Genomic DNA, 55,895 nt, shown 5'->3' with positions numbered 1-55,895 from the left:
GGCGCGACCGCCGACGAGCGGTCGCTGCTGCGCCGCCGCACGCTGGAGGGGCTCGCCGCGCGCGGTCTCGCCGACGGCCGCGGCCGGCCCGAGCCGCACGTCGAGGACTACTTCGGCGTCCTGGCGGCACCCGAACTGAGCCTGGACGCCGTCCAGCTGATCGCCCCGGACGCCGAACCGCTTCTCGCGGTCGCCGGCGTGCTGGGCGGCCAGGGCCTGCTGGCCGTGCAGGACACCCGCGGCCTGCACCTGCAGCCGTGCCCGGCCGACGGGCTCGCCAGCGCGATCGTGTCGCTGCTACCGGGAGCCCCACGTGGCAGCGAGAAGTCGCTCACGGTGCCGATGGAGCAGCTGACCGGCGGCGACTTCCTGCAGCGCCGCGGCCACGGCGACGAGCGCGCGTCGGCCGACGAGGACCGCAAGGCCCTGGCCCGGCTGCACGCCCAGCCACGGCTGCGCGGCGGCCAGATCGGCGCCAACGCCCGCACCCGGCTGGGCGCACGCACCCGGACGCCGGTGCTGAGCTGGTTCGACACCGAGACCGGCCGCTACTTCACCCAGGCGACCCGCGGCCGCGACGGCCGGGACTGGATCACCATCGCCCCCGCCGACGCCGCCACCCTGCGCCACCGCCTCGGTGAGATGCTCGCCGGAGCCGCGACGACGAGCTCGGCCTGACCGGGTCGCCGTCGGCTTGCCGGCCCGGTGGAACGTCGCGAATGACTCATTCGGGACGTCGGAGGTCGCGAATGAGTCATTCGCGACCTCGGTCGGGGCCGCCGGCACCGGCGCCGGCGCGCCCACCTGGTCCGCTTTGGGACAGCCGGTCTCCGGATGTGCCCAGGCCGGCACCGGAACGATCCGGTTTTGTCGGGGGTGCGGGCTACGCTGAGCAAGAGTCCGATCCGGGAGAGTGATGATGCAAGAGTTCTTCTCGCCGCTGGCGTTCGACTTCCTGTGGGAGTCGGCGCAGGTCGGCGAGCTGCCGTACCCGCTGATCATCCGGTCGCACGGCGCGACCGAGGATGAGCGCGTGTCGCTGCGTCACCGCATCGACGTCGAGCTGAAGGCGCGCGGCATCCGCGAACCACGCGGCCGGCTCGCCCCGCCGATCGAGGACGCCCTGCACCTGCTGGCCTTCGCCCCGCTGACCATCGACGCGCTGCACATCCCGCAGTTCGAAGCCCCGACGGTCGGCGTCCTCGCGGCGGCCGACGAGACCAAGGGCGTGCTCGCGGTCCAGGACGCGGACGGGATCTGGCTGCGGGACGTCCCGCCGGACGGCCTGGTCTCCGCCGTCGTCGGGATCCTGCCCGCCGGGCCGCGCGGCAGCGAGGCGTCGGTCACACTCCCGCTGGACGACGCCCTGCGCACGGCCCCGATCCGGGTGCCGGCGTCGCTGCCGTCGTCGGGTGAGGAACGCGGCAAAGCGCGCCGGACCCCGCTGAGCGAACGCGTCACGGCGGATCCGCGCGAGGCCTACGGCCGTATCGCCGGGCAGCCCCGGCAGCGCGGCGGTCAGCTGGCAGCGAACAGCCGTTCGCAGGTCGGAGCCAAGCAACGGTCCCGCGTGCTGGCCTGGTTCGACACCGCGACCGGCCGGTACCTGAGCCTCTCCCGCGCAGGTACGGACGGTCGCGAGTGGGTCACCGTGGCGCCCGCGGACCCGGCCACCCTGCGCACCCGGCTGGGCGAGATGGTGAGCAGTGTGTCCGACGGCACGCGCTAGCGTGAACGGGTGTGGGTGCCGTCGGGAACCTCGGCGCGGTATCGCCCGTTGACCTGCGAGAGGCTCACAGGGGATGAACGCGGCAGCGGACGGTACCCTGATGAGCAGGTGTCCAGGCACCAGTGGTTGTCAAGATCGTGATGGCGGGTATCACAGGAGCCGCCCAACCAGGGAGGGTCGAGGCCACCAGGGCCGAGTCGTATGAACCGGAAGAGCGTGCTCAGGAACCCACTGCTGTGGATCGTCGCGGGGTTGCTGGCGTTGTTCGCGTACAACACGATCTTCGACAGTGATCGTGGGTACACCCAGGCACCCATCTCGGTGGCGAACTCCCAGATCACCTCGAACAACGTCAAGGAAGCCAGCCTCGAGGACAAGGAACAGCAGCTCAAGCTGCTGCTGGCCAAGCCCATCGACGTCGACGGCCAGCAGGTCACCCAGATCATTTCGCAGTACCCGGCGGACGCCACCCGCCCGATCTACGACTCGTTGATCGCGGCGAAGGCGGGCGGCCAGCCGATCAAGTTCACCACCAAGGTGACCCAGCAGGGCGTGCTGACGCAGATCCTCATCTTCGCCATCCCGCTCGCCCTCGTGCTGGGCCTGCTGATGTGGATGATGAACAACGCCCAGGGCGGCGGCAACCGCGTCCTCAACTTCGGCAAGTCCAAGGCCAAGCAGCTGAACAAGGACATGCCCAAGACGACCTTCGGGGACGTCGCGGGTGCCGACGAGGCCGTCGAAGAGCTGTACGAGATCAAGGACTTCCTGCAGAACCCGGCGCGCTACCAGGCGCTCGGCGCGAAGATCCCGAAGGGCGTCCTGCTCTACGGGCCGCCGGGTACCGGCAAGACGCTGCTCGCGCGGGCCGTGGCCGGCGAGGCGGGCGTGCCGTTCTACACGATCTCCGGCTCGGACTTCGTCGAGATGTTCGTCGGTGTCGGTGCTTCGCGTGTCCGTGATCTGTTCGAACAGGCCAAGCAGAACGCGCCTTGCATCATCTTCGTCGACGAGATCGACGCGGTCGGCCGCCAGCGCGGCGCCGGCCTCGGCGGCGGGCACGACGAGCGCGAGCAGACCCTGAACCAGCTGCTCGTCGAGATGGACGGCTTCGACGCCCGCGGCGGCATCATCCTGATCGCGGCCACCAACCGGCCGGACATCCTCGACCCGGCGCTGCTGCGCCCGGGCCGGTTCGACCGGCAGATCCCGGTGTCCGCGCCCGACCTGCGCGGCCGCAAGGCGATCCTCGAGGTGCACGCCAAGGGCAAGCCGATCGCCCAGGGCACCGACCTGACCAGCCTGGCCAAGCGCACCGTCGGCATGTCCGGCGCCGACCTGGCGAACGTCCTCAACGAGGCCGCGCTGCTCACCGCCCGCCAGAACGGGCACGTGATCACCGACGCGGCGCTCGAGGAGTCGGTCGACCGCGTCGTCGGCGGCCCCGCGCGCAAGAGCCGGATCATCTCCGAGAAGGAGAAGAAGATCACGGCCTACCACGAGGGCGGGCACGCGCTCGCCGCGTGGGCGATGCCGGACATCGAGCCGGTCTACAAGCTGACCATCCTGCCGCGCGGCCGCACGGGCGGGCACGCACTGCTCGTCCCCGAGGACGACAAGGACCTGATGACCCGCTCCGAGATGATCGGGCGGCTGGTCTTCGCGATGGGTGGCCGCACGGCCGAAGAGCTCGTCTTCCACGAGCCCACCACCGGCGCGTCGTCGGACATCGAGCAGGCGACCAAGATCGCCCGCGCGATGGTCACCGAGTACGGCATGAGCGCCCGGCTCGGCGCGGTCAAGTACGGCCAGGAGCAGGGCGACCCGTTCCTCGGCCGTTCGGCGGGCCGCCAGGCGGACTACTCGCTCGAGGTGGCGCACGAGATCGACGAGGAGGTGCGCAAGCTCATCGAGACGGCGCACACCGAGGCGTGGCACGTGCTCAACACCTACCGCGACGTGCTCGACGAGCTGGTCATCGAGCTCCTCGAGAAGGAGACGCTGACCCGCAAGGATCTGGAGCGGATCTTCGCGACGGTCGAGAAGCGCCCGCACATCACCGTGTTCAACGAGTTCGGTGAGCGGACGCCGTCGGACAAGCCGCCGATCAAGACCCCGGGCGAGCTGGCGATGGAGCGCGGCGAGCCGTGGCCGCCGCCGGAGAAGGAGAAGCCGGTCCTGAAGCCGGAGCCGACCCCGGTCGGCACTGCCCCGGGCGCGGGCGAGCTGCCGGGCGGTCCGCCGTACCCGTCGCCGTCGCCGGTCGACCCGAACGCCAACCCGTACGCCCCGCCGCAGCCGGGCGCCTACCCGAACGGCGGCCGTCCCTACGGCGGCCCGAACGGTGGCCCCAACGGCACGGCGCACTGGCCGCAGGCCTACGGCGGCGGCCAGCCGTCCGGCCAGAGCGGCCCGCCCAACTACGGTGCCCCTCCGGGCTGGACCCCGGCGACCTCGCCGGGCGGCCAGCCGGGCCAATCGTGGCGGCCCGGTGGTGAAGAACGCCCTCGTGAGCACGGCTGGTTCGCCGACCAAGCCGGCAACCAGCAGAGCGAGGGGGAGCGTCGTGACGTGGATGGACCCGAAAAGCCCCAGTGACGCCGACCGCCCGGTCTTCGACCACGACCGGGCGGAGAAGGCGATCCGGGAGCTCTTGCTGGCCTGCGGTGAAGACCCGGAGCGGGACGGTCTGAAGGACACCCCCGCCCGGGTCGCCCGCGCGTACCGCGAGATGTTCGCGGGCCTCTACACCGAGCCGGACTCGGTCCTGGACAAGACGTTCGACGAGTCCCACGAAGAGCTGGTGCTGGTCACGGACATCCCGATGTTCAGCCAGTGCGAACACCACCTGGTGCCCTTCCACGGCGTCGCGCACGTCGGGTACATCCCGAACGCCGCCGGGAAGGTCACCGGGCTGTCCAAGCTGGCCCGGCTCGTCGACCTTTACGCCAAGCGCCCCCAGGTCCAGGAGCGCCTGACGTCCCAGGTCGCCGACGCCCTCGTCCGCAAGCTCGAGCCCCGCGGCGTGATCGTCGTCATCGAGGCCGAGCACCTCTGCATGGCCATGCGCGGCATCCGGAAGCCCGGTGCCCGCACCACCACCTCCGCCGTGCGCGGGCAGCTGAAGACGTCACCGTCGTCGCGGGCGGAGGCGCTCGATCTCATCAAGGCGCGCCGGTGAGCGTGGGGCTTCCCGCGCCCGGCCGGTGCGTGGTGATGGGCGTGCTGAACGTGACGCCCGATTCCTTTTCGGACGGTGGCCGCTACCTCGGGCTCGACCAGGCGCTGGAGCACGCCCGCGAGATGTGGGCGCGCGGGGCCGACCTGATCGACGTCGGCGGCGAGTCGACGCGGCCGGGAGCGTCCCGGGTGGACGCCGCCACCGAGCTGCAGCGCGTCCTGCCGGTGATCAAGACGCTCGCCGCCGAAGGGGTGGCGCTGTCGGTCGACACCACGCGGGCCGCCGTGGCCGCCGCGGCGCTCGAAGCCGGCGCGCACGTCGTCAACGACGTCTCGGGCGGGCTGGCCGATCCGGACATGGCGCGCGTCGCGGCCGACGCCGGGGTGCCATGGGTGCTGATGCACTGGCGCGGGCACAGCAAGGACATGCAGGCGCTCGCCGAGTACGAGGACGTCGTGGCCGACGTGCGCGCCGAGTTGCTGTCCAGAGTGGACGCGGCGCTCGCGGCCGGCGTCGCCGAGAGCGCGATCGTGCTGGACCCCGGGCTGGGTTTCGCGAAGAACGCCGAGCACGACTGGGCGTTGCTGCGTGGTTTGGACTCGTTGCTGTCGCTGGGTTTCCCGGTGCTCGTGGGCGCCTCGCGCAAGAGGTTCCTCGGCCGCCTGCTGTCCGAAAAGGACGGAACACCGCGTCCGCCGGATGGCCGGGAGGACGCCACCGCGGCGATCTCCGCGCTCGCCGCGGCGGCCGGCGCGTGGGGCGTGCGGGTGCACGAGGTCGGGGCTTCGCTGGACGCGGTCGCGGTGGCCGCCGCTTGGAGGACGGATGGCTGACCGGATCACGCTGACCGGTTTGCGCGTGTTCGGGCGCCACGGCGTGTTCGAGCACGAGAAGCGGGACGGCCAGGAGTTCGTCGTCGACATCACGGTGTGGCTGGACCTCGGGCCGGCCGCGGCGTCGGACGACCTGACGAAGACCCTCCACTACGGCGAGCTGGCCGAACTGGCGGCGGGGATCGTCGCGGGCGAGCCGTACGACCTGATCGAGAGCGTCGCGGGCAAGATCGCCGACGAAGTGATGCGCGACGAGCGCCTGGGCGCGGTCGAGGTGACGGTCCACAAGCCGTCGGCGCCGATCCCGCTGACGTTCGACGACGTGGCCGTCACGGTCCGGCGCGACCGGTGAGCCGCGCGGTCCTGTCCCTCGGTTCCAACCTGGGCGACCGGCTGGGCTTCCTGAACCTGGCGCTCGACGCCGTCCGGCCGGCGCTGGTCGCGGTGTCGAGCGTGTACGAGACGAAGGCCTGGGGAGTGGAGGACCAGCCGGACTTCCTCAACGTGGTCTGCGTGGTCGACGACCCGGCCCGCGACCACTGGGCCTGGCTCCGGACGGGCCAGCAGGCCGAGCAGGCGGCGGGCCGGGTCCGCGAGCTGCGCTGGGGCCCCCGGACCCTCGACGTCGACGTGGTCACAGTGGACGGCGTGACGTCCGCGGACCCCGAGCTGCTCCTGCCCCACCCGGGAACCCCGGACCGCGCGAGCGTGCTGGTGCCGTGGGTGGAGATCGAGCCGGACGCGGTGCTGCCGGGCCACGGCCCGATCGCAGCGTTGCTCGCCGCTCGGCCGGCGGATGACGTGGCCACGGTGCGCCGCACGGACCTCGCACTGCGCTGACTTCCCCTGTGGACAACTTCGTGGGGCTGTGGACAACCTTGGTTCGGTTGCCTGGGATTGTCGGTGCTCGCGGGTAGCGTTGAAACCGGGGGCTTTGCCCGGAGGTGTAGCTGGCTTGGGTGGGTGCGAGGTCGCTTTGTTCGGTGCCCACCACCCCGAAGCCGTGATTGTGACTACGGCCGGTGGTGCCGCGTCAAGGCGGGAAAGCGTGCCTTGACCCGGCGCCACCGGCCGTGTTCGGGCTTCGGATCGGGGTGGTGGGGGAGGTCTGGGCTGGGTGCCGGTTTGGGTGGCCGCGTGCCGTTCGGGGCGCCGGCGCAGGCGCCGGGGCAGGCCGAGCCGAAGCCCGTGCCGTTCGGGGCGTGGGCGCCCGGGGTAAGGCCGAGCCCGAGCCCGAAGCCCGTACCGGGCCGTGCCGTGCCCGGCACGGCCGAGCCCGGCCGGGCTTTCGATGGTCGGAAAGGTTACTCATCGGTGAACCGGTGGTGACCGTTACCGATCGCCGCCGGTCCGTCGCCGAGCTGTTGTTCCCGTGCGCTCAGCCGCGCAGGGCGTCGATCATGAAACGGACCGCCGGCTGGGCCGTGGGGACCGGGGGCCAGCCGTTGATCGTGGCCAGCAATTGCCAGTAGCGCTCCGCCCGGGGGTCTCCGCTCATCGCGAACCGGTCGGCCAGTTCCGCGCGGAACTCCGGCGATGCCGGGTCCTGGTCCGGCCGGGCCGAGGCTGCCGCCAAGTCCGCCGCAAGCGTTTGCCCCGTCTGCGACGTCGGCGATTCGCCCGCCGTCACCGCTGCCTCCGCTCGGGAGACCCAGACCGGCCAGTTCTCCTGCCAGGCCGAAGCCGGCTGGTGGAACTCGCCGTCCTCGATCTGCTTGGCCTGGGTTTCGCTCATGTGGCGGATCAACGCCCGGAACTCCGGGTCCTGGACCAGCTCGGCGAACTCGATCCAGGCCTCGAGCTGCTCCGGTGTCGGGTCGTCGGGCAGCTCCGGCTTGCCCGACCGCATCCGGCGGTAGAACTCCTGGTCGATGTCGAGTCCGGCGACCATTTCGTCCCAGAACTCGTCGACCAGCCGCTTGCGCTCCTCGTCGGACATCGACGCGAGACGGTTCATCAGGTTCACTTCCTCCAGTTCGGAATTGCGCTTGGCCACCGCGCGCAGCACCGCCCGGCGCAGCCGCAGCCGCCGGATCTGCTCGTCGAGCGCCTCCACGTGCCGGACCGCGAGCTCGCCGACCGTCGTCGACTGCGACAGCGCGGCGGAGACGTCGGCGAGGCCGAGACCCAGCTCCCGCAGCGTGCGGACCAGCTCCAGGCGCGCCATCGCGGCCGCGTCGTAGAGGCGGTAGCCGGCGTCCGTCCGCTCGGTTGGCGGCAGGAGCCCTTCGTCCGAGTAGAAGCGGATCGTCTTGACCGGCAGGCCGGTCCGCCGGGACAGCTCGCCGATGGTGAAGGTTGCGGTGGTGCCCACAAAACGCATGATGAACTCTCCAGTCGGTGGAGAGTCAACTCTTCCACGGTACGGTTGAGGCATGCACTTCACCCGGCCCCGCGACCTGGTGGTCGCCGGGCTGCTCGGCCTGGGCCTCGGCTACCTGCTCTTCCAGACGGCCTACGGCTCGCTGCCGCAGCTGCCGCTCCTCGCCGGCGTCACCTTCGCCGTGCTCGCCGTGATCGAGGTCGTGCTGGCCTTCTCGATCCGGTCGCGCATCAAGAACGGCCGGATCGTCGGCGCGATCGGGGTAGCCCGATCGGTGGCCCTCGCCAAGGCTTCGTCACTCGCCGGCGCGTTCATGGCGGGCGCCTGGCTGGCGGCGCTCGCCTATCTTTTTCCCCGACGTGACGAACTCGTCGCCGCGGTCCTCGACACGCGTGCCGCGGCGGTCGGCGCGGTGTCCTCGGCGGCCCTGGTAGCAGCGGCTTTGTGGCTCGAACACTGCTGCCGGACCCCGCAGGACCACGATCGTGAGCGCACCCGCGGGACGACCGGTTAGCGCTGGAATCCCACCGCTCGCTGGACCGAGTAGGTCTCGTTCGGATTACGAGCAGGTACGGTGTCAGTCATGACCGGCGTGGGTGACGACTCGCGCGGCCGCCTCTTGGGCAGGCCGTGGCTCGTTGTCGGCTTTGTCCTCGCCATCGGAGCCACCCTCGCACTGGTGCTCAGCGACGATCTCCGCTATCTCCGGCTCGGGATCGTCGCGGCCCTCTGGGCCGCCCTGATCGGCGCTTTCCTCGCCGTGAAGTACCGCAAGAGCGCGGCACAGAGCGAGGACGCGGTCGCCGAGGCGCAGGCTGTGTACGAACTGGAGCTGGAACGCGAGATCGCGGCCCGGCGCGAGTACGAGCTGGAGATGGAGGCGGAGAACCGCAGCGCCGCCGACTCCAAGGGCCGCGAGGAGCTGGAGGCGCTGCGCGCGGAGGTGTCCGCGCTGCGTGACAGCCTCCAGTCGCTGTTCGGCGGCGAGGTGCTGCTCGAACGCGTCGCGCTGACCGCGCAAGCGACCCGGATGCGCAAGCTCTCCGACGAGAACCGCCTGATCCCCGACGCCGCGCCGAAGAAGAAGCCCGCCCAGCTGATGGCCGGGAAGAAGCCGGTGGTCGAGGGCGGCGAGCGGCCGACCGAGCTGATCGACCGCGTCCTCGACGAACGCCGTCGCAAGGCCTCGAACGGCAAGCCCGCGAACGGCAAGGGCCTCGGCAAGGGCAAGGGCTTCGGCGGCAAGCCGGTCCCGAAGGCGCCGGCGAACGTCTCCGTGCAGAGCACCCAGCAGATGGCCCGGCCGAAGCCGCTGAGCGAGCGCCGTCCGCCGGTGCCGCCGGTCGACCCGGCGCTGAACGCCGCGCAGCGCGAGCTGAAGGCCGCCGAGCTGCGGGCCGAGGCGGCGCGCCGGCAGGCCGAGTCCCAGCCGATGCGGCTGCCGAAGCAGGACGAAGTCGCGAAGCAGCCCGAGCGCCGTCCGGAGGCCGCTGCCGAGCCGACGCGCCGGGACGTCCCGCGGCCCCCCGCTGACCCGAAGACCGAAATCCGGCGTCCGCAGGCGCCGGAGCCGAAGACCGAGATCCGCCGCCCGCAGCCGCCGGAGCCGAAGACGGAAATCCGCCGTCCCGAGCCGCCGCCCGCGCGTCGGGCCGAGCTGTCGCGGTCGGACATCCGGCCCGTCGAGGTGTCGCGTCCGGACATCCCGCGGGTCGAGATGTCGCGTCCGGACCTCCCGCGGGTCGAGGCCCCGATGCCGCGGCCCGAGGCGCCGCGGCCGAACGCCCCGCGGGCCGAAGCGTCGCGTGCGGACATTCCGCGGGTCGAGATGTCGCGGCCCGACATCCCGCGCGTGGAGATGTCGCGTCCCGATATCCCTCGAGTGGAGATGTCCCGCCCGGACATCCCCCGTGTCGACATGTCGCGCGCGGACATCCCGCGGGCGGAGATGTCGCGTCCCGATATCCCGCGGGTGGAGATGTCGCGTCCGGACATCCCGCGCGTGGAGATGTCGCGTCCCGATATCCCGCGGGTCGAGATGTCCCGTCCGGACCTCCCGCGCGTCGGCGGCCAGCCGAACGGCGCCCGCCCGGATCCGCGGAAGGCGCCCGAGCCGCCGCGGCCGGCGCCGGGGCGTCCGGCGGCCAGCGTGCCGCCGCCGAAGCCGTCGGAGATGTCGCGGTCGGACATCCGGCCGGTCAAGGACCTGAGCGCGGCCTTCCAGAACCGCGACGACTTCGCCGAGCGCCAGCGCCCGAACCGGCCGAAGCCGCCCGAACCGAAGCCGCCGATGCCGCGGGACGCCGCCGCATCGCGCACGGACCTCCCGCCGGTCGTCCCGCCGACGACGCCGGTGCCGAGCAACAAGCCGGCGCCGCGGCAGCCGTCGCGCACCGATCTGCCGCCGGTGGTGCCGCCGACCACGCCGGTCCCGGCCGCCGACAGCCGCCGTCCGTCGCGGCTGGAGCAGTTCTCGCGGGCCGACATGTCGCCGATCCTGGAGGAGCCGCCGTCGCGGCACGGCGGTTCGCACCGCGCGCCGGCCGCGGAGGCGGCCAAGGCGGAGTCGCCGATGGCGAACCCGACGCTGCCGGAGTCGGTCCGCAACTTCCAGGGCCGCTCGGGCGGCCGCCGCCGCAAGCCGGAGGACTCGCAGCAGATGCCGGCGGTGCCCGCCGCGGCGCCGGAGCCCCCGGGCGGAGGCCGCCGCCGCCGTCCGGACGGTGAACCCCCGGCTTGGGAGGGCATGGTCGCGGAGCGGGCCTCGATGTCCCGCCGCGGAATGGCCCCGGTGGACCCGGCGGACGTCGAGCAGCCGCAGAACGGCAACGGCCACAACGGAGCCCGCAACGGCCGCCGGGCGGCGCCCGAGCCCGCCCCGGGCAGCGGCTCGCACGCGGCGGGCCGCTCGGTGAGCGAGCTGCTCGCGGCCAACGGCGGCACGGGCGCGACGCCCCGCCGCCGCCGGCGCGCGGAGGACTGAGGCGCCCCAAGTGCCGCGAATGACTCATTCGGGACGTCGGAGGTCCCCAATGAGTCATTCGCGACAGCGCGGGGCCGCCGCACGGGCAGCTCGTCCCGGAGCGGGCCGGTCAGGCGTGCGCTCGCGCGAGAAACCGCAGCGGGAGCTGAGGCGGCATTCCGGTCCCCGCGGCCACTTGCGTAGGGTGACCCGCTGTGAGCGGAACCCTCTCGCCCGCGACGGGACTTGATCGCGGACGGCGGCCTCGCCGGGTCACCGTGCTGCTGCCGGTGCTCGGCCTCATCGTGGTGGCCCTGTGCGGCCTGTTCCTGTTCGGGCTCGCCACCGCGCGGGTGGGCCCGCTCGCCGTCACCATCGGCGTCCTCGCCGCGCTCGTGCCCGTGGCCGGCGTGGTCGCCGGGTTCCTCTGGGTCGACCGGTGGGAGCCCGAGCCCGCCAAGTTCCTGCTGCTCGCCTTCGCCTGGGGTGCCTGCATCGCGACCGTCACCGCGCTGCTCATCAACACCACCGCCGAGGCCGTCGGGGAAGAGCTGCTCGGCACCGGCAACGGCAACACGCTCGCCGCGCTCGTCTCCGCCCCGATCTTCGAGGAGGCCGCGAAGGCCCTCTTCGTCGTGCTCATCCTGTGGCGGCGGTCCAGCGAGTTCGACGGCGTCGTGGACGGGGTCGTCTACGCCGGGTTCAGCGCCGCCGGGTTCGCCTTCACCGAGAACATCTACTACTTCGGGCGTGCCTTCGCCGACTACGGCTTCGGTGACGGGCACAGCCAGGGCGTCATCACCGCCTTCTTCCTGCGGGGCGTGCTCGCGCCCTTCACGCACCCGCTGTTCGCCGTGCTCACCGGCATCGGGATCGGCATCGCCGCGCGGACGACGACCAAGGCGCTCAAGTTCGTCGCGCCGGTCGCCGGGTACCTCGCCGCCGTCTGCCTGCACGCCCTGTGGAACAGCGCCGCGCTGCTCGGCGGGTCGAAGTTCCTCACCGTCTACTTCCTGATCATGCTGCCGCTCTTCCTCGGCGTGGTCTACCTGGTCGTCCTCCAGCGGAAACGGGAACAGCGGATCATCGCCGCCGCGCTGCCGCACATGGCCGCCGCGCGGTGGATCGCGCCGTCGGAGGTCGAACTGCTCGCCAGCCTGCCCGGCCGGCGGGCCTGGCGCCGCCAGGCGAAACGGCAGTCCGGCAAGCAGGCCGCGAAGGCGGTCGCCGTCTACCAGGCCAGCGTGACGGAGCTCGCGTTCCTCGACCGGCACCAGCTCACCAGCGACTCCGACCGGCAGCGCCAGCAGGAGCTGCTGCACACCCTGAAGGCCGCCCGCGCGGAGGCGACGCGCCTCGCCGACGAGGCCGCCCGCGGGTGACCCGGTCCGGGTGAAGCTGGTCACCCGGGCTCAACGGCGCCCGCTCGCCCGAGTTAGTCTCGCGCCGTCGTCCGGTACCCGGAGCGGGACTGGAACGAGAGCAGAGGGAGTCTGCCAACCATGAGCGTCCACAGGCGCACGCCATGATGAGGCCCGCCCGCCTCGCGGTCGGTGTCGTTTCCGCCGGCCGGGTGGGCAGCGTGCTCGGCGCCGCGCTGGCGCGGGCGGGGCACCGGGTGGTCGCCGCGTCGGGCCTGTCCGCTTCGTCGCTGGCCCGTGCCGAACGCCTCCTCCCGGGCGTGCCCCTCCTACCGCCCGACGAAACCGTCCGCCGGGCGGACCTGGTGCTGCTCGCCCTGCCCGACGACGCGCTCGCCGGGATGGTCCGCGGGCTCGTCGCCACCGAGTCGCTGCGGCCCGGCCAGATCGTCGTGCACACCTCCGGCGCGCACGGCATCGACGTCCTGGCCCCCGCGGCCGAGGCCGGCGCCCTGCCGCTCGCCCTGCACCCGGTGATGACGTTCACTGGCCGCGAGGAGGACCTCGAACGGCTGGCGGCCTGCAGCATCGGTGTCACGGCGGCCGAGGACGACGAAGCGGCGTGGCACGTCGGCGAGGCGCTGACCGTCGAGATGGGTGCCGAGCCGGTGCGGATCCCCGACTCCGCGCGAGCGCTCTACCACGCTGCGTTGGCGCACGGCGCAAACCACCTGATGACGCTGGTCGCCGACTGCGCGGACCTGTTGCGCCAGGCCGGAATCGGGCATTCCGAACGCCTGGTCGCGCCCCTGCTCTCGGCGGCATTGGATAATGTGCTGCGACACGGCGACCGCGCCCTCACCGGCCCGGTCGCGCGTGGCGACCTCGGCACCGTCCGCAAGCACCTCGCGGTGCTGGCGGACCGGGCGCCGGACGTGGCGCCGGCCTACCGGGCGCTGGCCAAGCGCACGGTGGCGCGTTCGACGGCGGCCGGGCTGCTGGACACCGCGGCCGCCGAAGACCTCACCGAACTCCTCGACGATCCCGCCGAAGGGCACCAAGACCAGTGACCACACCGAAATTCAGCCGCGGCACGTTGAACACGTTCGCGTCGCCCGAGCACGTGAGCCAGGTCAGCCGGGCGTTGCACGGCGTCGGCCGCAAGCTGGCGCTCGTGCCGACCATGGGCGCGCTGCACGCCGGGCACCGCGAGCTGATCCGCCGCGCGAAGCGGCTGCCGAACACCGTCGTGGCCACCTCGATCTTCGTGAACCCGCTGCAGTTCGGCGCGGGCGAAGACTTCGAGGCGTACCCGCGGCCGCTGGAGGCGGACCTCGACATCCTGCGCGAGGACGGCATCGAAATCGCGTTCACGCCCAGCGCGGACGCCCTCTACGCCGAGGGCGCCGTGGTGACCGTCCACCCCGGACCGCTCGGCGAAGAACTCGAAGGTGCGGTCCGGCCCGGGCACTTCGCGGGTGTGCTCACCGTCGTGGCGAAGCTGTTCAACCTGCTGCGCCCGGACTACGCCTTCTTCGGCGAGAAGGACTACCAGCAGCTGGTGCTGATCAAGCGGATGGTGCGCGACCTGAACATCGACACGCGCGTCATCGGCGTGCCGACCGTCCGGGAGCGCGACGGGCTCGCTTTGTCGTCGCGCAACGTCTACCTGACGCCTGAGCAGCGCGAAGACGCCATCGTCCTGTCGGCCGCCCTCACCGCGGGGGCGTTCGTCGGCCGGGACGGGGCGGAGGCGGTCCTCGAGACCGCGTGGAAGACCCTCGCCGCGCGGCCCGCGGTCGAGGTGGATTACCTGGAGTTGCGCGGAACCGACCTCGGGCCCGCGCCCGTCGATGGTGAAGCACGACTGTTGATCGCGGCCCGGGTGGGGAGTACCCGGCTGATCGACAACGTTCCGGTCCTGCTCGGCGCCGCCGTCGAGCACCCGGAGCGGCTGGACGCAGGGGAATAGGAGTCCACGATGTACCGCACGATGCTCAAGTCGAAGATCCACCGGGTCACCGTGACCCAGGCCGACCTGCACTACGTCGGTTCGGTGACGGTCGACGAGGACCTGATGGAGGCCGCGGACCTGCTGCCGGGGGAACAGGTGTCCATTGTGGACGTCACCAACGGGGCGCGGCTGGAGACCTACGTCATCAAGGGCGAACGCGGCAGCGGGGTGCTCGGCATCAACGGGGCCGCGGCGCACCTGGTGCACCCGGGTGACCTGGTCATCCTCATCTCGTACGGCCAGATGGACGACGCCGAGGCGGCGACCTACCAGCCGCGCGTGGTGTTCGTCGACGCGGACAACCGGGTCGTCCACCGGCACACCGACCCCGGCCACGCGCCGGAAGGGTCCGGGCTGCTGTCCGGCACGGTGACCCTGCCCGCGGACGAGGAGACCGCGATCTTCCCGGTCGCCGAGACGGCGGACGCCCGCCGCCTCGACGCGTTGCTGCACGCGGAAAGCTGACCCGCTTGCTGCTCACCGTCGATGTCGGCAACACGAACATCGTCCTGGGCCTGTGGTCCGGGACCGACCTCGTGGGTGACTGGCGCATGCGCACGGACGCGCGCATCACCGCCGACGAGCTGGCGTTGACGGTCCGCGGGCTGCTCGGCCCGCACGCGGACGCGGTGACCGGGATCAGCGCGTTGTCGACGGTGCCGGCGGTGCTGCGCGAACTGCGCGTGATGCTCGGCCGGTACTACGCCCGGATCCCGAAGATCGTCGTCGAGCCGGGCGTGCGCACGGGCGTGGCGCTGCTGGTGGACAACCCGAAGGAGGTGGGCGCGGACCGGCTGGTGAACACGCTGGCCGCGCACCACCTCCACAGCACGGCGTGCGTGGTGGTCGACTTCGGCACCTCGACCAACGTCGACGCGATCTCCGCGCGCGGCGAGTTCCTCGGCGGTGCGTTCGCCCCGGGGATCGAGATCTCGGTGGACGCGCTGGCGTTGCGGGCGGCGGCGCTGCGGAAGGTCGAACTGGTCCCGCCGCGGTCGGTGATCGGCAAGAACACGGTGGAGTGCCTGCAGTCGGGGATCCTCTACGGCTTCGCGGGCCAGGTCGACGGCCTGGTGCGCCGGATCGTCCGCGAGCTGTCGCCGGGCGGGACGGAGAAGGTGGCCGTGCTGGCCACGGGCGGCTTGGCCCCGCTGGTGCTGGACGAGTCGGAGACGATCACCGACCACGTCCCGGAGCTGACGCTGCTCGGCCTGCGGCTGGCCTACGAGCGCAACATCCGGCCCTGAACCCCCGCCGTCAGCCGCGGGCCAGCCGGCGCCACAGCTGCCACAGGCTGGTGGCGCCGAGCGTCAGCCCGAGGCTCATCGTCTGGCCGTTGTGGAACTTCGCGTGCGGTGGCCAGGCCGGGTTGAACACGTGGGTTTCATTCCACTCGGCGCAGTGTGCAACCTCGGGTTGGATCGAGGTCAAGGAAGTCACCGTCGTCGCGCGCGCAGGACCGTGGTGACCAGCGGCAGGTCGAACTCGCCCTGCGCGGTGGCCGGATTCGCGGCCAGGAACTTCCGGAGCCGGCCGAGCAGGGCCGCCGACTCCTCCGGGGCGGAAACGATCACCTTCGAATACGTCGCGATCGTTTCCAGCAGGGTCTCCGCGGTGCGCCGTTGCGTATGGTGAAACCGATCGATTTCGAATGATTCGAAGGCCGGGTGCGTCACTTCGCGCATATCTTCGACGCTCGCCGGGCGGCGGGCGCCGTCGCGGCCCAGGGTGGTGAACTCGGCGACCCACGGCACCGATTCGTCCTCGTAGTTCCACATCGGCACGCACACGCCGCCCGGGCGCAACACGCGGCCGATCTCCGCCAGCGCGACCGGCATGTCGAACCAGTGGAACGCCTGGCCGACGAAAACCGCGTCGACGGCGGCGTCGGGCAGCGGGATCCGTTCCGCCTCCCCCGCCAGGGCCGGTACCGACGGCACCGCCCGCTCGAGTTCCGCGCGCATTTCCGGGTCGGGTTCGACCGCGGTGACGTCGAGCCCGAGCGCGGTGAGGCCGAGGGTGAGCTTGCCGGTTCCGGCGCCGAGGTCGAGCACCCGGCGCGGGGTGCCGGCCGCCCCGGAAAGACCCCACTCGATCGCGGCCCGCGGGTAGCCGGGCCGGTGCCGGGCGTACTCGGCGGCCCGGCTGCCGAAGGAAGAAGCGCGCTGACCTCGGGTGGGATCGCTCACGCTGTCCAGGCTAATCGAGTAAAGGTAAAGGTAATCCGGTTGGCGTAGCGGTCCGCCGGGTTCGTACCCTATGGGCCATGACCGAAAACCCCGCTTCCACCAGCGAGCCCGCCGAAGACGAACTGCCCGAGCAGATGCGGGTGCGCCGGGAGAAGCGCGACCGGATCCTCGCGGAGGGTATCGATCCCTACCCGGTGGAGGTACCCCGGACGCACTCGCTCGCCGAGGTGCGCGCCGCGCATTCCGGGCTGCCCGCCGACACCGCCACGGGCGAGCAGGTCGGCATCACCGGCCGGGTGATGTTCCTGCGCAACACGGGCAAACTGTGCTTCGCGAGCCTCCGCGAAGGCGACGGCACCGAGCTGCAGGCGATGATCAGCCTGGCGAAGGTCGGCGAGGACGCGCTGGCGGCCTGGAAGTCCGACGTCGACCTCGGCGACCACGTGTTCGTGCAGGGCGAGGTCATCACGTCCAAGCGCGGCGAGCTTTCGGTGATGGCCGACGCCTGGCGCATCACGTCGAAGGCGCTGCGCCCGCTGCCGAACGCCTTCAAGGACCTGGCCGAGGAGACGCGGGTCCGCCAGCGCTACGTCGACCTCATCATGCGCCCGCGGGCGCGGGACGTCGTGCGCACGCGCGCCGGCGTGGTCCGGTCGCTGCGGGAGTCGTTCCACCGCCGCGGGTTCACCGAGGTCGAGACGCCGATGCTGCAGACGCTGCACGGCGGCGCCACGGCCCGCCCCTTCGTCACGCACTCCAACGCGTTCGACATGGAGCTGTTCCTGCGGATCGCGCCGGAGCTGTACCTCAAGCGCTGTGTCGTCGGCGGCATCGAGAAGGTCTTCGAGATCAACCGCAACTTCCGGAACGAGGGCAGTGACTCGTCGCACTCGCCGGAGTTCGCGATGCTCGAGTACTACGAGGCGTACGCCACCTACGACACGAACGCGGTGATGACGCGGCAGCTGATCCAGGAGGCCGCGCAGTCGGTGCTGGACACGCAGGTCGTCACGCTGCCGGACGGTTCGGAGTACGACCTGTCCGGCGAATGGACCACGCTCGGAATGTACGAGTCGTTGTCCGATTCCCTCGGCGAAGAGGTGACGCCGGAGACGCCGGCCGCCAAACTGCACGGATTCGCGCAGGCCAGGGGCCTGGAAGTGGATCCGAAGCTCGGGCACGGGAAGCTCGTCGAGGAACTGTGGGAACACCTCGTCGGAGATCATCTGCACGCACCGACGTTTGTCCGTGATTTTCCGCTGGAGACGTCGCCATTGACGCGGCAGCACCGCTCCCGGCCCGGCGTGGCCGAGAAGTGGGACCTCTACGTGCGCGGATTCGAACTCGCCACCGGATACTCCGAGCTGGTCGATCCGGTCGTCGAACGGGAACGCCTCACCGAACAGTCGCTGCTGGCCGCGCAGGGCGATAGCGAAGCCATGCGGCTCGACGAGGATTTCCTGCGGGCCCTGGAGTACGGAATGCCGCCGAGCGGTGGCGTCGGAATGGGGATCGACCGGCTCCTCATGGCGCTGACCGGTCTCGGTATCCGGGAGACGATCCTCTTCCCGCTGGTGCGACCCGAATAACCCGGCCGTGTGAGGATAGCGGGCGGTTATGGATACGAGATTTGCGCTGCACTGCAGAAGCGGGTACTAATGTCTTAGACAAAGACTTCTGTCCCGGGGCTTGCCCCGTACCAGATCATTGAGTAAGCCCCGCAGGAGGAATCGGATGGCACAGAAGGTGCTCGTCTCGCTGGTCGACGACCTCGACGGTAGTGAGGCCGAAGAGACCGTCGAGTTCGGTTTGGACGGAGTCAGCTACCAGATCGATCTCTCCTCGGAAAACGCCGAGGAGCTGCGGGACGCGCTCGCTCAGTATGTCGAGCACGCGCGTCGTGCGGGCGGTCGCAAGCGCGCTTCGGTCCGTCCGGTCGCGGGTAAGGGTTCGGCTCGTCCGGCCGCGGTCGACCGCGAGCAGAACCAGGCCATCCGGTCGTGGGCGCGCAAGAACGGATACGCGGTTTCCGACCGCGGCCGCATCCCCTCCGAGGTCGTCGAGGCTTACCACAAGAAGAACTGAGGATTGTTCACGCCGCCGTCGGGCCGGCCGGCTGCAGGTCGCTGACCAGCAGTTGTGCGCCGGCGCGGGAGTGGTGTCGACGCGGGGTTTCGGAGAGCCGCCGGGCGAATATTCGCCCGGCGGCTTTCTTCATGTCCGATCGCTGTCCGGTTCCCGTTCGGTGGCACCGCGGGCGGTTCGGGCGTACTCGGCAGGCGACTGGCCGGTCACCGTCCGAAAATCGCGGATGAAGTGCGACTGGTCGCTATAGCCCAGTCGAACCGCCAGACCGGCGTAATCGGGTTGTCCTTCTGTGACGAGCCGCTGCGCTGCGTCATTGAGGCGGTATATCCGGATCGCCCACTTGGGCGGGACACCGACGTGTTCGGCGAACACGCGCTGGATGGAGCGGGTGGTTAGTCCAGTATCCGCGCACAGTTGCGCCACCCGGGTAATTCCCGGATCGCGCGCGATTGATTCCACCGCCTCCGCGGCCGCGCGCGCGGCCGGAGACAGCGGCACGGGATTTGCGATCAGCAAGTTGTCGACCGCACGAGCCATTTGCGCATCTCCGTCGGCGTTCTGCACCGATTCCGCGACCGCCGCGGCCGCCGGTCCGAAAACGTCGGTGAGTGGGACGGCGCGGTCGGCGATGTCACGTACCGGGCGCCCGAGGAACGCGCGGAAGGTGCCTGGCCGGAATCGCACGCCCAAGCCCTGGACGTGGCCGGTCAAGCGGTGCGAAAAGACGTCGCGGGCCGGGCCGTGGACGCCGGAGGCGCCTGGGAAGAACGTGACGTGCACCGAGAGGTTCGGCAGCACCCGCTGCTCGTAGGGTGGTTTGCCGCGCAGGTCCCACCGCAGGATCCAGTGGTATTCGACGAATTCGGCGAGTTCCGGCGCGGGCGGGTGCCGGGTCAGCGTGAACATCGTGCGCGCGGTGGCCTCGGCCACGATGCCGCGCGGGATCCGGTGCGTCACGGATTCACGGTAGCTGTCGCGTTCGTTCAAGACGCGCTCCTCGCCAGGGGTTTGGATCACCGGCATGACTGCTGCACTGATGCGCCCGGCCGCGGCCGAGTTCCTCCGGATCGCGACCGCGGTCCCCGACCTGAGCGCCCCGACCCCGTGCGCGGGCTACGACGTCCGCGGGCTCGTCAACCACCTCCTGTACTGGGGCCCCTGGCTGATCGCGGCGGGCCGGCGCCTGGACGCGCCGGCGCCGCTGACCGGCGAGGCGGAGGCGGCGCTGGTGACGGAAGACTGGCGGGCGGACCTGGAGAAGCAGACGGAGACGCTGGTCTCGGTGTTCGAGGAGCCCTCGGCGTGGACGGGGACGACATCGTTGGGCTCGGCTGCGATGCCGGCATCGGTGGTGGGATCGATGGTCCTGGGCGAGTTCGTGCTGCACGGCTGGGACCTGGCCCGGGCGAGCGGGGTCGAATGTGCGTACGCCCCGGAGGCGGCGACGGCGGTGTACGAGTCGGCGGTGGCGATGGGAGACCAGGCGCGTTCGATGGGGGTGTACGGGCCTGAGGTGGCGGTGGGGGACGGTGCGTCGCCGCTGGAGCGGGCGCTGGGAGCCGCGGGGCGGGATCCGGGGTGGACGGCCTGAGCCTGGCGTGCGCTCCGGCAAAGCCGGAGCGCTTTTTGCAACCATGTCACCGGCCCGAACGGCCAGACCTGCGCCCCACCCAGACCTCCCCCGCCACCCCGATCCGAAGCCAGCACCCGGCCGTAGTGACAATCGCGGCTTCGGGGTGGTGGGCACCGAGCAAAGCGACCTCGTGCCCGCCCAAGTCAGCGACGCCTCCGGACAAAGACCAGCCAGCAGAGTCGCTTCCACCGCAGCAGCGACCGAACTTGCCGGAGCCCTACCTAGGACCGGCGGGGGCTGGCAACGGCGGGGCCTGGCAAAGTCCTGCTGGTCCGGGCGCTTCGAAAGGTCGCGAATGACTCATTCGGGACCTCCGGCGTCCCGAATGAGTCATTCGCGACACCGCGGGCACGCCGGCGCGCTCGAGTCACCCCTGCCTGGGGAGGCAGAGCTACCGCGAACAGGTGCGCGGGCAGCCGTCACACTCGGACGACGACGGCAGCAGGTACGAAAAGCAGCAGCTCTCCCGCCGCCGCGTCCACTCGCGGTGCCCTTCCGGGCCCTCCTCCAGCCGCAGCGTCGATGCCGACGTCAGCGGTGGGTACCGCTCGTCGAGCACCAAAGCCGCGTCCGCGACCCCCGCGCCCTCGGCCTCCGGTGTTCCGCCCTGGCGGCCCGCCCACCACAGGGAGTTCTCCAGTGCGTCCGTCGCCGCGGCCCACAGCGTGCGGCGGCCCAGTCTGCTCACCGGCGCGTACACCCGTACGAACTTTGCCGCGTGTGCCAGGTAGCGCGCCCGCAGGACCGCCGCCAGGGCTCGCTCGTCGCGGACCACCGTGGCCTCCGGGCGGGCCGAGCCCGGGTCCGTCGGGAGGCAGTGGAACGCGTCACCCAGCAGGGCCATTCCGTCCGGGTGGGGGCGGTCGTCCGACAACCGGAACGCCAGCTCCGCCGGCGCGAGGGACGGCACCCGGCGCTCGTGGTGCCACAGCAGCGCGCCGACGTACGCCGGGACGTGCAGGTACCACGTCAGCACCCAGCTGGCCGTCGTGCTGTCCGGGGCCGCGGAGTGCTCCCGCACCAGCCAGTCGCCCAGGAGGCCGCGCCACTCGTCGAAGTGCGCGGGCGTCTCCAGCAGCTCCGAGCAGCGGATCCAGCCCGCCGGGACGTCGCTGCGCAGCTCGCTGCGTTCCTGCAGGCCGGCGATGCGCCGCAACGACGACGCGAGGCCGTCGCCGACCTCGCGTGCGTCGCGGAAGGACCGCTGCTGGTTCAACTGCGGCCCTCCTCAAGCGCCGTAGTGAATTAGGCGTGCCTAACCTTACAGGCTTCCGGGAGGTGCGCCAATCGGGTGGGGTACTCCCAGCTTGCGGACTGTTCGCGGTGAGCGGACACCGCGCGGATGGCGGAATCCGGATGGCGCTCCGCACGTTGTGCTTGACGTAAAGGTGCAGGGCAACCTGATGATGGGAGTACCCGGGAGATGCCACGTCCGGGTGCGGAAACGACCGCCGAGAGCCGTAGTGGTACGCCAGCGCGACGACTTGGCTACTAGAGTGGTCTCACGGTGCTGAATCCATCGCGGTGAAAGCACGATGGAAACGGGCCGCCGGCGCAGCAGTCGAGGGAGTGCACATGTTTGAGAGGTTCACCGACCGCGCGAGGCGGGTGGTCGTCCTGGCTCAAGAAGAGGCCAGGATGCTCAACCACAACTACATCGGCACCGAGCACATCCTCCTGGGTCTGATCCACGAGGGTGAGGGTGTCGCCGCCAAGGCGCTGGAGTCGCTGGGCATCGCCCTGGAGGGCGTGCGCCAGCAGGTCGAGGAGATCATCGGCCAGGGCCAGCAGGCGCCGAGCGGGCACATCCCGTTCACGCCGCGCGCCAAGAAGGTGCTGGAGCTGTCGCTGCGCGAGGCGCTGCAGCTCGGCCACAACTACATCGGCACCGAGCACATCCTGCTCGGCCTGATCCGCGAGGGCGAGGGCGTCGCCGCGCAGGTCCTGGTCAAGCTGGGCGCGGACCTCAACCGGGTCCGCCAGCAGGTGCTTCAGCTGCTCTCGGGCTACCAGGGCGGCAAGGAGTCCACCGAAACCGGTTCCGGCCGCGGTGAGGGCACCCCGTCGTCTTCGCTGGTCCTGGACCAGTTCGGCCGCAACATGACCGTGCTCGCCCGCGAGGGCAAGCTCGACCCGGTCATCGGGCGCGGCAAGGAGATCGAGCGGGTCATGCAGGTGCTGTCCCGCCGGACCAAGAACAACCCGGTGCTCATCGGCGAGCCCGGCGTCGGCAAGACCGCCGTCGTCGAGGGCCTCGCGCAGAGCATCGTCAAGGGCGAGGTGCCCGAGACGCTCAAGGACAAGCAGCTCTACACGCTGGACCTGGGCTCCCTGGTCGCCGGCTCCCGCTACCGCGGTGACTTCGAAGAGCGCCTGAAGAAGGTGCTCAAGGAGATCAAGACCCGCGGCGACATCATCCTGTTCATCGACGAGCTGCACACGCTGGTCGGGGCGGGTGCCGCCGAGGGTGCGATCGACGCGGCTTCGATCCTGAAGCCGATGCTCGCCCGCGGTGAGCTGCAGACGATCGGCGCGACCACGCTCGAGGAGTACCGCAAGTACATCGAGAAGGACGCCGCCCTCGAGCGCCGGTTCCAGCCGATCCAGGTCGGCGAGCCGTCGCTGGAGCACACGATCGAGATCCTCAAGGGCCTGCGCGACCGGTACGAGGCGCACCACCGCGTCTCGATCACCGACTCGGCGCTGGTCGCCGCCGCGACCCTGGCGGACCGGTACATCAACGACCGGTTCCTCCCGGACAAGGCGATCGACCTGATCGACGAGGCCGGCGCCCGGATGCGCATCCGCCGGATGACAGCGCCGCCGGACCTGCGCGAGTTCGACGAGAAGATCGCGAACGTCCGCCGCGACAAGGAGTCCGCGATCGACGCGCAGGACTTCGAGCGGGCCGCCCGCCTGCGTGACGAGGAGAAGACCCTCCTCGGCCAGAAGGGCGAGCGGGAGAAGCAGTGGAAGGACGGCGACCTCGACGTCGTCGCCGAGGTCGACGACGAGCAGATCGCGGAGGTGCTGGCCAACTGGACCGGCATCCCGGTGTTCAAGCTGACCGAGGAGGAGACCACCCGGCTGCTGCGCATGGAGGAGGAGCTCCACAAGCGCATCATCGGCCAGGAGGACGCGGTCAAGGCCGTCTCGCAGGCGATCCGCCGTACGCGGGCCGGTCTGAAGGACCCGAAGCGCCCGTCGGGCTCGTTCATCTTCGCCGGCCCGTCCGGTGTCGGTAAGACCGAGCTGTCCAAGGCGCTGGCCTCGTTCCTGTTCGGCGAGGACGACGCGCTCATCCAGATCGACATGGGCGAGTTCCACGACCGCTACACCGCTTCGCGGCTCTTCGGTGCCCCTCCGGGCTACGTCGGCTACGAAGAGGGCGGGCAGCTGACCGAGAAGGTGCGGCGCAAGCCGTTCTCGGTGGTGCTGTTCGACGAGATCGAGAAGGCCCACCAGGAGATCTACAACACGCTCCTGCAGGTGCTGGAAGACGGCCGCCTGACCGACGGTCAGGGCCGCACGGTCGACTTCAAGAACACGGTCCTCATCTTCACGTCCAACCTGGGCACTTCGGACATTTCGAAGTCCGTCTCGCTCGGGTTCGCCGGGTCCAACGACACCGGCACCCGGTACGAGAAGATGAAGCAGAAGGTCAACGAGGAAATGAAGAAGCATTTCCGCCCGGAGTTCCTGAACCGGATCGATGACATCATCGTGTTCCACCAGCTGACGCAGGAACAGATCATCCAGATGGTCGACCTGATGATCGGCCGGGTCGAGACGCAGCTGCGCGCGAAGGACATGGAGCTGGAGCTCACGGCGAAGGCCAAGTCGCTGCTGGCCAAGCGCGGCTTCGACCCCGTCCTCGGTGCGCGGCCGCTGCGCCGCACGATCCAGCGCGAGATCGAGGACCAGCTGTCGGAGAAGATCCTGTTCGGCGAGGTCGAGCCGGGTCAGATCATCCTGGTCGACGTCGAAGGCTGGAGCGGCAACCCGGAGGACAAGGACGACCAGGCGCGGTTCACCTTCCGCGGCGAGCGTCGCCCGTCGTCCATCCCGGACGCCCCGCCGGTGAGCATCGGCGCGGGCCACGAGGAGCAGAGCGAAGCCGAAGGCGAGTGATCGTCGCTTAGGACGCCAGAAGGGCGGTTCCCCGGATGGGGAGCCGCCCTTCTTTGCGTCTGGTGCGCGGCGGCTATAAGGCTTATATTATAGTTCTTGGATGGAATGGGAGATCGAACTTCACGACGAGGTCGAGCAGTGGTTCGTGAACCTGTGCCGTGAAGACCCGGTCTCTGCGGACCGGGTCGAAGAAGCGATCGACATGCTTGCCCGGGAAGGACCGCGTCTTGGGCGGCCGTTGGTCGACCGGATCAAGGGCTCGCACCTGCACAACCTCAAGGAGCTGAGACCGGCGTCCGCCGGGAGCAGCGAGATCAGGATCCTGTTCGCCTTCGATCCGGTGCGCTGTGCGTTGCTTCTGGTGGCCGGTGACAAGGCCGGGAACTGGAAGGGTTGGTACGAACAGAACATTCCCGTCGCGGAGCAGCGGTTCCGGGCCCACCTGCGAGCCGGAGAGAAGGGCTGAGTGATGAGCCGGTCGTGGAAGGAAGTCAAAGCCGAGAAGCTCGCCATCGACCGAGAGGCCGGTCGAGACGTCGATGCTGCGCGCATCGCGGCGCGGGAGGCGACCGAGGCTTATGTACTCGGGTTCCGCCTTGCCCAGCTCCGTGAGGACGCCGGTGTCAGCCAGACCGAGCTCGCCCGGCGCATGGGGGTCAGCCAGCCGAGGATCAGCCAGCTCGAACAGGGTGACCCGGGACAGATGGCGCTCGACACCCTTCGCCGCTACATCACGGCTCTCGGCGGCCGGATGCGGGTGGTCGCCGACTTCGAGGACCATGACGTCACCGTTTCGACCGCCCAGGGGGACCACACCGACGCGTGCGCCTGAGCGGAGCGGCGCCCCCGGCCCGTGAGACGATGCCCGCGGACCTTGGGAGGGGAATCCGCGTGGACGTGCTCTCGATCGACTTCGGGACTTCGAGCACGGTCGGCGTGCTCTCCGCCTTCGGGCGGGGGCCCCGGGCGATCGAGGTCGACGGGTCGGTCACCATGTCCTCCGCCGTCTACGTCAACGATGACGGCCTGCTCGTCGTCGGCCAGGATGCCGAGCGGCGGGCGCGGCTCGATCCCAGCCGGTTCGAACCGAACCCCAAACGCCGGATCGACGAAGGTGCCATCCGGCTCGGCGACGTCGACGTCCCGATCGCCGACGCCTTCGCCGCCGTCCTGCGGCGGATGGGTGAGGAAGCCGAACGGCAGCTCGGCCGCCCGCCCGCGCAGACCCGGATCTCGCACCCCGCCGGCTGGGGTGCCGACCGGCAGGACGTGCTGCGGGACGCCGCCGCGAAAGCACGGCTCGTCGATGTGCGGCTGATCCCCGAACCGGTCGCCGCCGCGGCGCACTACGCCAGTCTCGGGCGGCGGGGCGGCGGGCCGATCGGCGTCTACGACCTCGGGGCCGGCACCTTCGACTGCGCCGTCGTCGGGGTCACCCGGCAGGGCTTCACCGTGCTCGCCGAGGACGGCCTGCCCGACCTCGGCAGCCTCGACATCGACCAGGCGCTGCTCGTCCACATCGGACGCGAGGTGTCGCACGCCGATCCCGCGCAGTGGCAACGCCTCCTGCGGCCGCAGACCACCGCCGACCGCAGGACGCGGCGGGCGCTGCTGCAGGATGTCCGGGACGCCAAGGAAAGCCTCTCGCGGCACGCGCAGACCCACGTGCCGATGCCCGAGCCGTTCGGGGACGTGCTCGTCAGCCGGGACGAGCTCGAAGCGCTCGTGCGGCCCAGCCTGCTGCGCAGCGCCGAGCTGCTCGGCGCCACCATCCGGCGCGCCGGGCTCACGCCCGCGCAGCTCGCCGGCGTCTACCTCGTCGGCGGGCCGAGCCGGATGCCGCTGCTGGCCACCCTGCTCGGGCGGCAGCTCGGCGTCACGCCGACCACGCAGGACCAGCCCGAAACGGCCGTCGCGTTCGGACTCCACCACGTGCCGCTCGGCACCACCAGCGACCTCACCGTGCCCGCGTTCGCACCCGTCCGCCCGCCGGTGCCGCCGCCGCGGCCGCAACCCTGGTCACAGCAGGCGGGGCCACCGCGGCCGGCCCCGCCACCGGAACCGCGCCGGAAGCGCAAGCCCTGGTTCCTCGCGCTCGCCGTGCTCTTGGTCGCCGCGGTCGTGGCCACCGTCGTCGTGTTCGTCATCCGCGATCAGGCCGCGCGGGTCGCGGCGGACTGCACGCAGACGACCGAGCGCGACCGGGCCGGCTTCACCCCGTGCCTGCGCTTGCTGGCCGGCTCCGTCCCGGACCGGAGCACCTGCAAGGACAACGGCCACTTCGCCCAGCTGCTGGGCGCCCAGCTCTCGGTCATCTGCGCCTTCACGGGCGGCAGTGTCAGCTACTACCAGGGCGTGACCACCGAATACATCGAGGTGAACACGAAGCTGACGCCCGCCGGCCGCGGCACCTGGGACGGTGGCGGGCTGCACGGCGAGTACGTCGCCAGTGCCGACAAGAAGTCGTCGATCGTGCTTTTCGGCGTGGCCGAGCGCCGGGTGGCCGCGATCTACCTCACGGAACAACCCCGCCGCCTCGAAGAGCTGGTCGCCGGCTTCTCCAGCCAGGTCAAGCCGGCCTGAGTCACCAGGCCCGGTCGAGCCGCATGCCGCGGCCGTACCAGTCGTCGTCGGCGACCGGCCCGGCCGGCGACGGCTCGGCCGGGGTGTCCGACGACCGGTCCTTGAGCACCTTGCCGTCCGGCTCGGCCACCGGGGCGGACAGCGCCGGCGCGGCGAGCGGGACCGGCGCCGGCTCGAACTGCACCCGCCAGCGCAGCCGGTCCATCAGGTAACCGCCGCTGCCCAGCGGTGCCAGCAGTTGCCCGGTCCGCTTCGCCGACTCGCGCTGGGCTTCGACGTACGTGCGCAGGACGGCGTCCGCGATCTCCGTCGGCGACATCCCGGAGACGGCGTCGGTGAGCCTCAGCCGGGTCAGCACGCCGTCGGTGTTGACCGACAGCGAAACCGCGCCGTCGGCGGACGTCGCCGTCGCCGACAGCGCGGAGAGCTCGGCCAGGAGGGCGTCGCGGTCCGGACCGTCAGCCATCCAGCCTCCCGACGTGGGTGGCGCCGCTGGACACCTGGCCGTCGGGGGCGATGTCGACGTTCGCGTCGCGGACGTTCTTCTCGGTCTGCCGCGATGTCCGGTCGGTCTCGAAGTTGTCCGGGTCGAAGCTCGAGCCGGGGCTGACGTCCGGCGCGTCGGGGATCTTCGGCAGGTCGACGGCTTCGTCGCCGATGCGGTCCGCCAGCTTCTGCGCCGCGTCGCCGGCGCCGTCGCGGATCTTGCCCGCGCTGTCGAGGAAGCTCTGGTACAGGTCGAACCCGTTGTCGCCGGTGATCTCCGCCTGGTTCGCCACGACCGCGGTGATCGCGCCGCCGGCGGCGTTCCCGGCGACGATCGCGCCGTTGGCCATGGTGAAGATCGTCGCGCCCGCCGCGGCGCCCGCACCGGCGGTGGCCACGGTGAGCAGCCCGGTGACCGCGCCCGCGAACGTCGCCGCCAGCACCTTCGACATGGCCGCTTCGCGCTTGCGCTCCTGCGACTTCTGGTAGTCCTCCGCCGTGCTCTTGAACGTGGAGCCGAGGTTGCTCAGGTCCTGCCGGGCCGAAGCGATGGCTTCGCGCGCGGCGACGATGTCGCTCTCCAGGATGGTGATCTTGGTTTCGACCTCGGTGAAGGTGTCGGCGAGCTCGTTGAGGTAGGCCTTCACGGCGTTGGCTGCGGAACCGCGCCAGACGTCGAGGAACTGCCGGGCGTCGTCGAGCTTCGGGCCCGAGTCGCGCTGCAGCGCCTTCCAGACGGCGTCGTGCCGCATGATCAGGCTCTGCAGTCCCTCGGCCGACTCGTGGTCGATGTCGGCGTCGGAGAACTCGCGGTAGATGGCGGCGACGTCGTCCTGCATCTTCCGGAAGCCGTCGTCGCCGGGGCCCAAGCCGAAGATCCAGTCGGTCATTCGCAGGATTTCCAGCGCGTCGAGGGCGTCGGTGGCGCCCTGCTTCAGGTCCTCGGAGACGCCGTCCAGGAGCTCGGTGCGGCGGTCGTCGCCACCGGACATCGGCTGGGCGTCGAGCCCGGTGTCGAAGTAGCCGTCCACGTCAGTTCCCCTCCAGGCCGGCGGCCGCGCGGTTGACGCGCTGCTTCGAGTCCTCGTCGGCCTTCTCGTACAGCTCCGCGACCCGCATCAGCGCGTGACTGGTGTCCGCCGTGGTCTGGTGCAACTGCGCGACCAGCTTCTGGATCTTCGCCAGGTGGTCGTTGTAGGCCGCGGCGACGGCCGGCATGCCGAGCGTGCGGCCGAAGGCGTTGTCCGCCGGGAACATCGCGCCGAGGCCGCCGAAGAACCCGCCGCCGTCCGACTTGACGGGGACGTCGGTGCCGCGCAGGCCGTTCGACGCGGCTTCCGCGGCGTCGGCGGCTCCCTGGAGGGCTCGGGCCGAGTCCCGCAGGTCCTGCAGGTCGGTCTCGAATCCGATCATCACTCACCTCTTCTTCGGGCTGCGCGTTCCGGACATGTAAACACCGTTCGATCACCCGGCAGGGAGGTTTGCCGAGGGTGTGCGTCAGATCACGGACGGCCCGCCGTACCGCCGAACGGGGGAATGTCGTCCGTGCCGGGTGGTCTCGACGCTCCTACCTGCATGAGCACAGTCACGAAACCTCGGGCGCCGACCGTGCGGCGTCAGTTGCGCGAGGCGAAACGCTTCTCCTGGACGGGATTCGCGGTCACGGTCGGGGCGTCGCTGCTCGGCACGCTCGTCCCGGCGGCGATCGGGGCGGGCCCGGACGCGACCCTGATCTCCACGCTGGTGGTCACGGTCCTGGCGGCGGGCGGGTTCACGGCCAAGGACGGCAGCGCCCGCGGCATCAAGGCGATCGCGATCGTCCTGCTGGCGACGGGTGCGCTGGTCCTGACGGTCACCGGGGTGACCGTCCTCGACCTGGTGCGCGGCCGCCCGGCGACGTTCCCGGGCGTGCCGGAGGTGGCCGCCGAGCCGCGGGTGATCGTCCCGGAGTCGGTCAGCTGCCCCGAGACGCCGGTGCACACGACGACGACCTGCGTGGTGGCGGTCCGCAGCGTCGGCGCGAGCGCGCTGCGGGTCAACGGGGTCGAACTGGACAGCAAGGACTTCACGGTGGACGCGAGCGCGTGCGTCGGCCGCGACGTCGAGCCGGGCCGCCGGTGCACGCTGCTGGTCAGCTTCACGCCGGCCTGGAGCGGCGACCGGGTCGCGGACCTGACGGTCCACCACAACGTCCCGGGCCCGGCGGCCTTCGTCGAGCTCACCGGCCGCGGCGGTTAGCTGCCGGTCGGCCGCGCTCCGGAAGCAGGAGGAAGCCGGAGAACAGCACCGAACCCACGACGAGCATCGGAACCCGGACGACCGCCCCCAGCCCGGTCTCGCCCAGACGTCGCGCTCGGTCTCAATGCTCCGCGCCCGCGCTGACCGCCAAGTCCTCCGTCACCCGCAACGCCGTGTCCGCCAAGACTTCCAGCGCGTCGGCGATCCGGTCCACGCCCAGGGACGCCTCGGGCTTTCCCGAAGCCGCGACCTGCTCCGGGCTGAACGGTACGTGCACGAAGCCGCCGCGCACGCCGGGGAACTCCGTGGCCAGCAGGTGCATCAAGCCGTAGAAGACCTGGTTGCACACGTACGTCCCGGCGGTGTGGGACACCGACGCCGGCACGCCCGCCTCGCGGATCGCCGCCACGCAAGCCTTCACCGGCAAGGTCGAGAAGTACGCCGCCGGGCCGTCCGGGACCACCGGGGCGTCCAGGGGCTGGGCGCCCGCGTTGTCCGGGATTCGGGCGTCGATCAGGTTGATCGCCACGCGCTCCGGGGTCACCTCGGCCCGGCCGCCCGCCTGGCCCGCGCAGACCACCAGCGACGGCCGGTGTTCCGCCAGCGCCCGCCCCAGCGCGGGCAGGGATGTCCCGAACTCGCACGGCAGTTCCACCGCCGCCACGTCGTCCCGGCGGGCGGCCACCAGCGAAACCGCCTGCCAGGACGGGTTGACCGACTCGCCGCCGAACGGCGCGAACCCCGTCATCAGCACCCTGGCCATGCCGTCCTCCCGAAGCGAAAGCGTCGAGGCCACCCTACGTCCGCAGGGTGGCCTCGACGACCGGCGCTCAGGCGGCGGGCTTGAGCCCACCCGGGTAGAGGTACTGGTCGGCGGGCTTGCCGCTGCCGTACACCCACGCGTCGAAGAAGCCCTGGAGGCTCCGGTGCGCCGCGAACTCGGTGAACCGCTGGAACTCCTGCATGCTCGCGTTCCCGTCGCGGTGCAGCGACGGCCAGGTCTTCAGGACCCAGGAGAACGCCTGCTCACCGATGTAGTTGCGCAGCGCGTGCAGCATCATCGGGCCCTTCGAGTACACGTACGTGAACTCGTTGCCCTGACCCATGTCGTAGAGCTTGCCGTTCCAGAGCCGCGTCGACGCCGTCTTGACGTCGTTCGCGTACTGGGCGTTCAGGTCGACGCCCTCCTTCGCCTCGTCCCAGAGCCAGGTGGCGTAGGAGGCGAAGCACTCGTTGAGGCAGACGTCGCGCCAGTGCGCGACCGCCACCGAGTCGCCGTACCACTGGTGGGCGTTCTCGTGGACGATCGTCGGGACCGTGCCCGCCCAGCCCGCCGAGTAGATCGGCCGGCTCATCGTCTCCAGCGAGAAGCCGATCTGCTCGTTGAGGAAGATGCCGCCCGCCGCGTCGATCGGGTACTTGCCGAACTTCGACTCGAGGAAGTCGAGGATCTCCGGCAGCCGGGCCTCGGCCTGCTTCGTCGAGTCGGGGACGCCGGGCGCGAACGCGCTGACGATCGGGGTCCCGTCCTTGCGCTTCTGGCGGTCGAAGGTCCACTTGTCGATCGCGACCGTCGTCATGTACGGCACGATCGGCGTCTCTTCGGCCCAGACGTGCGTGGTGCCGTTCGGCGTCTTGATCGACGGCTTCTCGCGGCCGTTGGCGATCACGCCCCACTCGTCGGGCACGGTGATCGCGAGGTGGAAGGTGGCCTTGTCGAGCGGGGTGTCGTTGACCGGGTACCAGGTCGTGGCCGACCGCGGTTCGCCGGCGACGAACGCGCCGCCCGCCTGGGCGAACTGCCAGCCGTTGTTGCCGAGCGACGGGTCGCTGATCGGCGCGGGCACGCCGTGGTAGGCGATCTTCACCTTGAAGTGCTGACCCCGCCACAGCGCGCGCGACGGCGTGACGACCAGTTCGTGGTCGCCGGTCCGGCTGAATTTCGCGTCCCGGCCGTCGACTTCGATCGAGTCGACGGTCAGGCCCTTGAAGTCCAGGTTGAACGAGCTGAGCGCCTGCGTCGCCCGCGCGGCGATGTCCTGGTTCCCGGTGAGCTGGTGCGACGCCGGGTCGTAGGTGACCTTCAGGTTGTAGTCGGCGACGTCGTAGCCACCGTTGCCGTCCTGCGGGTAGTAGCTGTCGCCGGCGCCATCGCTGCCGGGCTTCGGCGCGCCCCAGCCATCGCCCGCGGCGGCGACACCGGTGCCGAGGCAAAGACTGGCGACCACGGCGGCCGCCACCACGACCGGTTTCTGTCCCCTCATGAACGCTCCTGTCCGTGTGCGGATGGGCCTCGTCGGCAACGTATCGCCACGAACGGGTGATCCGGGGAAGCGTGTCTTATTTGTCCGGATAATCAGCACTTCCGTCGGCCCGTCCGGCCGCCCCGGAACTGTGGTCGCCACCGCCGGTGCCGCGAATGACTCATTCGGGACCTCGGACGTCCCGAATGAGTCATTCGCGACCTTCCCGCGCCGCCGGGGACGCCGTCGTGCGCCGTCTGGAAAGCTGGACGCATGCGCGTTGCGCTGCTGGGCCCGCTGCGGGCGGCGGAAGACGATGGCACGCCGATCGACGTCGGGGGTGCCCGGCTTCGCATGCTCTTGGCCAGGCTCGCTCTGGACGCCGGGCGCGCGGTCGCCGCCGACGCGCTCGTCGATGGGCTCTGGGGCGCCGAACCGCCCGCCGATGCGGCCAACGCCCTGCAGTCGCTGGTCTCGCGGCTGCGGAAGGCCTTGCCCGTGGCCGTCGAATCCGGGCCCGGCGGGTACCGGCTCGCGGTGCAAGCCGGGGACGTCGATGCCGAGCGGTTCGAACGGCTCGCCGCCGAAGGCCGCCGGGAGCTCGCCGCGGGCCGGGACGCCCGTGCTGCCGACCTGCTCACCGAGGCCCTCGCGCTGTGGCAAGGCCCCGCGCTCGCCGACGTCCTCGACGCGCCCTTCGCGTCCGCCCCGGCGCGGCGGCTCACCGACCTGCGGGCCGAGGCGGCCGAGGACCGCTTCGACGCCCTGATCCGGCTGGGCCGGCACGCCGGGGTGCTCGCCGACCTGACCGCGGCCGCCGATGCCGATCCGCTGCGCGAACGGCTCGCCGGCCTGCGGATCCGCGCTTTGTGCGCGGCCGGGCGGCAGTCGGAGGCGCTGGCCGTCTACGCCGGGCTCCGCCGCACCCTGGCCGACCAGCTCGGCGTCGATCCCTCGGCCGAGCTGCAGGAGATCCACGTCGCCGCGCTGCGCGGGGAGTTCGCGCCGCCGTCGCCGGTGGCCGATCGGCTGCCCACCCGGCTGACCACGTTCGTCGGCCGCGACGACGAGCTGAAGCTGCTGGCCGAGCTCCTCGGCGGCGCCCGGCTGGTCACCTTGACCGGGCCGGGCGGCGCCGGCAAGACGCGACTGGCCACCGAGGCGGCGTCGCGGCACCCCGCCCACCAGCGGGGCCGGGTCTGGTTCGCCGCGCTGGCCGGCGTCCGCGACCCCGACGACGTCCCCGGCGCGCTGCTGGGCGCCCTGGAGGTCCGGGAGATCCGCGCCGAGACCGAGATCAACCGCCGCCAGCCGGAGCCGGTGGACCAGGCCGTCGAGGTGCTCGGCGGCGAGGAAGCGCTGCTGGTGCTGGACAACTGCGAGCACGTCGTCGACGCCGCCGCGCGGCTGGCCGACGAACTGCTGCACCGGGCGCCGCGGCTGCGGATCCTGGCCACCAGCCGCGAGCCGCTGGCCATCACCGGGGAGGCGCTGTGCCCGCTCGGCCCGCTGCCGGTGCCCGCGGAACGCGCCGCGCCCGCGGAGGCCGCCGAGCTCGACTCGACGCGGCTGTTCCTCGACCGGGCCGCCGCGGTCCGCCCCGACTTCGTGCTCGACGAGTCCACTGTGGACCACGTCGGCGAGATCTGCCGCCGGCTCGACGGGATGCCGCTGGCCCTGGAGCTGGCCGCGGCGCGGCTGCGGTCGATGACGGTGGCCCAGATCGCCGGCCGGCTCGGCGACCGGTTCCGGCTGCTCACCTCGGGCAGCCGGACGGCGCTGCCGAGGCAGCGGACGCTGCGCGCGGTCGTCGAGTGGAGCTGGGAACTGCTGGCCGAACCCGAACTCGTGCTGGCCCGGCGGCTCGCGGTGTTCGCCGGTGGTGCGGAGCTGACGCCGATCGAGGCCGTCTGCGCCGACGAGCTGCTGCCCGCCGCCGACGTGCCGTACGTGCTCGGCAGCCTGGTCGAGAAGTCCATAGTGGACACGATCGACAGCGGTGGCGAGCCGCGGTACCGGATGCTCGAAACGCTGCGGGTCTACGCCACCGAGCGGCTGGTGGAGTCGGGCGAGCACGACCGGATGCGCCGGGCGATGGCGAGCTACTACGCCGAGCTCGCCCAGCGCCTGGAACCGACGCTGCGCACAGCCGACCAGCTGCGGGCGATCGACCGGTACGAAGCCGAGAGCGCCAACATGATCGCGGCCCTGCGCGGCGCCATCGAGATGTCCGATGTGGACAACGCGGTCGCGTTGCTGGACGGGATGTTCTGGTACCTCACCATCCTCGGGCAGGGCGGGCGGATCGGCTCGCTGATCCGCGAGACCCTCGAGTTCGGCGACCGGCTGCCGCCGGCGGTGCTGGCCGCCTACCAGGCGCTGTGCTATCTGATGGACGCCATCCCGGTCCGGTCCGACCAGCCCGAGATCCTCCGGCTGGTCGACGACTGCGTGCGGAGCAACGCGGTCGACCGGTACCCGGGGCTCGCCGTGGCCCTGCCGATGCTGGCCTTCCTGGGCGGGGACCGGGAGATCGCCGTCCGCGAGGTGCGCCGGGCCGCGCAGCACCCGGACGCGTGGACCCGGGCCGGCGGGCACTGGGTGGAGAGCTTCCTGCTCGACGACGCGGGCGACGTCGAGGGCGCCGACCGGGCCCGCGACCTGGCGCACGCCGGGTTCGAAGCGGTCGGCGACCGCTGGGGCATCGCGATGACGCTGAGCTTCAAGGCGTACTCGCTGTCGCAGAACGGCGACAGCGCCAAGGCCATCGAGACCTACCAGCAGGGCCTGGCCCTGTCGATGGAGCTGCGGTCGTACGAGGACGCCGTGCAGCACTGGTGGCGGCTGGCCGTCGAGCGGGCGCGCAGCGGCGACTTCGAAGGGGCCTGGCGCGACCAGGAGGCTGCGGAACGCTACGGCGAAGGCATCACGAACCTGCAGCACCGGGCCATCCTGATGTTCGGCAGGCTGGAACTGCTGCTGCGCACTGGCCGGCTGGCCGAAGCGCGGGCGCTGCTCGACCGCGTCGCCGCGATGGGCGGCGACGACTGGTTCCCCGGCGGCATCGGCGACGAGTTCATCCACGCGTTCGAGGCGCGGCTCCTGCTCGCCCAGGGCCGCGCGGACGAGGCCGAGCCGCACGCGGTGATCGCGATCCGGGCGACGAACCGGCGCGGCGACATGCCGGACCTGGCCGGGGCGGTGGAGCTGCTCGCGATGATCCGCGAGCGGCAGGGCCGTCCCGAGACGGCGGCCCGGGTGCTCGCCGCGTCCGCCGTCATCCGCGGCCGGCTCGACCTCGGCAGCCCCGAGGTGCGGGCGCTCATCGACGCCCTTCGCGCGGTGCTCCCGGACTACGAATCCCGCTACGAAGACGGCCGCCTTCTGTCCAAAAAGGACACGATCGCCTGGCTCCTGGCCGAACTGGACTGAAGGGCCCCTTTCCCGCAGCAGCTGCGAGAAAGGGGCCCTTCAGCTTCCCCTGGCGCTACTCACCCCCGTGTGTGCGCCTTTCAGACCCGCCGGCGGTAGGCCCAGGTGGCCAGCGGGAAGAACACGATCACCGCGCCGGCCATCCAGGCCAGCGCCCCGGCCAGCGGGCCGGCGACGGCTCCGCCGTTCATCAGGCCGCGCAGCGCGTTCGCCATCAGGCTGACCGGGCTGATGTCCGCCCAGGCCCGCAGCCAGCCCGGCATGGTGTTCGTCTGCACGAACACGTTGCTGCCGAAGGTCAGCGGCATGATGAAGACGAACATCAGCGCCTGCGCCGAGCCCGGCGTCTTCATCAGCATGCCGACGAACACCGAGCCCCAGCAGAAGCTCAGCCCGAACGCCAGCGCGAGCAGGATCGCCACCGCGAACTCGCCGGGGCTGGTCGCGATCCGGTAGCCCATGATCGTGGCCACGACCATCAGCACGGTCAGGCAGACGACGTACCGCACGACGTCGGCGAGCACCGCGCCGATCAGCGGCGCCGAGCGGGCGATCGGCATGCTGCGGAACCGGTCGAACACGCCCTTGGTGACGTCGGTGTTGAGCTGCACGCCGACGGTCAGGCAGGCCTGCAGGATGTTCATCACGATGACGCCGGGCACGACCAGCTGCAGGTAGGCGTCGATCGAGCCGGACAGCGCGCCGCCGAACAGGTAGACGAAGATCACCAGGAAGATGATCGGCATCAGGGTGACGTCGGCGAGCTGTTCGGGGTTCTTGCGGATCTTCAGGATGCCCCGCCAGGCCAGCGAAAGTGCGTGCTGGAACCCCTTGCCGGGGCTGATGTGCCGCGGCGGGGCCGGGCGGTCGAGGGCCAGCGTCGTCATGCCAGGCTCCCTTCGAGGGTCTTGTCTTCGGTGGACTGTTCGGCGGTGTGCCCGGTCAGGGCGAGGAACACTTCGTCGAGGCTGGGGAGCCGCAGTGCCAGCTCGTCCGCGGTGATCCCGGCTTCGTCGAGCTTGCGGACCAACGTGGACAGCAGCACCGGGTCGTTGACCGGCGCGGTGAGCAGTCCGGTCGCGTCGTCGCGGGTCGGCCGGACGCCGGACAGGTCGCCGAGGATGCGGTTGACGGCGTCCATGTCGGAGAGCCGGGTCGGCCGCACCTGCAGCGTCTGCCCGCCGACGCGGCGCTTGAGCTCGTCGGCGCGGCCGTCGGCCACGACCCGGCCGTGGTCGAAGACGGTGATCTTGTCGGCCAGCTGGTCGGCTTCCTCCAGGTACTGCGTGGTCAGCAGCACCGTCGCGCCCTCGGCGACGAGGCCGCGGACGACGTCCCAGACCTCGTTGCGGGCGTGCGGGTCGAGCCCGGTGGTCGGTTCGTCGAGGTAGAGCACCTCGGGCCGGCCGACGAGGCTGGCGGCGAGGTCGAGCCGCCGCCGCATCCCGCCCGAGTACGTCCGGATCGGCCGCTTGGCCGCCTTGGTCAGCTCGAACCGCTCGATCAGCTCGGTGGCGCGGGTCTTGGCGTGGCTGCGCGGGTAGCCGTACAACCGTCCGATCAGGACGAGGTTCTCGATGCCGTTGAGGTCCTCGTCGACCGACGCGTACTGCCCGGTCAGCCCGATCAGGCTGCGGACCCGGACCGGGTCGGCGACCACGTCGTAGCCGCCGACGGTGGCTCTGCCGGCGTCGGGTTTCATCAGGGTCGCCAGGATCCGGACGGCGGTCGTCTTGCCGGCGCCGTTCGGGCCGAGCACCCCCACGACCTGCCCGAACGGGACCTCGAGGTCGACCCCGTCGAGCGCCTTGGTGTCCCCGAAGTGCTTGACCAGGCCCTCGGCCTGGATTGCGTGCGACATGGGCGTCCTCCTTCACTGTCGCTTCTGGGCTCACTGTGGACGGCCGCGCTGGTAAGCCGCGCACAGCGCGCTGTCAGCGGCTGGCAGGCGCTGGTGGAGATCTTGTGGAGGAGTTGTCGGGGCAGCGGCCGAGCGGCGCCGGTCTCGGCATACTCGGCAGCATGGTGGTTGCGGAAGAGACGCGGTCGCGGCGGAAGAACCCGCTGGTCACGGGCCTGCTGGTGGTCCCGCTGGTGCCGCTGGCGCTGCTGGCGGCGCTGCGCCTGCTCGGCTACGACGGCGGCTGGTACACGCTGGTCGCGCTGTCGTTGACGCCGTTCGCGGCGGCCGCGGGGGTGCTGCTCGGCGGCGTCACCCTGGCGTTGCGGCGGTGGTGGCTCGGCGGGGTCGCGCTGGTGCTGGCGCTCGCGCTGGCCGTCCTCGTCATCCCGCGGGTGTCGGCGAGCGAGCAACGCACCGTGCAGGGCAAGACGCTGCGCGTCCTCGCCTCGAACCTGCTCTACGGCCAGGCCGACGCGAAAGCCGTCGTCGACCTGGTGCGCGAGCAGCGGATCGACGTGCTGAACCTGGTCGAGATGACCCCGTCCGCGGTCGACCGGCTGACCGCGGCGGGGCTGTTCGACCTGCTGCCGCACCGCGTGCTGCACCCGGCGCCGGGCGCGTTCGGCTCGGGCATCGCGTCCCGCTTCCCGCTGAAGGAGGTCAACCTGACCGGCGATTCGGCGGCCAAGCAGCCGGGCGCGGAGGCCGACCTCGGCGAGGGCGTGGTGGTCGAGATCGTCGCGGTCCACCCGATCTCCCCGGACGTGGACACCCCGCTGTGGGAGCGCGAGATCAAGGACCTGTCCCAGCCGGCGGGCGAGCACGGGCTGCGCATCCTGGCGGGCGACTTCAACGCCACGCTGGACCACGCGGCCTACCGGACGGTCCTGTCCCGCGGTTACCACGACGCGGCCGAGGAGCGCGGCGAAGGCTTGGCCCCGACGTGGCCGTCGTCCATGCCGGTGGTGACGATCGACCACGTGGCGGTCGACAACCGCGCGGCGGTGCTGGACTACCGGGTGTTCGATGTGGCGGGTAGCGACCACCGAGCGGTGTTCGCCGAGGTGCGGTTGCCGTGATCAGCGGGGCAGGAGCTGCTTCAGCGTCTCCAGGGCCCCCGCCGCGATCGACACGCCGCGGCCGTGGCGGATTTCGGGTTCTCGCGGGTTGATCCGGATCAACGCGCCCGTCGCCGCGCTCGCCAGTTCGGCGTAGCGGCGGACCGTTGGGACCGCCTGGCCCGCTCCCAGCTCCACCACCACGAGGTCACGGGCCGTCCGGCGCCACGCCGTGAGCTCGTCCAGCTGGGCCTGGCTGCGGTCCGGGACCCAGGAAAAGTCGCCGAACATCAGGATGTTCGGGCGCGCCAACCCGCCGCAGCGGGGGCACGAGGGCAGCGGCGGCACCGCCCGCATGGTCTCCTCGTCGACCGCGACATCCACGTCCGCCGGCCAGATCTCGGACGTGCACCCGTCGAGGCACTGCAGGTGGTGGATCGAGCCGTGTGCCTCCGCCACGAACTCGAAGCCCGCCTTCTGGAACTGGCCGTCCACATTGGACGTGAACACGCGGGCGCCGCCGGGCAGGCGTGAGCCCAGTGAGAGCAGCAGCCGGAAGCCCTCGTGCGGGATGGTCTCGCGGTACAGCGCCAGCCGGTGTCCGTAGAAGCCCCAGGCCAGCTCGGGATCTTCGGCGAAGTGGCGTGGGTCGGCCAGTTCCTCGAACTGCAGGCCGAGGCGGGCGTACGGCGGGTACGCGCGCCAGAACCCCTCGCCGCCGCGGAAGTCCGGGAGCCCTGAGTCGACGCCCATGCCGGCGCCGGCGCAGATCAGGAGTGCGCCGGCGCCGTCCAGGATCTTTGCCGCCTCATTCACCAGGCTGGGAACCGAGGACGACCTCGAACTCCAGGAGGTTCGCGCCGGTGGACACCGGCTTGGCGCGCTCGCCCGAGTGCGCCGCCGCGGCCGGGCCGCCCTTCGCCCACGCCTGGTAGTGCTCCTCGGTTTCCCACTTCGTGTAGACGAAGTAGCGCGTCTCGCCGGACACCGGCCGCAGCAGCTCGAAGCCGAGGAAGCCCGGCTGCTCGTCGACGGAGTGCATGCGCGCGGCGAACCGCTTTTCCAGCTCGGGGCCGGCGCCCTCGGGGACCTCGATCGCGTTGATCTTCACGACACTCATGTCTCCCACCCTAGTTGGCTCCGGGGTGGCTTCAGCTGCGCAGTGAGCCGGGGAACAGGTCGGCGTCCGCGGGGAGCTTCGTGCCGCGGAACCACGTGTCGAAGAACGCCCGCAGGTCCTTGCCGCCGATTCGCGTCGCCATCGTCTCGAAGTCGGCCCAGGTTGCGTTGCGGTGGCGGTAGCGGGCCGGCCACTCGTGCAGGAGTCGGTCGAAGGCCGGGTCGCCGATTTCGCGGCGCAGCGCGTGCAGGGCCAGGATGCCCTTGTTGTAGACGCCCTCGAACTCGTGGCCCTGGCCCATGCCGACCAGTTTCTGCGCCCAGAAGTCCGTGCTGCCGCGGGTGATCTCGATGGCCGCGCGGTAGCGGTCGTCCAGGTTCTGGCCTTCGCGCTCGGCCCACAGCCACTGCGAGTACGACGCGAAGCACTCGTTCAGGCAGATGTCGGACCAGTTCCGCACCGAGACCGAGTCGCCGAACCACTGGTGGGCGTTCTCGTGCACCAGCGTCGGCAGGTCCGCCCACTTCGCGTACGTCGGCCGCGTCTGCGTCTCCAGCGAGAACGGGACCTCCTCGTTCAGGAAGATCCCGCCCGCCGCCGATTGCGGGTACGGGCCGAACTTGCCGCTCAGGAAGCCGAGCACCTCCGGCAGGCGGTCGCCGATCGCGCGGCGGGCTTCGGTGCCCGGGGCGTACGCCGAGACCACCGGGGTGCCGTCCTTCAGTGTCGACCTGTCGACACTGAACTTGCCGATCGCGATCGTCGTCAGGTAGGTCGCCACCGGGTTGGGCTCGGTCCAGGTCCCCGGCGGGCCCTCGCGGCCGTTCGAGAGCACCGTCCAGCCGGCCGGGACGTGCGCGGTGAGCGTGAAAGCCGCCTTGTCACGCGGGGTTTCGTTCGCCGGGTACCAGAACGCCGCCGAGTGCGGCTCGCCGACCATGTACGCGCCGCCGTCGGCCGAGTGCTTCCAGCCGTTCTCGCTGCCGCCGGTGTGCGGGGTCTTGGCCGGGTCGCCGCCGTAGCGCACCCGGGTGCGGAACGTCGTCCCCGCCCGGATCGGGGCCGGCGGGGTGACGACCAGCTCGAACGCCTTCTCTCGGCGGAAGGTCGCCGGCTTGCCGTCGACTTCGACGCCGTGCACGTCCAGCCCGCGCAGGTCGAGGTCGAACCGGCTGAGGTCCTGGGTGGCCTTCGCGGTCACCGTGGTGTCGCCGTCGAGGTGCCCGCTCGGCGGGTCGTACTTGACGTCGACCTGGTAGCCGAGCGCGTCGTACCCGCCGTTGCCGTCGTCCGGGTAGTAGGGATCGCCGCCGCCGGACGCGCCCGGCACCGGGTGCATCGGTGGCGGCGGGGGCGGCAGCGTGACGGCGTCGCCACCGCACGCCGCGGCGAGGACCACCGCGGCGCAGACGGCCAGGGCGGTCAGTCGGCGGCGCACACCCACCACCATAGGTGATGGATTGCGATCGGTTGGTCACGTTCCGCACCAGCGGTTTTGTGGTTAGGTGGCCGCGTGCTCTGTTTCGGCGGCAGCGGCGTGCCGATCGTTCTGCTCCACGGCCTGATGGGCCGCGCGCGGACGTGGTGGCGGGTCGCGGAGTGGCTCCGGCCCTACGGCGCGGTGTACGGCCTCGACGCGCGCGGCCACGGCAACGCGCCGCGCGTCGGCCCGTGGACGACAGAGCGCTTCGCCGACGACGTCGCCGAAGCGCTGCGGACGCTCGACGCGGGCCCGGCTGTGCTCATCGGGCACTCGATGGGTGGCCTGCACGCCTGGGCGACCGCCGCGCGGTACCCGGAGCTGGTGCGCGCGGTCGTCTCCGAGGACTTCGCGCCGGACCAGCGCGGCCGGACCGTCGAGACCTGGCGCGGGTACTTCGAGAGCTGGCCGGTCCCGTTCAAGTCCCTGGATCACGTCCGCGAGTTCTTCGGCGACGCGGGCGGGTACTTCGCGGACTGCGTCGAGGAGCGTTCCGACGGGTTCCACCTGGTCGCGGACCTCGAGGACCTGTACGTGATCGCCGCCGAATGGGGCCGCCGGGACTACTGGGACGTCGTCGCGGCGATCCGCTGCCCGCTGCTGCTGGTCGAGGGCGAGCACACCGCGATGCCGCACGGCCAGCAGGCGCTCGTCGCCGATCGTGTCCCGGGCGCTCGCCACCTCGTGGTCCCGGGCTCGGCCCACCTGCCCCACGACGAGGCCCCGGAGACCTACCGAGGTGCCGTCGAAGCCTTCCTCAGCCAGGTCCTGGCCCGCTGAAACGGACGACACGCGTGATTGCCGGGTCGACACGCGTGATTGCAGGGTCGACACGCGTGATCAGAGGGACGACACGCCGCACGCCTTTGTATCGCCGTGTCGACCCTCAAATCACGCGTGTCGACCTCGTAATCACGCGTGTCGACCCTTCAAGCCCGGGCCAGGTCCGCTCGCCAGGCCGCTGTCGACCGGTCGGCGGGGACGATGAGCGGCCAGACGTCCGCGCCGAGGAAGCCCGCCTCGTCGGATACCTTGGCCGCGGTGCACGTGTCGCGGGCCAATCCCGCCTGAACGGACAAAGCGGTCACCGCGTCCTTTGTGGACTGGCCGAAGACGCCGTCGGTGGGAACGCCGAAGCCGGACGCGCGCAGGAACTGCTGCGCCAGCTGCACCCGGCGGCCCGTGTCGCCCGGCTTGAGCAGCGGCCACTCGGCTTCGGCGCGTGCCACCGACACGCCGAGGACGCGCCCGACGGCCGTCCGCAGCTCCGGCAGCCGGTTGTAGAGCACCTGGCCGGGGCACTCGGTCGAGTTGAAGTCGCGGTGGCCCTTGATGAACTCCGGCGCGATGCCGTACTGGCTCGCGATGTAGGCGACCAGCGAGACCAGCGAGTTCCACAGCGCCGGCGGCACGTCCACCGTGCTGTACAGGCCCTCGTTCTCGATACCGATGACCTCGCTGTTGTGGTTGCCGACGTTCGCGCCCTGGACGTGCTTCGTGCCGCCGCGCAGGATCTCCAGGCTGCGGTGCCGTCCTTCGGTGATGTACCCGCCGCGGCTGTTCGTGAACTGCTGGCCGCTGTCGATCCAGCCGTTCTTGTCCATGTGCAGGTCTTGGATGAAGCGCGAGACGTAGAACGCGCGCGCCAGGGAGAAGTCGTCGTTCATCGGCGGGTCGACCGCGTGGTGCACGACGATGTAGGTCGGCTTGTGGTTCTCCACCACGATGGTGCCGGTGGCGGGCCGGGCGCCCCAGTCGGACGTCGGGTGGATCGCCGGTACCGGCACGGCCGCGCCGGCCGTCCCCGTGGTCGTCATCCCCAGTGCGCCGGCCGCGGTCGCGGTCACCCCCGCCTTCAGCAGGGTCCGGCGGTCAACAGTGACCATGCGGAAAACGGTAACTCCGGACCGCGTCGATGACAACTATTGACCAACTTTGGTTGTAGCGCGTTAGTGTTCACCCGGCAGGGCGAAGAGGCCGTCGCGGGTCTGCTCCAGCAGGCCGTCGACCAGCAGGGAGTCCAGGCAGCGGTCCCGCTGCCCGCCGTCGTGCCACACCTGGTCCAGGCGCGCCTTCTCGACCGGTCCCTCGCTGCCGCGCAGGACGTCGAGCAGCCGTCCGCGGACGTACCGGTCGGTGCCCGCGTACCGCTGCACCGGCTTGGCCGGGCCGGTGTACTCCGGCCGCCCGGCGAGCTGCCACGCGCATTCGTCGTAGATCGGGCAGTCCGCGCACTTCGGGGCCCGTGCGGTGCAGATCAGCGCGCCGAGCTCCATGATCGCCGCCGAGAACTTCGCCGCGGGCGCGTCTTCGGCCGGCAGCAGGGCCTCGACGTCGGCCATGTCCCGGGTGTTGGACGCCGGCCCGGCGTCGCCGGCGCCGTGCACCGCCCGCGCGACGACCCGCCGCACGTTCGTGTCGACGACCGGTGCCCGCCGCCCGTAGGCGAACGCGGCGACGGCCCGCGCGGTGTAGGCGCCGATCCCGGGCAGCGCGAGCAGAGTGTCCACATCGGACGGAACGACGTCGCCGTGCTCGCGCGCGATGACCCCGGCGGCCTCGTGCAGGCGCAGCGCCCGGCGCGGGTAGCCGAGCTTGCCCCAGGCCCGCACGACCTCGCCCTGCGACGACGCGGCCAGCGCCGAGGGGACCGGCCAGCGCGCCATCCACTCGTGCCAGATCGGCTGCACCCGGACGACCGGGGTCTGCTGGAGCATGATTTCGCTGACCAGCACGCCCCAGGCCGTGCAATCCGGCGAGCGCCACGGCAGATCCCGGCCGTGCGCGGAGAACCAGTCGAGCAGTACGTCAGCGTCCACAGCCACGCCGGGAGGCTACTTCGCGTACTTCGGCAGCTCGCGGGCGACCTCGTCCGGAGACGGCATGGCGGCGATCTCCTCGGCGGTCGCACGGGCCGCTTCCCGGCAGGAGGACGCCTTCCGGGCCTGTTCGGCCACGGCTTCCGCGGTCAGCTCGCCAGGCAGCAGGCACACGGCGGCCCCCGCGGCGACGAGCGCGTCGGCGTTGGCGAACTGGTCGGCGCCCTGCGGCAGGACGAGCTGCGGCACGCCCGCGGCGAGCGCGCCGAGGGTGGTGCCGCTGCCGCCGTGGTGCACGACGAGGTCCGCGTGCGCGATCGCCGCCGCCTGCGGTACCCAGGCCAGGGCCGTCACGTGGGCCGGCAGCGGCCCGGTGGCCACCCCGCCGGTGGCCACCACGACGGGCGTACCGAGCGTGGCCAGACCCTCGATCGCCGTCGTGAGCACCTCCGGGGTGCCGAACGCGGTGCCGAGGGTGAGGTAGATCAGCGGCCCCGGGAAGTCGCCCGGCTCGGCGAACGGCACCGGCCGCACCGGGATCCGCTCGGCGGTCGCGAGGAAGTCCGCGTCCTGCAGGGACGGCGGGCAGACGTCGAGGTGCACGCCGCCGGTGGGACGCTCGAACCCGATGCCGGGCGGGAACATCCGGCCGAACCCGTGCCAGAGCGCCGGGATCCCGGCGCGCTCCGCCGCGAGACCCACTTCCGGGACGCCCCAGCCGTGCACGACCAGGTCCGGCCGCAGCCGCTTCAGGTCGGGCTCGACGTCCTCGGCGTAGATCTCGTAGAACGAGTCCGCGGGCCGGAACGGGTTCAGTCCCCGCAGCGACTCGTGGACGTGCTCGCCGGCGGCGAAGTGCACGTCGTGCCCGATGTCCCGCGCCGCGACCGCGAGCGGGACCATCGGGTACGTGTGGCCGGCCGACGCCAGCCCGGCGAACAGGACCCGCAAGGCCTACTCGACCTCGGTGAGCTTCCCGGTCTTCACGTCGTAGACGAACCCGCGCACGTTCTCCGTGTGCGGCAGGTACGCACTGCGCCGCACCCGCTCCACCGAAGTCCGGACGCTGTTCTCGACGCTGCGGAACGCCTCGACCGACCACGTGGGCCGCAGGCCGGTGTCGCTCTCGAGTTCGTCCTTGAAGTCGTCCTCGGTCACCATCGAGAGGCCGCACTCGGTGTGCTGCACGATCAGCACCTCACGCGTGCCCAGCTTGCGCTGCGACAGGGCCAGCGAGCGGATCATGTCGTCGGTCACCACGCCGCCGGCGTTGCGGAGGACGTGCGACTCGCCCTGCAGGAGGCCGAACAGCTCGAACACCCGGATGCGGGCGTCCATGCAGGTGAGGATGGCCACCTGGAGCGACGGCTTGGGGGACGACCGGTCGCCGGGCGTCACCTCGCCGAGTTCCTGGTTGCGCTTGAGCAGTACGTCGATCGAGGTCATCGGTCACCTTCCGGCCAGTGGCCCCGCGGCGCGGGCGTACCACTCCATTTGACCGGGTGACTACCCCGATGAGCAATGCGCTAAGAGCAATGTCACCAGGTCATCCGCCGAACCACGGCTCGTCGACGGTCCGCGGCGGGCCCGACGTGCGCCCGACGCGCAGCTCGGTCGGCAGGGTGATCACCTTCGGCGCGCTGCGTTCGCCCGAGCTGAGCAGCAGCCGCCCGGCCGTCTTGCCCTTCTCCAGCACCGGCTGGTGGACCGTGGTGAGCCCGATCCGCTCGGCTTCGGCGATGCCGTCGAAGCCGGTCACCGTCAGGTCCTGCGGCACCCGCAGCCCGCGCCGCTCGGCCTCGGCCATGGCGCCGAGCGCGAGGATGTCGGAGGTGCAGATCACGGCCGTGATCTGGGGGTAGGCGTCCAGCAGCTGGCGGGCCGCGGACGCGCCGTCGTCCACCGTGTGGTCGAACCGCTCGACCACCGGGACGCCCGCCCAATCGACGCCCGCCGCCGAGAACGCCACGGCGAGCGCTTCCAGCCGGGTGCGCTGGACGTGGAAGTGCGCGCCGCTCTGCCGCGTCGCGGAGACGAAGTCGTCGTTGCGCTCGCGGGCCAGGCGCATGCAGATGACGCCGACCTGCCGGTGGCCCAGCGTCACCAGGTGCTCGGCGATCTTGCCGACGGCCGCGGCGTCGTCCGGGCCGACGCGGTCGATGCCCTCGAGGCTCGGCTGGTCGATGATCACCGTCGGCACCGGGCGCTCCAGCACGGCGGCCAGGTGCGGGTCGTCGTCCGGCACCGAATAGACGACGAAGCCGTCGACGCCCGCGCGGTGCACCGCGGCGACGTCTTCCCGGCCCGGGCTGGCCGGCACCAGGTGCAGGCCGACGCCGGCGTCTTCGCAGGCCAGCGCCAGTCCTTCGAGGACACCGACGGCGGCGGGGTCGCGGAACGCGTAGGAGAGGTTCTCGGTGAGCAGCAGCCCGACCGCGCCCGCCTTGCGCGTGCGCAGGGAGCGGGCGACCGGGTCGGGGCCGGGGTAGCCGAGGCGCCGCGCGGTCTCGAGGACGCGGCGGCGCAGTTCCGGGGACAGCTGGTCCGGCCGGTTGTAGGCGTTGGACACCGTGGTCCTGGACACACCGAGCTCCGCCGCGAGCGACGCCAGCGTCGCCTGCCTCCGGGTGCGAATAGGACGGCCCATCTGCAAACCGTAACGGTTCAGATCGGTTTCCTGAAGAGACACCCCGCGTGGTCGATGTCTCGATCCGCATGCGTGGAGACGCATACACCAAAGCGGGATCTGATGGCCAGAAAGTCATCCGGATGGGGTAAGGTGAATCTGACAACGGTTTCCATTAGCGTCTTCAGGAGTCCCCGCATGAGTTCCCGTCGCACCAGGAGCGTGCTCGCCGCCGCTTCGGCTCTGTCCGTGTTCGCCTTGGCCGCGTGCTCCGGCGGGACGTCCTCCGACGGCGGCGGCGCGCAGGCGGGCGGCGACGGCAAGGTCAAGGTCGTCGCCTCGACGGACGTCTGGGGCAGCGTGGTCACCGCCGTCGGCGGCGAGAACGTCGAGGTCAAGTCGATCATCCACGACCCGTCGGCCGACCCGCACTCGTACGAGACGACGGCGGACGACGCCCTCGCGGCGAAGGGCGCGCAGCTGCTGCTGTCCAACGGCGGCGGCTACGACGAGTTCTTCGGCAAGCTCACCGAGCAGGCGGGGAGCGCGAAGAAGCTCGTCGCCTACGACATCGCCGCGACCGGCGACGAGAACGAGCACGTCTGGTACGACCTGCCGGGCGTCGACAAGGTCGCCGACCAGCTCGCCGCGCAGCTCGGCGAGCTCAAGCCGGCGGCCAAGCAGCAGTTCACCGACAACGCGGCGGCGTTCAAGGCGAAGGTCGACGCGCTCGAGAAGCGGCTCGAAGAGCTCGGGACCACCCACTCGGGGACGAAGGTCGTCGTCACCGAGCCGGTCGCGCACTACCTGCTGGCGAGCGCGAAGATCACCGACGCGACGCCCAAGGCGTTCTCGGACGCGGTGGAGAACGACACCGACGTCCCGGCCGACGCCGTCAGCGCGTACAAGCAGCTGATCGCGACCAAGCAGGTCAAGGCGCTGGTCAACAACGAGCAGACCGTGACGCCGCTGACCCAGGACGTCGTCAAGCAGGCGAAGGAGGCCGGGCTCGGCGTGGTCGGCGTGACCGAAACGCTCCCCGCGGGTGTGACGGACTACATTGGCTGGATGACCGGGGAAGTCGACGAGCTGGCTGGGGCGTTGAAGTAGGCATGTCTCCCGCCTCCGATGACGTACGCCCCGCGGTCCGGGTCCGCGGGGCGGGCCTCGCGTTCGGCCCGCGCACCCTCTGGTCCGGGCTGGACCTCGTCGTCGAGCCGGGCGAGTTCCTCGCCGTGCTCGGCCCGAACGGTTCCGGCAAGAGCAGCTTCCTCAAGGCGCTGCTCGGCATGCAGGACCTGTCGGCGGGCACGGTCGAGATCGCGGGCGGCCGCCCGGGCGGCGCGAACCGCAAGGTCGGCTACATCCCGCAGCAGCGCGCGATCGACGAGTCGCTGACGCTGCGCGGCGTCGACCTGGTCGGGCTGGGCCTCGACGGGCACCGCTGGGGGTTCGGGTTCCCGGGCATCGCGGCCCGGCGCCGGCTCGTTTCCGAAGCGATCGACGCCGTCGGGGCCACGCGGTACGCGAAGCAGCCCGTCGGCCGGCTGTCCGGCGGCGAGCAGCAGCGGCTGCGGGTGGCCCAGGCCCTGGTCGGCGACCCCGAAGTGCTGCTGTGCGACGAGCCGCTGCTGTCGCTCGACCTGGCGCACCAGCGCGCGATCAGCGAGCTGATCGACGCCCGCCGGCGCACGGCGGGTACGGCGGTGCTGTTCGTGACGCACGAGATCAACCCGGTGCTGCCGTTCGTCGACCGGGTGCTGTACCTGGTCAACGGCCAGTTCCGGATCGGCAAGCCGGACGAGGTCATGACGACGGAGACGTTGTCGGAGCTGTACGGCACCCGCGTCGAGGTGCTGAAGGTCGGCGGCCAGATCCACATCGCGGGCGCGCAGAGCGCGTTGTGCGAGGCGGAGCCGCACCACCACGAACACGACGTCGAAGAGCAAGTGGGCTGAGTCTTGGATCTGTTCGACTTCGGCAAGACCTGGGAGCTGATCACCGAGCTCGACGGCGTCCAGACGGCGCTGCTGGCGGCGGCGATCCTCGGCCTGGTGGCGGGTGTGCTCGGCCCCCTGATCGTGATGCGGCGGATGTCGTTCGCGGTGCACGGGACGTCCGAGCTGGCCTTCACCGGCGGCGCGGCGGCCCTGCTGCTCGGCATCGGCGTCGAGTACGGCGCGCTGATCGGCGCGGTGGTGGCGGCGCTGCTGCTGGGCATCCTGGGGGCGCGCGACGCCGACCGCGACTCGGTGATCGGCGTGATCCTGTCCTTCGGGCTCGGGATGGGCGTGCTGTTCCTGTCGTTCTACAAAGGACGGTCGGGGAACAAGTTCGGCATCCTCACGGGCCAGATCATCACGATCGATTCGACGAACCTGACGTTGTTCGTGGTGTCGTCGGTGGTGGTGCTGGCGGTGCTGGCCCTGGTGTACCGGCCGTTGCTGTTCGCTTCGGTGGACCGGAACGTGGCGGTGGCGCGCGGGGTCCCGGTGAAGACGCTGACCGTGGTGTTCGCGCTGCTGGTGGGTGTCTCGACGGCGTTGAGCGTGAAGGTGGTCGGCTCGCTGCTGGTGGTGGCCCTGATGGTGACCCCGGCCGCCGCGGCGGCCCGCGTGACGGCCTCGCCGTGGAAGGCGACGGTGCTGTCGGTGGTGTTCGCCGAGGTGTCGGCGATCGGCGGGATCGTGCTGTCCCTGGCGCCCGGCCTGCCGGTGAGCGCCTTCGTGACGGCGATTTCGTTCTTGATCTACGTGGTCTGCCGGGTGCTCGCCTGGCAGCGCGACCGCCGGACCCGGGTCCGTTCGGTGGACCCGGCCCCGGATCTGGTCGCGGCGGCCTAACCCAGCATCATCAGGATCTGCAGCTCGCCGACCACGAACCCGATCACCCCGCCGACGGCGATCAGCTTCCACTCGTCCTGCCGGAACGCCGGCCGCAGCAGGCCCTCGAACTCCAGCGGTGTCAACGCCAGCATCCGCTGCTCGATCACCTTCGCGACGTCCATCGCCTCGGTCAGGTAGCCCTCGGCGTAGCGGGCCGTGTCCGGCAGTTGCTCCAGGGCCTTCCGCGCCGCGGCCTGCTTCATCTCCTTCAGCCGGGTGCCGCCCACCGTCCAGGCCAGGGGCACCTGCGCGTCGACCGTTTCCGACACCAGGTGCTCCACCCGGGCGGCCAGGCGGTCCGCGCGGGGGCCGCGCAGGATCGCGTCCAGCAGGTTCTGGACCGTGAGGACCTCGTTCGCGATCAGCTCGCCGTACTGCCGCGCGACCTCGGCCCGGCGGCGCTGGAACTTGCCCTGGAAGATCACCCGGCCCACCCGCACCGGCTCGCGCGGGACGAAGATCAGCTTGATCGCCAGCCAGTCCGTGCACAGCCCGATGACCCCGCCGAAGGCCGGCAGCACCCACGGCTCGCGGGTGAACGCCCACACGATCGTCTGGACCAAGCCGAGTCCGAACCCGAAGTAGATCCCCATCCGGGCGATGAACGCCATCTCCGGGCGGGACGTCTCGCGGATCAGCCGGACCAGCAGCGCGCGGTCCCGGGTCAGCCGCTGGACCGTCATGTGCTGGACGTCGAGGACCTCGTCGAGGTTCTCGCGGACGTCGTCCAGGAACTCCCGGACCAGCCGCGGTGCCGACGCCTGGACCTGCTTGATCAGCATTTCCTGCGCCAGCGTTGGCAGGACCTCCCACAGCCGCGGGTGGTGCTCGGCCAGCACCTCGCGCGCGGTGTGGTCGACCGCGCGCAGCAGCGGCTGCTCGAGCTCGCTGGTGATGATGACGGGGTCGATCCGCTCGAGCACCTCCCGGAGGTCGAGCAGGTTCGCGGTGAGCAGCTCGGTCGCGACCGCGGCCATCCGCCCGCCGTGTTTCGGGACGACGCCCTGCCAGCCGAGCAGCGGCGGGATCCCGACGAAGTCGAGGGGCCGGAACATCATCTCGATGGCCACGCGCTTGGTGACGTACCCGATCAGCGCGGCCACGAACGGCATCGCCGCGTAGAGCGGCCAGTGCAGGGCGAGGTCGTGCAGGACAGCGTCCATTCCGGCCTCCTCGCGATCCCGAGATCGAAACCGTACCGGCTACCCGAGCAGGGCGAGCACCTGCAGTTCCCCGACGAGCCCGCCGATCACCGCGCCGACCGCGATCAGCTTCCACTCGTCCTGCCGGAAGGCCGGCCGCAGCAGCTGCTCGAACTCGAGTGCGCTCAGCCGCTTCATCCGGTCGACGATCGTGTTGCGCACGTCGAGGGCGTTGACCGCGTAGTCCTCGGCGTGCCGGATCGTCTCCGGGACGCGTTCCGCGGCCTTCGCCGCCGCCGTCTGCTTCATCTCCTGGAACCGCTTCGTGCCGACGGCCATGGCGACGAACGGCTTGACGACGCTCGCCTGCGCGTCGATCGTCTTCTGCACCTCGCGGGTGATCAGCGCGAACAGCCGGTCCGACTTCGGGCCGCGCAGCACCGCTTCCAGGAGGTTCGGGATGGTGATGATCTCGCGCGCGATCATGTCGCCGTAGTCGGCGGCCACCTGGTCGCGCCGCTTCTGGAAGACGCCCTGCCAGGTGTAGAGGCCGAAGAACCGCTTCGGCTCGCGCGGCAGGAAGATCATCTTCAGGGCCAGCCAGTCGGTGAGCCAGCCGATGCCGAGGCCGAACAGCGGCAGCACGATCGGCGACTTCGTCAGCGCCCACACGACGAGCTGGACGCAGCCGAGGGCGAACCCGAACGCGAGGCCCGAGCGGGCGATGAACCGCATCTCGGGCCGGGAGATGTCCCGGATCAGCCGGTTCAGCAGGGCCTTGTCGCGGACCAGGTTGGTCACGACCATGTGCTTGAGGTCGAGGACGTCCTCGATGTTGCCGGCGATCTCCCGCATGATCTTGGTGATCGCCTTCGGCGCCTCGGCCTGGACGCGCTTGAGCAGCAGCTGCTGCGCGCTGTTCGGCAGGACCTCCCACAGCCGCGGCTGGTAGGTCTCCATCACCTCGCGGGTGACGTCCTCGACGACCCGCAGCAGCGGCTGCTCGATCTCCTTCGCCACCTCCGCCGGGTCGAGACGGGCGAAGATCTCCTTCGGGTCGACGAGGGTGGTCGTCAGCATCTCGGTGGCGGTGGCCGCCATCCGCTCGGCGTTTGCCGGCAGCACGCCCTGCCAGCCGAGGAACGGCTTGACGCCCACGAACTCGAGCGGCCGGAACATCATCTCGATGGCGACGCGCTTGGTGACGTAGCCGATCAGCGCCGCGATGACCGGCATGGTGACGTACACCTGCCAGTGCGTGCCGAAGTCCACGCGCGCACGTTAGCGGCTCGGTGCCGGACCGGGGTGGAATGCCATGCGTCACGACGGGTTACCGAAATCGTGATGCATCCTTTTGGCGGTACGCATCGAAGGTCCCCGGCTCATTAAGGTGGCCCGATGGTCGCGCCTGAGAAGCCCCAGTCCGCCCCGAAGACCGCCCAGTTCGCCGTGGGTGTCCGCGGGTACAACCAGCGCCAGGTAGACGAGCGGCTCGCCGAGCTGACCAAGGAGCTTCGCGAGACGTCCCGCAACCGCGACGACGCCGTCGCGACGTCCGCGGATCTGACGAAAGCGCTCGCCTACGCGCAGAAGGAGCTGGCCGAGACGAAGGCCGCCCTGGCCAGGATGAGCTCGAGCCCGTCCGGCGCGGGCGCGATGGCCGAGCGCGTCCGGATGATGATGCAGCTCGCCGAGGAGGAGATCGCGGACCTCCGCTCGGCGGCGGAGGCGGACGCGGCCTCGACCCGCGACCAGGCGGACAAGTACGCGCACGAGACCCGCCGCACGGCCGACAAGCTGGCGAAGGACGCGGAGGAAGAGCGCGCGCGCCTGCTGTCGGAGGCGAAGGGCGAGATCGAGAAGCTGAACGCGGCGGCCGGGGCGAAGAGGGTCGAGCAGGCGGCGGCGGCCGAGCGGGCGCGCAAGGAAGCGGACGCGGCGGCCGAGGCGGCGGCGGCCGCTGTGCGCGAGGAAGCGGACCGGGTCGCCGCGGAGGAGCTGGCCGCGCGGAAGAAGGCCTTCGAGGAGGAGTTCGCGCGGAAGAAGCAGGAGACGGAGGCGGCTCTGGCCTCGGCGCAGGCGTCGCAGGCGTCGGCGGACCAGAACCGGAAGCTCGCGCTGGACCTGCGCGCGAAGGTGGCCGAGCGAATCGCGGCGACGGATGAGGCGGTGAAGGAAGCCATGCGCTTGCTGGCACCGCCGGAGGACGCTGCTCCGGCCGAGAAGCCGGCTCCGGCTCCGGCTGCGAACGGGGAGCGGAAGCCGGCTCCGGCGCCGAAGGCTTCTCCCGCGGCTCCGGCCAAGGCTTAGTCGTCCACATCGGGCTGGGTCGTCCACGGATTTCGGGGGCCCAGCCCGCCCGGCACAGCGCGTGAATCCCCCGGCCGGGGAGGTGGCCGACACTCGGGGGTGACTGGCAGTCTGCAGATGCCGATCACCCACGAGACAGGACCCTGCGCATGATCCTCGAGACCGAGCGGGCCGCCGTGTGCGCTTACGCGCGCCGGATGGTCGGTGACGGCCTGGTCGTCGGCACCTCCGGGAACGTCTCCATGCGGGCCGGTGACCTCGTCGCCGTCACGCCCACCGGGGTTCCCTACGCGAGCCTCACCCCCGCCGACATCCCCGTCGTCGACCTCGGCGGGCAGGTCGTCGACGGGTCGCTCAAGCCGACCAGCGAACTCCCCATGCACCTGTCCGTCTACTGGGACGTCCGCGATCCCGACGGTGAGCCCGTGACCGCCGTCGTGCACACGCACTCGCCGCACGCCACCGCCGTCTCCACCCTGGTGCGTGAGGTTCCTCCGATCCACTACATCGTCGCCACCGTCGGGCCCTCGGTGCGCGTTGCGCGCTACGCCACCTACGGCACGCCGGAGCTCGCGGCCGCCGTGCTGGAGGCGCTCGAAGGACGCCGCGGCTGCCTCATGGCCAACCACGGCACCCTCACCTACGGCGACGGCCTCGAAGCCGCCTACCACCGGGCCCAGCAGCTCGAATGGGCCTGCCGCGTGTGGCTGCTCGCCCAGAGCGCCGGCCGGCCCAGCCTGCTGCCGCCGCCCGAGGTGGCGAACGTCGTCGAACGGCTGAGGGGCTACGGGCAGGGCTAGGACGCCACCGCGTCCAGCAGCTCCGCCACCGTCGGGTCGTCCACCGCCTCCTTGATGCACTGCCACAGCTGCAGGTTGGCCGTCGCCCAATGGGAGTACGTCGCCGCCGCCTCCGGGTTGTAGAAGTAATAGCCCTCGTCGTGGACGTCGCACTGCTCGCCGACGATCTTGTCGGCCAGCTCGCGCAAGCTCAGGCCGTTCTCGCGCAAATACCGGTGCGCCAGCACCACCGGCGTCACCGGCAACGCCTTGAACAACGTGTCCGCGTCGCTCAGGGCCTGCGCTTCCAGCGAAATGTCCCGGCCGCGGGTGGCCATTTCGGCTTCGTCGACGATCTCGTCGATCCACCGCGCGATCCGCGGCGGGACACCGCATTCGGCGAGGATTTCCAGCCGCAGGCTGCGGCCCGCCGCGGCCGGTGAGTTCCGGAGCACCAGGTAGTTGACGTCGTGCACCAGCGCGGCGACCTCCACCACCGCCTCGTCGGCGCCGTTGTGCCGGGCGAAACCGGCCGCCTTCGCGCGGACGAAACTGACGTGGTGCCAGCCGTGGAACTGCAGCCGGTCGGCGTACTGCCGGCAGAGCCGGTGCACCCGATTCTCGACGGCGCCGACGATCACGTGGTCGATCGTGCTTTCCTGCGTGCGCATACACCTCTCCCATCCCGGCCGTGGGGTTCAGACGGGTGGAGTAATGGTAAGCGCCGCTGACGCCGGTGTGTAGCTAGATGCGGTCGGCCAATTCCCCCAATCGGACCTCGACCGGAACGTGACGATGACCGATTCCGCTGGCCGGGTCGAAAGACAAGCTGAAACTGCTCACCGGGCGTGATTTCACGAGGAAAGTCATCGTTCCGGTGGCCGCTTCGGGGATCCGGTGGAATTCGTCGGCCAGCATGGTGGCGCAGGCACCGGCACCGCACAGCGTCCGGCGGCGCAACCGCGCGGACGTGATCAGCCCGGTGCCGGCGTCGATCGTCGTCTCGTACCGTTCGTGCAGGTAGTCACCACGGAGGATCGTGGTGCAGAAGTGGTATCTGTGGTTGTGCACGGAATCCGCGTACCCCTCCCGCCAGTCCTGCTGCGCCTTGTATTCGTGCAGCCAGAAGGAAAACGGGTCGGACGGCGAATCGAGCAGGCACCAGGCGAAGTGGGTGGTCGTTTCCCGGGACGAGCGCAGGACCTTGGCGGCCTGCGCGGTGGACAGCGCGCGCAGCTGCGTGCGCAGTTCGTCCCGCAGGCCGGACTGGCCGGCCCACGGCCGGAACCAGCCGTCGACCGCGCGCCAGTCCGCGGCGAGCGGGAATCCGGCCGTGCGCAGGCGCGTGGCCAGTTCGGACAGGGGGGACAGGCGGGTGAGCAAGGTCAGCTCCCTAGCTCGGCGACTGCGGAGAACTCCGCGCGGAAGGCGTGGAACTTGCCCTCCAGCTCGCGGAACTGCTCCTCGGACAACGGGGATCCGGTGATCTTCTCGAACAGCGCCAGGAAATCCGTCCGCGTCGTCGCGGACGTGATGCGGAAGTGGCGGCCGGTCCGGGACTGCGAGACGCGCACGAATTCGGCGCGTTCCATGTTGTAGAGGAAGGAACCTTCGGTGAACCGCAGGGACCGCGGGTACAGCTTCGTGGCGCCGCGGACGTCGCTGTAGAGCGACACCCACACGCTGTCGTCGAACATTTCGAGCCGGTCCAGCGGCGGGTCGGCGACCACGGTGATGTCGACCGACGCGCAGCGGCTGCGCGCCAGGAAGAGGCCGACGAGCCCGATCTTGATCTCTTCGTCGAGCCGGCTCTGGATCTGCTCGGAGTCGGCGTCGGCCGCCTCACGGCGCAGCAGGTAGCGGGCGCGCCCGCTGATCGCGCTCGCGTCGCGCGGATCGGCGATCACGGCCCGCAGTTCCCGCTCGGTGCGGGAAAGCAGCAGCCGGGCGGCCGCGTGGCGGCCGGAGAACCCGCGGAAGAAGTACTGCCGGGTCGCGTCGAGGTCGGCCATCAGCGCGCGGTTGAACGCGGGGTCGGGATCGGTCGTCGCCTCGAAGACGTCGGTGGGGAAGAACTCCTTGTTCAGCGCGCGGTACTCGGCGCTCAGGTCCTCCAGCGCGCGCCGGCTCTCCTCGATCACCGGGGTCACGAGCGCCTTCTGCGACGCGCTCGCGGTGATCAGGGTCTGGCCGAACCCGACGATCGCGGAGATCAGGGTGCCGGTGCCCAGCGACGTCACCAGGTTCTTCCCGGTGCCGGGGTCCATCAGGCCGGCGATCCACAGGCTCAGGCCGGCGACCACGACGAGCACCGTGAGGAGCAAGCTCGTCCTGGTCCAGAAGATCT

Annotated in this window: 56 protein-coding genes (1 of these 56 running past the window's edge); 30 read left to right on the top strand and 26 right to left on the bottom strand. The window is 71.1% G+C overall.

The genetic code is table 11. The features are described 5' to 3' along the window. From H5965_RS09395 to folK, 7 genes are all read left to right on the top strand, one after another. Positions 1–678 carry the 3' portion of an ESX secretion-associated protein EspG gene (locus tag H5965_RS09395; RefSeq protein WP_310969074.1) on the top strand. 99 nt of this gene lie to the left of the window's left edge, so 678 of the gene's 777 nt are visible here — the last part of the coding sequence; its start codon lies off the left edge, out of view; its stop codon occupies positions 676–678. Between the two features lie 238 nt (positions 679–916). Further along, a complete protein-coding gene (locus H5965_RS09390; protein ID WP_310969072.1) occupies positions 917–1,729 on the top strand; it encodes an ESX secretion-associated protein EspG in 813 nt (270 codons plus the stop codon). Positions 1,730–1,930: 201 nt separating this feature from the next. Next, complete coding sequence (ftsH, locus tag H5965_RS09385) at positions 1,931–4,327, top strand: ATP-dependent zinc metalloprotease FtsH (RefSeq protein WP_310969071.1); 2,397 nt, start codon at positions 1,931–1,933, stop codon at positions 4,325–4,327. After that, positions 4,305–4,910 carry a GTP cyclohydrolase I FolE gene (gene folE / locus H5965_RS09380; protein ID WP_310969069.1) on the top strand — a complete coding sequence of 202 codons (606 nt, stop codon included), beginning with the start codon at positions 4,305–4,307 and terminating at the stop codon, positions 4,908–4,910. Before ftsH ends, folE begins: the two co-directional genes overlap by 23 nt. Before the next feature lie 35 nt (positions 4,911–4,945). Next, positions 4,946–5,743, top strand: coding sequence for a dihydropteroate synthase (folP, locus tag H5965_RS09375; RefSeq protein WP_310969671.1), 798 nt, complete (start codon positions 4,946–4,948; stop codon positions 5,741–5,743). Then, positions 5,736–6,095, top strand: coding sequence for a dihydroneopterin aldolase (gene folB, locus H5965_RS09370; protein ID WP_043782376.1), 360 nt, complete (start codon positions 5,736–5,738; stop codon positions 6,093–6,095). The genes folP and folB overlap by 8 nt, the downstream gene beginning before the upstream one ends. Continuing rightward, positions 6,092–6,583, top strand: a complete 492-nt coding sequence (gene folK, locus H5965_RS09365; protein WP_310969066.1) for a 2-amino-4-hydroxy-6-hydroxymethyldihydropteridine diphosphokinase — start codon at positions 6,092–6,094, stop codon at positions 6,581–6,583. Before folB ends, folK begins: the two co-directional genes overlap by 4 nt. A gap of 538 nt (positions 6,584–7,121) precedes the next feature. On the opposite strand, the gene H5965_RS09360 is transcribed toward folK, so the two are convergent. Further along, complete coding sequence (locus H5965_RS09360; RefSeq protein ID WP_310969065.1) at positions 7,122–8,057, bottom strand: MerR family transcriptional regulator; 936 nt, start codon at positions 8,055–8,057, stop codon at positions 7,122–7,124. 61 nt (positions 8,058–8,118) lie between these two features. On the opposite strand from H5965_RS09360, the gene H5965_RS09355 reads away from it, so the two are divergent. The 7 genes from H5965_RS09355 to H5965_RS09325 all read left to right on the top strand — a co-directional run bounded on the left by H5965_RS09355 (position 8,119) and on the right by H5965_RS09325 (position 15,650). Further along, positions 8,119–8,580, top strand: a complete 462-nt coding sequence (locus H5965_RS09355) for a DUF3180 domain-containing protein (protein ID WP_310969064.1) — start codon at positions 8,119–8,121, stop codon at positions 8,578–8,580. Positions 8,581–8,649: 69 nt separating this feature from the next. Beyond that, positions 8,650–11,049: a DUF6779 domain-containing protein gene (locus H5965_RS09350; protein ID WP_310969063.1), complete on the top strand. Its 2,400-nt coding sequence runs from the start codon at positions 8,650–8,652 to the stop codon at positions 11,047–11,049. 257 nt (positions 11,050–11,306) lie between these two features. Continuing rightward, complete coding sequence (locus tag H5965_RS09345; protein WP_310969670.1) at positions 11,307–12,410, top strand: PrsW family intramembrane metalloprotease; 1,104 nt, start codon at positions 11,307–11,309, stop codon at positions 12,408–12,410. Positions 12,411–12,499: 89 nt separating this feature from the next. Beyond that, complete coding sequence (locus H5965_RS09340; protein ID WP_396136888.1) at positions 12,500–13,459, top strand: Rossmann-like and DUF2520 domain-containing protein; 960 nt, start codon at positions 12,500–12,502, stop codon at positions 13,457–13,459. Then, positions 13,456–14,361, top strand: a complete 906-nt coding sequence (gene panC / locus H5965_RS09335; protein ID WP_310969060.1) for a pantoate--beta-alanine ligase — start codon at positions 13,456–13,458, stop codon at positions 14,359–14,361. Before H5965_RS09340 ends, panC begins: the two co-directional genes overlap by 4 nt. A gap of 9 nt (positions 14,362–14,370) precedes the next feature. Continuing rightward, positions 14,371–14,868 carry an aspartate 1-decarboxylase gene (gene panD, locus H5965_RS09330; protein WP_310969058.1) on the top strand — a complete coding sequence of 166 codons (498 nt, stop codon included), beginning with the start codon at positions 14,371–14,373 and terminating at the stop codon, positions 14,866–14,868. A 5-nt stretch (positions 14,869–14,873) separates the two neighbouring features. Continuing rightward, entirely contained in the window at positions 14,874–15,650 is a 777-nt protein-coding gene (locus tag H5965_RS09325) for a type III pantothenate kinase (RefSeq protein ID WP_310969055.1), read from the top strand. 10 nt (positions 15,651–15,660) lie between these two features. Here the strand turns inward: H5965_RS09325 and H5965_RS09320 are convergent, their stop codons facing one another. Both H5965_RS09320 and H5965_RS09315 read right to left on the bottom strand, forming a co-directional pair. Beyond that, entirely contained in the window at positions 15,661–15,834 is a 174-nt protein-coding gene (locus tag H5965_RS09320) for a DUF6640 family protein (RefSeq protein WP_310969053.1), read from the bottom strand. A gap of 5 nt (positions 15,835–15,839) precedes the next feature. Beyond that, on the bottom strand, positions 15,840–16,592 hold the full coding sequence (locus tag H5965_RS09315; RefSeq protein ID WP_310969049.1) for a class I SAM-dependent methyltransferase: 753 nt from the start codon (positions 16,590–16,592) through the stop codon (positions 15,840–15,842). Positions 16,593–16,669: 77 nt separating this feature from the next. Here H5965_RS09315 and lysS point away from each other — a divergent pair, with 77 nt between their 5' ends. Then, positions 16,670–18,181, top strand: coding sequence for a lysine--tRNA ligase (gene lysS / locus H5965_RS09310; RefSeq protein WP_310969046.1), 1,512 nt, complete (start codon positions 16,670–16,672; stop codon positions 18,179–18,181). A gap of 145 nt (positions 18,182–18,326) precedes the next feature. Beyond that, positions 18,327–18,677: an Lsr2 family protein gene (locus H5965_RS09305; RefSeq protein WP_020641935.1), complete on the top strand. Its 351-nt coding sequence runs from the start codon at positions 18,327–18,329 to the stop codon at positions 18,675–18,677. Positions 18,678–18,684: 7 nt separating this feature from the next. Here H5965_RS09305 and H5965_RS09300 read toward each other — a convergent pair whose 3' ends face one another. Together H5965_RS09300 and H5965_RS09295 are read right to left on the bottom strand one after the other, a co-directional pair. Beyond that, positions 18,685–18,810 (bottom strand): hypothetical protein, encoded by a 126-nt coding sequence (locus tag H5965_RS09300; protein ID WP_310969044.1) that lies wholly within the window; start codon positions 18,808–18,810, stop codon positions 18,685–18,687. Then, the gene (locus H5965_RS09295; RefSeq protein ID WP_310969043.1) at positions 18,807–19,667 is read right to left on the bottom strand and encodes a helix-turn-helix domain-containing protein; all 861 of its coding nucleotides are present in this window, start codon (positions 19,665–19,667) and stop codon (positions 18,807–18,809) included. The genes H5965_RS09300 and H5965_RS09295 overlap by 4 nt, the downstream gene beginning before the upstream one ends. A 34-nt stretch (positions 19,668–19,701) precedes the next feature. Between H5965_RS09295 and H5965_RS09290 the strand changes: the two genes are divergently transcribed. Next, positions 19,702–20,271 carry a TIGR03086 family metal-binding protein gene (locus H5965_RS09290; protein WP_310969041.1) on the top strand — a complete coding sequence of 190 codons (570 nt, stop codon included), beginning with the start codon at positions 19,702–19,704 and terminating at the stop codon, positions 20,269–20,271. 433 nt (positions 20,272–20,704) lie between these two features. On the opposite strand, the gene H5965_RS09285 is transcribed toward H5965_RS09290, so the two are convergent. Continuing rightward, on the bottom strand, positions 20,705–21,529 hold the full coding sequence (locus tag H5965_RS09285) for a (2Fe-2S)-binding protein (protein WP_310969039.1): 825 nt from the start codon (positions 21,527–21,529) through the stop codon (positions 20,705–20,707). 359 nt (positions 21,530–21,888) lie between these two features. On the opposite strand from H5965_RS09285, the gene H5965_RS09280 reads away from it, so the two are divergent. The 4 genes from H5965_RS09280 (at position 21,889) to H5965_RS09265 (ending at position 27,027) form a co-directional block, all read left to right on the top strand. Next, positions 21,889–24,444 (top strand): ATP-dependent Clp protease ATP-binding subunit, encoded by a 2,556-nt coding sequence (locus tag H5965_RS09280; RefSeq protein WP_310969038.1) that lies wholly within the window; start codon positions 21,889–21,891, stop codon positions 24,442–24,444. Positions 24,445–24,544: 100 nt separating this feature from the next. Next, positions 24,545–24,910, top strand: a complete 366-nt coding sequence (locus H5965_RS09275; RefSeq protein ID WP_310969036.1) for a type II toxin-antitoxin system RelE/ParE family toxin — start codon at positions 24,545–24,547, stop codon at positions 24,908–24,910. Positions 24,911–24,913: 3 nt separating this feature from the next. Next, positions 24,914–25,276, top strand: a complete 363-nt coding sequence (locus tag H5965_RS09270; protein WP_310969035.1) for a helix-turn-helix domain-containing protein — start codon at positions 24,914–24,916, stop codon at positions 25,274–25,276. Positions 25,277–25,335: 59 nt separating this feature from the next. Next, on the top strand, positions 25,336–27,027 hold the full coding sequence (locus tag H5965_RS09265) for an Hsp70 family protein (protein WP_310969034.1): 1,692 nt from the start codon (positions 25,336–25,338) through the stop codon (positions 27,025–27,027). 1 nt (position 27,028) lies between these two features. Here H5965_RS09265 and H5965_RS09260 read toward each other — a convergent pair whose 3' ends face one another. From H5965_RS09260 to H5965_RS09250, 3 genes are read right to left on the bottom strand one after another with little or no spacing between them, the layout of a single operon-like run. Continuing rightward, positions 27,029–27,493, bottom strand: a complete 465-nt coding sequence (locus H5965_RS09260) for a YbaB/EbfC family nucleoid-associated protein (protein WP_310969033.1) — start codon at positions 27,491–27,493, stop codon at positions 27,029–27,031. Further along, entirely contained in the window at positions 27,486–28,544 is a 1,059-nt protein-coding gene (locus tag H5965_RS09255) for a hypothetical protein (protein ID WP_310969032.1), read from the bottom strand. The genes H5965_RS09260 and H5965_RS09255 overlap by 8 nt, the downstream gene beginning before the upstream one ends. 1 nt (position 28,545) lies before the next feature. Next, entirely contained in the window at positions 28,546–28,926 is a 381-nt protein-coding gene (locus H5965_RS09250; protein ID WP_310969031.1) for a hypothetical protein, read from the bottom strand. 162 nt (positions 28,927–29,088) lie between these two features. Between H5965_RS09250 and H5965_RS09245 the strand changes: the two genes are divergently transcribed. Further along, complete coding sequence (locus H5965_RS09245) at positions 29,089–29,751, top strand: hypothetical protein (protein ID WP_310969030.1); 663 nt, start codon at positions 29,089–29,091, stop codon at positions 29,749–29,751. Between the two features lie 121 nt (positions 29,752–29,872). Here H5965_RS09245 and pcp read toward each other — a convergent pair whose 3' ends face one another. Together pcp and H5965_RS09235 are read right to left on the bottom strand one after the other, a co-directional pair. Beyond that, the gene (gene pcp, locus H5965_RS09240; protein ID WP_310969029.1) at positions 29,873–30,514 is read right to left on the bottom strand and encodes a pyroglutamyl-peptidase I; all 642 of its coding nucleotides are present in this window, start codon (positions 30,512–30,514) and stop codon (positions 29,873–29,875) included. A 67-nt stretch (positions 30,515–30,581) separates the two neighbouring features. Beyond that, positions 30,582–32,015, bottom strand: coding sequence for a M1 family metallopeptidase (locus tag H5965_RS09235; RefSeq protein WP_310969027.1), 1,434 nt, complete (start codon positions 32,013–32,015; stop codon positions 30,582–30,584). Between the two features lie 252 nt (positions 32,016–32,267). Between H5965_RS09235 and H5965_RS09230 the strand changes: the two genes are divergently transcribed. Next, positions 32,268–35,426, top strand: coding sequence for a BTAD domain-containing putative transcriptional regulator (locus H5965_RS09230; RefSeq protein WP_310969025.1), 3,159 nt, complete (start codon positions 32,268–32,270; stop codon positions 35,424–35,426). Positions 35,427–35,506: 80 nt separating this feature from the next. Here H5965_RS09230 and H5965_RS09225 read toward each other — a convergent pair whose 3' ends face one another. After that, positions 35,507–36,313 carry an ABC transporter permease gene (locus tag H5965_RS09225; RefSeq protein ID WP_310969023.1) on the bottom strand — a complete coding sequence of 269 codons (807 nt, stop codon included), beginning with the start codon at positions 36,311–36,313 and terminating at the stop codon, positions 35,507–35,509. Further along, positions 36,310–37,287 carry an ATP-binding cassette domain-containing protein gene (locus tag H5965_RS09220; RefSeq protein WP_310969022.1) on the bottom strand — a complete coding sequence of 326 codons (978 nt, stop codon included), beginning with the start codon at positions 37,285–37,287 and terminating at the stop codon, positions 36,310–36,312. The genes H5965_RS09225 and H5965_RS09220 overlap by 4 nt, the downstream gene beginning before the upstream one ends. A 104-nt stretch (positions 37,288–37,391) precedes the next feature. Between H5965_RS09220 and H5965_RS09215 the strand changes: the two genes are divergently transcribed. Beyond that, on the top strand, positions 37,392–38,408 hold the full coding sequence (locus H5965_RS09215; protein WP_310969021.1) for an endonuclease/exonuclease/phosphatase family protein: 1,017 nt from the start codon (positions 37,392–37,394) through the stop codon (positions 38,406–38,408). On the opposite strand, the gene H5965_RS09210 is transcribed toward H5965_RS09215, so the two are convergent. The 3 genes from H5965_RS09210 to H5965_RS09200 are packed head-to-tail and all read right to left on the bottom strand — an operon-like array spanning position 38,409 to position 40,945. Continuing rightward, positions 38,409–39,203 (bottom strand): SIR2 family NAD-dependent protein deacylase, encoded by a 795-nt coding sequence (locus H5965_RS09210; RefSeq protein ID WP_396136881.1) that lies wholly within the window; start codon positions 39,201–39,203, stop codon positions 38,409–38,411. Continuing rightward, complete coding sequence (locus tag H5965_RS09205) at positions 39,196–39,507, bottom strand: antibiotic biosynthesis monooxygenase (protein WP_310969019.1); 312 nt, start codon at positions 39,505–39,507, stop codon at positions 39,196–39,198. Before H5965_RS09205 ends, H5965_RS09210 begins: the two co-directional genes overlap by 8 nt. A 31-nt stretch (positions 39,508–39,538) precedes the next feature. Beyond that, entirely contained in the window at positions 39,539–40,945 is a 1,407-nt protein-coding gene (locus H5965_RS09200; RefSeq protein WP_310969017.1) for a M1 family metallopeptidase, read from the bottom strand. A gap of 75 nt (positions 40,946–41,020) precedes the next feature. Between H5965_RS09200 and H5965_RS09195 the strand changes: the two genes are divergently transcribed. After that, positions 41,021–41,767 carry an alpha/beta hydrolase gene (locus H5965_RS09195; RefSeq protein ID WP_310969015.1) on the top strand — a complete coding sequence of 249 codons (747 nt, stop codon included), beginning with the start codon at positions 41,021–41,023 and terminating at the stop codon, positions 41,765–41,767. A gap of 149 nt (positions 41,768–41,916) precedes the next feature. On the opposite strand, the gene H5965_RS09190 is transcribed toward H5965_RS09195, so the two are convergent. The 5 genes from H5965_RS09190 to H5965_RS09170 form a co-directional block, all read right to left on the bottom strand. After that, the gene (locus H5965_RS09190; RefSeq protein ID WP_310969014.1) at positions 41,917–42,873 is read right to left on the bottom strand and encodes an N-acetylmuramoyl-L-alanine amidase; all 957 of its coding nucleotides are present in this window, start codon (positions 42,871–42,873) and stop codon (positions 41,917–41,919) included. A gap of 63 nt (positions 42,874–42,936) precedes the next feature. After that, positions 42,937–43,812, bottom strand: coding sequence for an A/G-specific adenine glycosylase (locus tag H5965_RS09185; RefSeq protein ID WP_310969013.1), 876 nt, complete (start codon positions 43,810–43,812; stop codon positions 42,937–42,939). A 9-nt stretch (positions 43,813–43,821) separates the two neighbouring features. After that, positions 43,822–44,757, bottom strand: a complete 936-nt coding sequence (locus tag H5965_RS09180) for a nucleotide disphospho-sugar-binding domain-containing protein (RefSeq protein WP_310969011.1) — start codon at positions 44,755–44,757, stop codon at positions 43,822–43,824. Between the two features lie 3 nt (positions 44,758–44,760). Beyond that, the gene (locus H5965_RS09175) at positions 44,761–45,252 is read right to left on the bottom strand and encodes a carbonic anhydrase (protein ID WP_310969009.1); all 492 of its coding nucleotides are present in this window, start codon (positions 45,250–45,252) and stop codon (positions 44,761–44,763) included. A gap of 100 nt (positions 45,253–45,352) precedes the next feature. Continuing rightward, positions 45,353–46,453: a LacI family DNA-binding transcriptional regulator gene (locus H5965_RS09170; RefSeq protein ID WP_310969008.1), complete on the bottom strand. Its 1,101-nt coding sequence runs from the start codon at positions 46,451–46,453 to the stop codon at positions 45,353–45,355. 177 nt (positions 46,454–46,630) lie between these two features. On the opposite strand from H5965_RS09170, the gene H5965_RS09165 reads away from it, so the two are divergent. Genes H5965_RS09165 through H5965_RS09155 form a run of 3 tightly spaced genes read left to right on the top strand, consistent with a single transcriptional unit; the run spans position 46,631 to position 49,275 of the window. Beyond that, entirely contained in the window at positions 46,631–47,542 is a 912-nt protein-coding gene (locus H5965_RS09165; RefSeq protein ID WP_310969006.1) for a metal ABC transporter solute-binding protein, Zn/Mn family, read from the top strand. A 2-nt stretch (positions 47,543–47,544) separates the two neighbouring features. Continuing rightward, the gene (locus H5965_RS09160) at positions 47,545–48,390 is read left to right on the top strand and encodes a metal ABC transporter ATP-binding protein (RefSeq protein ID WP_310969005.1); all 846 of its coding nucleotides are present in this window, start codon (positions 47,545–47,547) and stop codon (positions 48,388–48,390) included. Between the two features lie 3 nt (positions 48,391–48,393). Further along, on the top strand, positions 48,394–49,275 hold the full coding sequence (locus H5965_RS09155; RefSeq protein WP_310969003.1) for a metal ABC transporter permease: 882 nt from the start codon (positions 48,394–48,396) through the stop codon (positions 49,273–49,275). Here the strand turns inward: H5965_RS09155 and H5965_RS09150 are convergent. Beyond that, positions 49,272–50,480, bottom strand: coding sequence for a DUF445 domain-containing protein (locus tag H5965_RS09150; protein WP_310969002.1), 1,209 nt, complete (start codon positions 50,478–50,480; stop codon positions 49,272–49,274). The two genes, H5965_RS09155 and H5965_RS09150, sit on opposite strands and share 4 nt — an antisense overlap. 39 nt (positions 50,481–50,519) lie before the next feature. Next, on the bottom strand, positions 50,520–51,695 hold the full coding sequence (locus tag H5965_RS09145) for a DUF445 family protein (protein WP_310969668.1): 1,176 nt from the start codon (positions 51,693–51,695) through the stop codon (positions 50,520–50,522). 162 nt (positions 51,696–51,857) lie between these two features. On the opposite strand from H5965_RS09145, the gene H5965_RS09140 reads away from it, so the two are divergent. Both H5965_RS09140 and H5965_RS09135 read left to right on the top strand, forming a co-directional pair. Beyond that, entirely contained in the window at positions 51,858–52,769 is a 912-nt protein-coding gene (locus H5965_RS09140; protein ID WP_310969001.1) for a hypothetical protein, read from the top strand. 149 nt (positions 52,770–52,918) lie between these two features. After that, a complete protein-coding gene (locus H5965_RS09135) occupies positions 52,919–53,569 on the top strand; it encodes a class II aldolase/adducin family protein (protein ID WP_310968999.1) in 651 nt (216 codons plus the stop codon). Here the strand turns inward: H5965_RS09135 and H5965_RS09130 are convergent. The 3 genes from H5965_RS09130 to H5965_RS09120 all read right to left on the bottom strand — a co-directional run bounded on the left by H5965_RS09130 (position 53,566) and on the right by H5965_RS09120 (position 55,872). Then, positions 53,566–54,219: an HD family phosphohydrolase gene (locus tag H5965_RS09130; protein ID WP_310968997.1), complete on the bottom strand. Its 654-nt coding sequence runs from the start codon at positions 54,217–54,219 to the stop codon at positions 53,566–53,568. The two genes, H5965_RS09135 and H5965_RS09130, sit on opposite strands and share 4 nt — an antisense overlap. Positions 54,220–54,292: 73 nt before the next feature. Next, positions 54,293–54,931, bottom strand: a complete 639-nt coding sequence (locus tag H5965_RS09125) for a hypothetical protein (RefSeq protein ID WP_310968996.1) — start codon at positions 54,929–54,931, stop codon at positions 54,293–54,295. A 2-nt stretch (positions 54,932–54,933) separates the two neighbouring features. Continuing rightward, complete coding sequence (locus H5965_RS09120; protein WP_310968995.1) at positions 54,934–55,872, bottom strand: hypothetical protein; 939 nt, start codon at positions 55,870–55,872, stop codon at positions 54,934–54,936. Positions 55,873–55,895: the final 23 nt, after the last annotated feature.

This window comes from Amycolatopsis sp. 505 (assembly GCF_031625235.1).
Classification (GTDB): domain Bacteria; phylum Actinomycetota; class Actinomycetes; order Mycobacteriales; family Pseudonocardiaceae; genus Amycolatopsis.
The sequence above is the reverse complement of the archived record's forward strand: the minus strand, read 5'-3'. Positions and strand labels throughout refer to the sequence as shown.

Bases quoted from the DNA above. Each gene is read 5' to 3' on its own strand.
- folB (WP_043782376.1), top strand. From the start codon at position 5,736: ATGGCTGACCGGATCACGCTGACCGGTTTGCGCGTGTTCGGGCGCCAC.
- H5965_RS09350 (WP_310969063.1), top strand. From the start codon at position 8,650: ATGACCGGCGTGGGTGACGACTCGCGCGGCCGCCTCTTGGGCAGGCCG.
- H5965_RS09140 (WP_310969001.1), top strand. From the start codon at position 51,858: ATGGTCGCGCCTGAGAAGCCCCAGTCCGCCCCGAAGACCGCCCAGTTC.
- panD (WP_310969058.1), top strand. From the start codon at position 14,371: ATGTACCGCACGATGCTCAAGTCGAAGATCCACCGGGTCACCGTGACC.
- H5965_RS09170 (WP_310969008.1), bottom strand. From the start codon at position 46,453: ATGGGCCGTCCTATTCGCACCCGGAGGCAGGCGACGCTGGCGTCGCTC.
- H5965_RS09165 (WP_310969006.1), top strand. From the start codon at position 46,631: ATGAGTTCCCGTCGCACCAGGAGCGTGCTCGCCGCCGCTTCGGCTCTG.
- H5965_RS09130 (WP_310968997.1), bottom strand. From the start codon at position 54,219: ATGCGCACGCAGGAAAGCACGATCGACCACGTGATCGTCGGCGCCGTC.
- H5965_RS09275 (WP_310969036.1), top strand. From the start codon at position 24,545: ATGGAATGGGAGATCGAACTTCACGACGAGGTCGAGCAGTGGTTCGTG.
- H5965_RS09290 (WP_310969041.1), top strand. From the start codon at position 19,702: ATGACTGCTGCACTGATGCGCCCGGCCGCGGCCGAGTTCCTCCGGATC.
- H5965_RS09230 (WP_310969025.1), top strand. From the start codon at position 32,268: ATGCGCGTTGCGCTGCTGGGCCCGCTGCGGGCGGCGGAAGACGATGGC.
- H5965_RS09135 (WP_310968999.1), top strand. From the start codon at position 52,919: ATGATCCTCGAGACCGAGCGGGCCGCCGTGTGCGCTTACGCGCGCCGG.
- H5965_RS09270 (WP_310969035.1), top strand. From the start codon at position 24,914: ATGAGCCGGTCGTGGAAGGAAGTCAAAGCCGAGAAGCTCGCCATCGAC.
- H5965_RS09220 (WP_310969022.1), bottom strand. From the start codon at position 37,287: ATGTCGCACGCAATCCAGGCCGAGGGCCTGGTCAAGCACTTCGGGGAC.
- H5965_RS09225 (WP_310969023.1), bottom strand. From the start codon at position 36,313: ATGACGACGCTGGCCCTCGACCGCCCGGCCCCGCCGCGGCACATCAGC.
- folP (WP_310969671.1), top strand. From the start codon at position 4,946: ATGGGCGTGCTGAACGTGACGCCCGATTCCTTTTCGGACGGTGGCCGC.
- H5965_RS09250 (WP_310969031.1), bottom strand. From the start codon at position 28,926: ATGATCGGATTCGAGACCGACCTGCAGGACCTGCGGGACTCGGCCCGA.
- H5965_RS09205 (WP_310969019.1), bottom strand. From the start codon at position 39,507: ATGAGTGTCGTGAAGATCAACGCGATCGAGGTCCCCGAGGGCGCCGGC.
- ftsH (WP_310969071.1), top strand. From the start codon at position 1,931: ATGAACCGGAAGAGCGTGCTCAGGAACCCACTGCTGTGGATCGTCGCG.
- H5965_RS09280 (WP_310969038.1), top strand. From the start codon at position 21,889: ATGTTTGAGAGGTTCACCGACCGCGCGAGGCGGGTGGTCGTCCTGGCT.
- H5965_RS09145 (WP_310969668.1), bottom strand. From the start codon at position 51,695: ATGCCGGTCATCGCGGCGCTGATCGGCTACGTCACCAAGCGCGTCGCC.
- folE (WP_310969069.1), top strand. From the start codon at position 4,305: ATGGACCCGAAAAGCCCCAGTGACGCCGACCGCCCGGTCTTCGACCAC.
- H5965_RS09300 (WP_310969044.1), bottom strand. From the start codon at position 18,810: ATGAAGAAAGCCGCCGGGCGAATATTCGCCCGGCGGCTCTCCGAAACC.
- H5965_RS09160 (WP_310969005.1), top strand. From the start codon at position 47,545: ATGTCTCCCGCCTCCGATGACGTACGCCCCGCGGTCCGGGTCCGCGGG.
- pcp (WP_310969029.1), bottom strand. From the start codon at position 30,514: ATGGCCAGGGTGCTGATGACGGGGTTCGCGCCGTTCGGCGGCGAGTCG.
- H5965_RS09245 (WP_310969030.1), top strand. From the start codon at position 29,089: ATGAGCACAGTCACGAAACCTCGGGCGCCGACCGTGCGGCGTCAGTTG.
- lysS (WP_310969046.1), top strand. From the start codon at position 16,670: ATGACCGAAAACCCCGCTTCCACCAGCGAGCCCGCCGAAGACGAACTG.
- H5965_RS09260 (WP_310969033.1), bottom strand. From the start codon at position 27,493: ATGGCTGACGGTCCGGACCGCGACGCCCTCCTGGCCGAGCTCTCCGCG.
- H5965_RS09175 (WP_310969009.1), bottom strand. From the start codon at position 45,252: ATGACCTCGATCGACGTACTGCTCAAGCGCAACCAGGAACTCGGCGAG.
- H5965_RS09305 (WP_020641935.1), top strand. From the start codon at position 18,327: ATGGCACAGAAGGTGCTCGTCTCGCTGGTCGACGACCTCGACGGTAGT.
- H5965_RS09150 (WP_310969002.1), bottom strand. From the start codon at position 50,480: ATGGACGCTGTCCTGCACGACCTCGCCCTGCACTGGCCGCTCTACGCG.
- H5965_RS09235 (WP_310969027.1), bottom strand. From the start codon at position 32,015: ATGAGGGGACAGAAACCGGTCGTGGTGGCGGCCGCCGTGGTCGCCAGT.
- H5965_RS09355 (WP_310969064.1), top strand. From the start codon at position 8,119: ATGCACTTCACCCGGCCCCGCGACCTGGTGGTCGCCGGGCTGCTCGGC.
- H5965_RS09390 (WP_310969072.1), top strand. From the start codon at position 917: ATGATGCAAGAGTTCTTCTCGCCGCTGGCGTTCGACTTCCTGTGGGAG.
- H5965_RS09190 (WP_310969014.1), bottom strand. From the start codon at position 42,873: ATGGTCACTGTTGACCGCCGGACCCTGCTGAAGGCGGGGGTGACCGCG.